This window comes from Demequina gelatinilytica (assembly GCF_000971115.1).
Taxonomy (GTDB): Bacteria; Actinomycetota; Actinomycetes; order Actinomycetales; family Demequinaceae; genus Demequina; species Demequina gelatinilytica.
Window position 1 is genome coordinate 1 of the sequence record NZ_BBLV01000007.1, and the last position, 57,671, is coordinate 57,671.

The 57,671-nt window shown below is 71.2% G+C and carries 48 protein-coding genes and 6 tRNA genes (1 of these 54 running past the window's edge); 36 read left to right on the forward strand and 18 right to left on the reverse strand.

Features of this window, described 5'->3' with window-relative positions; all coding sequences use genetic code 11:
• Window positions 1-293: 293 nt before the first annotated feature.
• From treZ to AOM00_RS07030, 3 genes are all read right to left on the reverse strand, one after another.
• Window positions 294-2,090: a malto-oligosyltrehalose trehalohydrolase gene (treZ, locus tag AOM00_RS07020; RefSeq protein ID WP_156159076.1), complete on the reverse strand. Its 1,797-nt coding sequence runs from the start codon at window positions 2,088-2,090 to the stop codon at window positions 294-296.
• Window positions 2,087-4,537, reverse strand: a complete 2,451-nt coding sequence (gene treY, locus AOM00_RS07025; protein WP_369345424.1) for a malto-oligosyltrehalose synthase — start codon at window positions 4,535-4,537, stop codon at window positions 2,087-2,089. Before treY ends, treZ begins: the two co-directional genes overlap by 4 nt.
• 151 nt (window positions 4,538-4,688) lie before the next feature.
• Window positions 4,689-5,183: an organic hydroperoxide resistance protein gene (locus tag AOM00_RS07030; RefSeq protein WP_082096737.1), complete on the reverse strand. Its 495-nt coding sequence runs from the start codon at window positions 5,181-5,183 to the stop codon at window positions 4,689-4,691.
• A gap of 103 nt (window positions 5,184-5,286) precedes the next feature.
• Here AOM00_RS07030 and AOM00_RS07035 point away from each other — a divergent pair, with 103 nt between their 5' ends.
• Together AOM00_RS07035 and AOM00_RS07040 are read left to right on the forward strand one after the other, a co-directional pair.
• On the forward strand, window positions 5,287-5,874 hold the full coding sequence (locus AOM00_RS07035; protein ID WP_062517120.1) for a TetR/AcrR family transcriptional regulator: 588 nt from the start codon (window positions 5,287-5,289) through the stop codon (window positions 5,872-5,874).
• A complete protein-coding gene (locus AOM00_RS07040; RefSeq protein ID WP_062517121.1) occupies window positions 5,871-6,470 on the forward strand; it encodes a DUF1684 domain-containing protein in 600 nt (199 codons plus the stop codon). Before AOM00_RS07035 ends, AOM00_RS07040 begins: the two co-directional genes overlap by 4 nt.
• Window positions 6,471-6,486: 16 nt before the next feature.
• Here the strand turns inward: AOM00_RS07040 and AOM00_RS07045 are convergent, their stop codons facing one another.
• From AOM00_RS07045 to AOM00_RS07070, 6 genes are all read right to left on the reverse strand, one after another.
• On the reverse strand, window positions 6,487-6,987 hold the full coding sequence (locus AOM00_RS07045; RefSeq protein WP_062517122.1) for a hypothetical protein: 501 nt from the start codon (window positions 6,985-6,987) through the stop codon (window positions 6,487-6,489).
• A 120-nt stretch (window positions 6,988-7,107) separates the two neighbouring features.
• Window positions 7,108-7,182: transfer RNA gene (locus AOM00_RS07050), tRNA-Val, on the reverse strand.
• 53 nt (window positions 7,183-7,235) lie between these two features.
• A tRNA-Gly gene (locus AOM00_RS07055) sits at window positions 7,236-7,311 on the reverse strand.
• A 50-nt stretch (window positions 7,312-7,361) separates the two neighbouring features.
• Window positions 7,362-7,436 (reverse strand) — tRNA-Val (locus AOM00_RS07060).
• A 1-nt stretch (window position 7,437) separates the two neighbouring features.
• Window positions 7,438-7,508: transfer RNA gene (locus tag AOM00_RS07065), tRNA-Cys, on the reverse strand.
• 32 nt (window positions 7,509-7,540) lie between these two features.
• Window positions 7,541-7,613 (reverse strand) — tRNA-Gly (locus AOM00_RS07070).
• Between the two features lie 164 nt (window positions 7,614-7,777).
• Between AOM00_RS07070 and AOM00_RS07075 the strand changes: the two genes are divergently transcribed.
• From AOM00_RS07075 to AOM00_RS07085, 3 genes are all read left to right on the forward strand, one after another.
• Complete coding sequence (locus AOM00_RS07075) at window positions 7,778-8,881, forward strand: chorismate-binding protein (protein WP_062517123.1); 1,104 nt, start codon at window positions 7,778-7,780, stop codon at window positions 8,879-8,881.
• Entirely contained in the window at window positions 8,878-9,747 is an 870-nt protein-coding gene (locus tag AOM00_RS07080; protein WP_062517124.1) for an aminotransferase class IV, read from the forward strand. Before AOM00_RS07075 ends, AOM00_RS07080 begins: the two co-directional genes overlap by 4 nt.
• 46 nt (window positions 9,748-9,793) lie before the next feature.
• Window positions 9,794-9,868 (forward strand) — tRNA-Val (locus tag AOM00_RS07085).
• Between the two features lie 57 nt (window positions 9,869-9,925).
• Here the strand turns inward: AOM00_RS07085 and AOM00_RS07090 are convergent.
• Entirely contained in the window at window positions 9,926-10,873 is a 948-nt protein-coding gene (locus AOM00_RS07090) for a DUF4349 domain-containing protein (RefSeq protein WP_062517125.1), read from the reverse strand.
• A 192-nt stretch (window positions 10,874-11,065) separates the two neighbouring features.
• Between AOM00_RS07090 and AOM00_RS07095 the strand changes: the two genes are divergently transcribed.
• The 14 genes from AOM00_RS07095 (at window position 11,066) to pdxT (ending at window position 26,419) form a co-directional block, all read left to right on the forward strand.
• Window positions 11,066-12,223, forward strand: coding sequence for a low temperature requirement protein A (locus tag AOM00_RS07095; RefSeq protein ID WP_062517126.1), 1,158 nt, complete (start codon window positions 11,066-11,068; stop codon window positions 12,221-12,223).
• Between the two features lie 47 nt (window positions 12,224-12,270).
• Window positions 12,271-12,816 (forward strand): 2'-5' RNA ligase family protein, encoded by a 546-nt coding sequence (locus AOM00_RS07100; RefSeq protein WP_062517127.1) that lies wholly within the window; start codon window positions 12,271-12,273, stop codon window positions 12,814-12,816.
• A gap of 60 nt (window positions 12,817-12,876) precedes the next feature.
• A complete protein-coding gene (locus tag AOM00_RS07105; protein ID WP_062517128.1) occupies window positions 12,877-14,451 on the forward strand; it encodes a deoxyguanosinetriphosphate triphosphohydrolase family protein in 1,575 nt (524 codons plus the stop codon).
• Window positions 14,452-14,489: 38 nt separating this feature from the next.
• Window positions 14,490-17,237, forward strand: coding sequence for a helix-turn-helix transcriptional regulator (locus AOM00_RS07110; RefSeq protein WP_169746823.1), 2,748 nt, complete (start codon window positions 14,490-14,492; stop codon window positions 17,235-17,237).
• A gap of 98 nt (window positions 17,238-17,335) precedes the next feature.
• A complete protein-coding gene (locus AOM00_RS07115; protein ID WP_062517130.1) occupies window positions 17,336-18,160 on the forward strand; it encodes an alpha/beta fold hydrolase in 825 nt (274 codons plus the stop codon).
• Between the two features lie 27 nt (window positions 18,161-18,187).
• Window positions 18,188-19,006: an alpha/beta hydrolase gene (locus AOM00_RS07120; protein WP_062517131.1), complete on the forward strand. Its 819-nt coding sequence runs from the start codon at window positions 18,188-18,190 to the stop codon at window positions 19,004-19,006.
• Between the two features lie 126 nt (window positions 19,007-19,132).
• Window positions 19,133-21,124, forward strand: coding sequence for a threonine--tRNA ligase (gene thrS / locus AOM00_RS07125; RefSeq protein WP_062517132.1), 1,992 nt, complete (start codon window positions 19,133-19,135; stop codon window positions 21,122-21,124).
• 2 nt (window positions 21,125-21,126) lie between these two features.
• Complete coding sequence (locus AOM00_RS07130; protein WP_369345425.1) at window positions 21,127-21,669, forward strand: HIT family protein; 543 nt, start codon at window positions 21,127-21,129, stop codon at window positions 21,667-21,669.
• Window positions 21,670-22,329: a phosphatidylinositol phosphate synthase gene (gene pgsA, locus AOM00_RS07135; protein ID WP_062517133.1), complete on the forward strand. Its 660-nt coding sequence runs from the start codon at window positions 21,670-21,672 to the stop codon at window positions 22,327-22,329.
• Window positions 22,326-23,216, forward strand: coding sequence for a phosphatidylinositol mannoside acyltransferase (locus AOM00_RS07140; RefSeq protein ID WP_062517134.1), 891 nt, complete (start codon window positions 22,326-22,328; stop codon window positions 23,214-23,216). Before pgsA ends, AOM00_RS07140 begins: the two co-directional genes overlap by 4 nt.
• Before the next feature lie 3 nt (window positions 23,217-23,219).
• On the forward strand, window positions 23,220-24,374 hold the full coding sequence (locus tag AOM00_RS07145; RefSeq protein WP_062517135.1) for a glycosyltransferase family 4 protein: 1,155 nt from the start codon (window positions 23,220-23,222) through the stop codon (window positions 24,372-24,374).
• Entirely contained in the window at window positions 24,371-25,279 is a 909-nt protein-coding gene (pdxS, locus tag AOM00_RS07150; RefSeq protein ID WP_062517136.1) for a pyridoxal 5'-phosphate synthase lyase subunit PdxS, read from the forward strand. The genes AOM00_RS07145 and pdxS overlap by 4 nt, the downstream gene beginning before the upstream one ends.
• Before the next feature lie 22 nt (window positions 25,280-25,301).
• On the forward strand, window positions 25,302-25,823 hold the full coding sequence (locus AOM00_RS07155; protein ID WP_062517137.1) for an NUDIX hydrolase: 522 nt from the start codon (window positions 25,302-25,304) through the stop codon (window positions 25,821-25,823).
• Window positions 25,820-26,419: a pyridoxal 5'-phosphate synthase glutaminase subunit PdxT gene (pdxT, locus tag AOM00_RS07160; RefSeq protein WP_062517138.1), complete on the forward strand. Its 600-nt coding sequence runs from the start codon at window positions 25,820-25,822 to the stop codon at window positions 26,417-26,419. Before AOM00_RS07155 ends, pdxT begins: the two co-directional genes overlap by 4 nt.
• A gap of 105 nt (window positions 26,420-26,524) precedes the next feature.
• Here pdxT and AOM00_RS07165 read toward each other — a convergent pair whose 3' ends face one another.
• Window positions 26,525-26,860 (reverse strand): hypothetical protein, encoded by a 336-nt coding sequence (locus tag AOM00_RS07165; RefSeq protein WP_062517139.1) that lies wholly within the window; start codon window positions 26,858-26,860, stop codon window positions 26,525-26,527.
• 98 nt (window positions 26,861-26,958) lie between these two features.
• On the opposite strand from AOM00_RS07165, the gene AOM00_RS07170 reads away from it, so the two are divergent.
• The 7 genes from AOM00_RS07170 to AOM00_RS07200 all read left to right on the forward strand — a co-directional run bounded on the left by AOM00_RS07170 (window position 26,959) and on the right by AOM00_RS07200 (window position 35,473).
• Entirely contained in the window at window positions 26,959-27,714 is a 756-nt protein-coding gene (locus AOM00_RS07170) for a YebC/PmpR family DNA-binding transcriptional regulator (protein WP_062306123.1), read from the forward strand.
• Window positions 27,715-27,736: 22 nt separating this feature from the next.
• Complete coding sequence (gene ruvC, locus AOM00_RS07175) at window positions 27,737-28,291, forward strand: crossover junction endodeoxyribonuclease RuvC (RefSeq protein ID WP_062517140.1); 555 nt, start codon at window positions 27,737-27,739, stop codon at window positions 28,289-28,291.
• 78 nt (window positions 28,292-28,369) lie between these two features.
• The gene (gene ruvA / locus AOM00_RS07180; RefSeq protein ID WP_062517141.1) at window positions 28,370-28,960 is read left to right on the forward strand and encodes a Holliday junction branch migration protein RuvA; all 591 of its coding nucleotides are present in this window, start codon (window positions 28,370-28,372) and stop codon (window positions 28,958-28,960) included.
• Complete coding sequence (ruvB, locus tag AOM00_RS07185) at window positions 28,953-29,996, forward strand: Holliday junction branch migration DNA helicase RuvB (RefSeq protein ID WP_062517142.1); 1,044 nt, start codon at window positions 28,953-28,955, stop codon at window positions 29,994-29,996. Before ruvA ends, ruvB begins: the two co-directional genes overlap by 8 nt.
• Window positions 29,997-30,124: 128 nt before the next feature.
• Entirely contained in the window at window positions 30,125-31,990 is a 1,866-nt protein-coding gene (secD, locus tag AOM00_RS07190) for a protein translocase subunit SecD (RefSeq protein ID WP_062517143.1), read from the forward strand.
• Window positions 31,987-33,087: a protein translocase subunit SecF gene (gene secF / locus AOM00_RS07195; RefSeq protein WP_062517144.1), complete on the forward strand. Its 1,101-nt coding sequence runs from the start codon at window positions 31,987-31,989 to the stop codon at window positions 33,085-33,087. The genes secD and secF overlap by 4 nt, the downstream gene beginning before the upstream one ends.
• A gap of 130 nt (window positions 33,088-33,217) precedes the next feature.
• Window positions 33,218-35,473, forward strand: a complete 2,256-nt coding sequence (locus tag AOM00_RS07200) for a RelA/SpoT family protein (protein ID WP_062517145.1) — start codon at window positions 33,218-33,220, stop codon at window positions 35,471-35,473.
• On the opposite strand, the gene AOM00_RS07205 is transcribed toward AOM00_RS07200, so the two are convergent.
• From AOM00_RS07205 to AOM00_RS07215, 3 genes are all read right to left on the reverse strand, one after another.
• The gene (locus AOM00_RS07205) at window positions 35,451-35,987 is read right to left on the reverse strand and encodes a hypothetical protein (protein WP_062517146.1); all 537 of its coding nucleotides are present in this window, start codon (window positions 35,985-35,987) and stop codon (window positions 35,451-35,453) included. The genes AOM00_RS07200 and AOM00_RS07205 overlap by 23 nt on opposite strands.
• A 235-nt stretch (window positions 35,988-36,222) precedes the next feature.
• Window positions 36,223-37,713, reverse strand: coding sequence for a DUF349 domain-containing protein (locus AOM00_RS07210; protein ID WP_062517147.1), 1,491 nt, complete (start codon window positions 37,711-37,713; stop codon window positions 36,223-36,225).
• Window positions 37,710-38,549: a peptidylprolyl isomerase gene (locus AOM00_RS07215; protein ID WP_062517148.1), complete on the reverse strand. Its 840-nt coding sequence runs from the start codon at window positions 38,547-38,549 to the stop codon at window positions 37,710-37,712. Before AOM00_RS07215 ends, AOM00_RS07210 begins: the two co-directional genes overlap by 4 nt.
• A gap of 68 nt (window positions 38,550-38,617) precedes the next feature.
• Here AOM00_RS07215 and hisS point away from each other — a divergent pair, with 68 nt between their 5' ends.
• Window positions 38,618-39,988 (forward strand): histidine--tRNA ligase, encoded by a 1,371-nt coding sequence (hisS, locus tag AOM00_RS07220; RefSeq protein ID WP_062517271.1) that lies wholly within the window; start codon window positions 38,618-38,620, stop codon window positions 39,986-39,988.
• 57 nt (window positions 39,989-40,045) lie between these two features.
• Window positions 40,046-41,815 carry an aspartate--tRNA ligase gene (gene aspS / locus AOM00_RS07225; RefSeq protein WP_062517149.1) on the forward strand — a complete coding sequence of 590 codons (1,770 nt, stop codon included), beginning with the start codon at window positions 40,046-40,048 and terminating at the stop codon, window positions 41,813-41,815.
• Between the two features lie 73 nt (window positions 41,816-41,888).
• Here the strand turns inward: aspS and AOM00_RS07230 are convergent, their stop codons facing one another.
• Window positions 41,889-42,863, reverse strand: a complete 975-nt coding sequence (locus tag AOM00_RS07230) for an EamA family transporter (RefSeq protein WP_369345426.1) — start codon at window positions 42,861-42,863, stop codon at window positions 41,889-41,891.
• A 26-nt stretch (window positions 42,864-42,889) separates the two neighbouring features.
• Between AOM00_RS07230 and AOM00_RS07235 the strand changes: the two genes are divergently transcribed.
• Entirely contained in the window at window positions 42,890-43,783 is an 894-nt protein-coding gene (locus AOM00_RS07235) for a LysR family transcriptional regulator (RefSeq protein ID WP_062517151.1), read from the forward strand.
• A gap of 12 nt (window positions 43,784-43,795) precedes the next feature.
• Here AOM00_RS07235 and AOM00_RS07240 read toward each other — a convergent pair whose 3' ends face one another.
• From AOM00_RS07240 to AOM00_RS07250, 3 genes are all read right to left on the reverse strand, one after another.
• Window positions 43,796-45,112, reverse strand: coding sequence for an MFS transporter (locus AOM00_RS07240; protein WP_062517152.1), 1,317 nt, complete (start codon window positions 45,110-45,112; stop codon window positions 43,796-43,798).
• Window positions 45,109-45,711, reverse strand: a complete 603-nt coding sequence (locus tag AOM00_RS07245) for an ArsR/SmtB family transcription factor (RefSeq protein ID WP_062517153.1) — start codon at window positions 45,709-45,711, stop codon at window positions 45,109-45,111. The genes AOM00_RS07240 and AOM00_RS07245 overlap by 4 nt, the downstream gene beginning before the upstream one ends.
• A 74-nt stretch (window positions 45,712-45,785) precedes the next feature.
• Window positions 45,786-48,032, reverse strand: a complete 2,247-nt coding sequence (locus tag AOM00_RS07250) for an MMPL family transporter (RefSeq protein WP_062517154.1) — start codon at window positions 48,030-48,032, stop codon at window positions 45,786-45,788.
• A gap of 183 nt (window positions 48,033-48,215) precedes the next feature.
• Here AOM00_RS07250 and AOM00_RS07255 point away from each other — a divergent pair, with 183 nt between their 5' ends.
• From AOM00_RS07255 to mltG, 7 genes are all read left to right on the forward strand, one after another.
• Window positions 48,216-49,265, forward strand: coding sequence for an SH3 domain-containing protein (locus AOM00_RS07255; RefSeq protein ID WP_062517155.1), 1,050 nt, complete (start codon window positions 48,216-48,218; stop codon window positions 49,263-49,265).
• A gap of 26 nt (window positions 49,266-49,291) precedes the next feature.
• Complete coding sequence (locus AOM00_RS07260; protein ID WP_062517156.1) at window positions 49,292-50,614, forward strand: replication-associated recombination protein A; 1,323 nt, start codon at window positions 49,292-49,294, stop codon at window positions 50,612-50,614.
• A 54-nt stretch (window positions 50,615-50,668) separates the two neighbouring features.
• Entirely contained in the window at window positions 50,669-52,873 is a 2,205-nt protein-coding gene (locus tag AOM00_RS07265) for an Ig-like domain repeat protein (protein WP_062517157.1), read from the forward strand.
• A 181-nt stretch (window positions 52,874-53,054) separates the two neighbouring features.
• Window positions 53,055-53,681: a 30S ribosomal protein S4 gene (gene rpsD, locus AOM00_RS07270; RefSeq protein ID WP_062517158.1), complete on the forward strand. Its 627-nt coding sequence runs from the start codon at window positions 53,055-53,057 to the stop codon at window positions 53,679-53,681.
• A 153-nt stretch (window positions 53,682-53,834) separates the two neighbouring features.
• On the forward strand, window positions 53,835-56,507 hold the full coding sequence (alaS, locus tag AOM00_RS07275) for an alanine--tRNA ligase (protein ID WP_062517159.1): 2,673 nt from the start codon (window positions 53,835-53,837) through the stop codon (window positions 56,505-56,507).
• The gene (gene ruvX / locus AOM00_RS07280; protein ID WP_062517160.1) at window positions 56,500-56,967 is read left to right on the forward strand and encodes a Holliday junction resolvase RuvX; all 468 of its coding nucleotides are present in this window, start codon (window positions 56,500-56,502) and stop codon (window positions 56,965-56,967) included. Before alaS ends, ruvX begins: the two co-directional genes overlap by 8 nt.
• A protein-coding gene (gene mltG, locus AOM00_RS07285) for an endolytic transglycosylase MltG (protein WP_062517161.1) crosses the window boundary here: on the forward strand, window positions 56,960-57,671 show its 5' portion. The gene runs 425 nt beyond the window's last position; 712 of the gene's 1,137 nt are visible here — the first part of the coding sequence; the start codon lies at window positions 56,960-56,962; the stop codon falls past the right edge of the window. Before ruvX ends, mltG begins: the two co-directional genes overlap by 8 nt.

Below are 57,671 nucleotides of genomic sequence, written 5' to 3' on the forward strand. Positions count from 1 at the left end.
TCATCGCATCCACGACGACGGCTGGACCGTCACCGCCACCACCACCGAGGTGTGGTTCACCCCACCCGCCAGCATCGACCCCACCCGCATCCCCAGACGAGGAGGCAAAACCGCACTCCATGTGGACCTCCCCGCACGCACACCCACCACCGCGAACCCACCCGGCTAGCTGCCACGCCCCACGGCCCCACCCCACGGCGGGCGCCGCCGCGGCACGCCCAGATTGAGCGAGAAAGCCGCCAGGCGCCGAGGCGACGGGCCGAGCTGGACACGGGGTCGCCGAGGCGCCGCGCTCAGCGGCTCGCCGTCTGCCCATCGACGAACGGACCGTCGGCGACGGCGACCAGTGCGACCGCGTCCGGCGCCAGCATCAGCGTCCCGAGCCCGGTCTCCGCACCCTCGACCGCCACGTTCCCGAACACGCCGACCACGCGGCCCTCGAGCGGCACCTCCATCGAGGAGGCCGACAGGTTGGCGTGCACCCGCACCGGGCCATGCATCGTCAGCTGTCGGGGCGCGAGCTCCGAGGCACCCGCCGGATGCGCCTCCCACGCCCCATCTCGCAGGGTGACGTGCCGAGCCGTGATGACCTCGGCCATCCAGGCCTCGATCCGTGCGTTCGCAGCCGAGCCGGCCGCGAGCCCCGACCCGAGCTTCGACCGCAGGAAGGTCTGTCGGTCCTGGGGGTCGGGTACGGAGACCGAGCCCCCGTACAGCTCCTCCCAACCGTGGCCCGCGAACTCGTGCATGCGGCCCTCGGAGACCGCGGAGCCGAGCGGCTCGTCGTGGTCGGTGAAGAACATGAACGGCCTGGTCTCCCCGTACTCCTCGCCCATGAAGAGCATCGGCGTGAAGGGCGACAGCAGCACCAGGGCGAGCGAGGCCGCCTGCGCGCCGGGGGAGAGGCGGGATGCGGGTCGATCGCCGAGCGCCCTGTTGCCCACCTGATCGTGGTTGGAGGCGAACACCACGAAGCGGTGCCGGTCGACGGAGTCAGGCACGGGCGCGCCCCAGTCCTTGCCGCGGAAGCTCGAGAACCCGCCGTCGTGCACGAACACCGAGCGGTACGCCTTGTCCAGCGCCGAGATCGAGCCGAAGTCGCCGTAGTACCCGTGCGTCTCCCCGGTGAGGTACGCGTGAAGGGCGTGGTGCACATCGTCCGCCCACTGCGCCGTCATCCCGAGGCCGCCTTCGGCGGTCGGCGTGACCATGGCCGCATCGTTGAGATCGGACTCCGCGACCAGCGACAGCGGCCGGCCCAGCCGGTCCGAGAGCGCCTCGACCGTATCCGCGAGCTCCGCCAGGATGTGCCGCTCCGAGTCGTCGACCAGGGCGTGCACCGCGTCGAGCCGCAGCGCGTCGAGGTGGAAGTCCTCGAACCATCGCGTCGCGTTGTCCACGATGAACGCCCGCATCCCGGTCGCGCCGTCCTGGTCCAGGTTCACGGCCCAGCCCCACGGCGTCTCATGCGCATCGGTGAAGTACGGGCCGAACTGCGCGAGGTAGTTCCCGTCGGGGCCCAGGTGGTTGTAGACCATGTCGAGGCATACGCCCAGGCCGATGCCGTGCGCGCGGTCCACGAACCGCTGAAGCGCCGCCGGACCGCCGTAGGCGTCGTGCACCGAGTACAGCGCCACGCCGTCGTAGCCCCACCCCCGTGAGCCGGGGAAGGCGGCGAGCGGCATGAGCTCGATCATCTCGACACCGCGGGAGGCCAGGTCGCGCAGCTGGCGGTCGTCGATGGCGTCGAGCGTCCCGCGCGGGGTGAACGTGCCCACGTGAAGCTCGTACGTGACCGCACCCAGAGCCGTGCGGCCCGCCCAGGAGGCGTCGGTCCACGTGAAGCCGCGCGCGTCGAACACCCGTGACGCGCCATGGACGCCGTACGGCTGCCATGCGCTGCGCGGATCGGGGAAGGGCCCCGCGCCGTCGACCGCGAAGGCGTAGTCGGTCCCGTCCGCGAGCGCCGGACCTTCCCACCACCCATCCGCATCCGGGTGCATGACGTCGACGACGGCCTCATCCGCGGGTCCGACCAGCACCTCGACCCGCGACGCCGCGGGTGCCCAGACCCGCACCGGCGCGCTCACGCCCGCTCCAGGAGGGCCACAGGGTGCGAGCGCAGCAGCTGCGCGAGAGGCACCGAGCCGCCCTCGATGGTGTGCCGACCGATCACGTCGCGCCAGCGACCCTCGGGCAGCTGCACGGTGTGCTCGCCCCAGCCGCCGAGCCTCTCGAGCTCCAGGCCGGCACGGGTCACGACCGTGACCGCGACAGGCTCCTCGCCGTCGGTGCGGGCGAACACCACAGCGTGCCCGGACGATGCGGCGAGCGGCACATAGCCCGCATCGTCGCCGACGAAGGCGTCGGGCTGCGAGCGGCGCAGCCTCAGGGCGGCAGCGGTCACGAGCATCTTCTCCTCGGCGAGCCCCCGCGGACGCGCCTTGCCCAGCGCCCGCGCCAGCATGTCCGCCCGTACCTCGAAGTCGACGGCGCGGCGGTTGTCGGGGTCCACCAGGGTCGGCGAGAGGGACTCGGTGCCCTGGTAGACGTCCGGGACCCCCGGCATGGTGAGCTGGAGCAGCTTCTGGCCCAGGATCGCGGCCCGGGTGCCGGTGGCGGTGGTGCGATGCCAGCCGGCGATCGCCTCGCGTACCGCGGGGTCGGCATGGGTGGTCTGCGCGAACCAGAGCACCTGGGACTCGTATGTCTCGTTCACCGAGGTCCAGGTGGTGTGCGACTTCGCCTCGCGCATCGCCTTGAGCAGATACCCTTCGAGCCGGTCCCACTCCATGAAGCCGTCCTCGTCGGACGTGCCGACCAGCGTCTGCCACCACAGGTTCTCGGTGCGACCGTCGAGCTCGGCCGGGCGCATGTCCTCGGTCGCCTCGCGCAGGTGCTGCACCAGCTCGTCCCATTGGTCGGCCGCCTCGGAGAGCACGCCCAAGCGCGCGCGCACATCCTCGGATCGCTTGGTGTCGTGCGTCGACAGGCACGTCATCGCGTGCGGGAACAGCTGCTGCTGCTCGATCGCCCACGCGTGGAACGCGGCCGGCGGGAGCGCGAACCGGCCCGCGGGCGAGCCGACCTCGCACAGGGGCAGCAGGTGGGTCCAGCGGTAGTACGCCGTGTCCTCGACGCCCTTCGCCATGACCGCCCCGCACGCCTGCTGGAAGCGGGTGACCAGCTCGCGGCGCTTCGCGTCGGCGGTGCGTCCGGCGGAGCCCACCTCGGCTCCCTTGAGAAGGTCGACGACCACCTCCAACGTCTCGTGGCGCTCGGGATCGAGCAGGCGGCGCGCACGGTCGGCCGCGTGGTCGATCGCCTCGAGCGAGCCGGGTCGGGGCGCGGTGTCGGGGACCACGTAGGCGCGGTAGCGGTCGAACGTCACCAGCATGGTCCGCAGGCAGTCGTAGAGGGCGCGCCACGTGTGGTCCCGCAGCCGCACGTCGGTGGTGCAGACCGTGTGCGCGATGGTCGCGAGGCGATGGACCTCGCTCGACAGCGACTCCTTGACGATCTCCCGCTTGGCGGCATCGACGAGGTCGGGGAGCTCGCCCATCGCGTCGCCGGTCACGCGGTGCAGCGTGCCCGCCAGGGGAGCGGCGCCCGAGGGGTCGCGCAGCAGCGCGCCCACGCGCCACGAGGCGTCGTAGCCGGTGGTGCCGGCGCACTTCCAGCTGGTGGAGAGGCGCTCCTCGTCCTCGAGGATCTTCTCCACCACGATCCACGCCCCGTCCGTCGCCTCCGACAGCCGAGCGATGTACCCCTCCGGGTCCGCGAGGCCGTCGGGGTGGTCGATCCGCAGACCCTGGAGCGTCCCGTCCTTCACCAGGGAGACGATGCGCGCGTGCGTCGCGTCGAAGACGTCCTCATCCTCGACCCGTACCGCCACCAGCGAGCCGACGTCGAAGAAGCGCCGGTAGTTGAGCTCCTCGTTCGCGACGCGCCAGTACGCGAGACGGTAGTGCTGCTCCTCGACCAGCGACGCGAGCGGCAGGTGCTCGGTGCCCTCCCGGATGGGGAACACGTGGTCCCAGTACCGCAGCACGGGGACCTCGCCTCGAGCCTCGAGGCCCGGCACCACCATGTGCTCGACGGTGAGCTCGCCCGCGGACAGGATGGTGCCGATGCGCTGGCCCAGCACCGGCATCAGCACCGGCTCGCCGGACTCCCAGTCGACGTCGAACCAGTGCGAGAAGAGCGAGTCGTGGCCGTGCTCGAGCACGTCCCACAGCGCCTTGTTGTGGAACGCGGGGGTGGGGACCGCCATGTGGTTGGGGACCACGTCCGCGATCAGGCCGATGCCGCGCTCGCCCGCCTGCCACGACAGGTCGCGCAGGCCCTCCTCGCCGCCGAGCACCTCGTCGATGCGCGAGTGGTCGACCACGTCGTAGAAATGCGTCGAGCCCGGAGCGGCCGTGAGCACAGGGGAGAGGTAGAGGTGCGTGACGCCCAGATCCGCGAAGTAGCCGAGCCGGGCCGCCGCGTCGGCGAACGTGAAGTCCGCGCTCAGCTGCAGCCGATACGTCGACACCGGGACCGGCGCACCTGCGCGCTGTCCCGGCCTCTTCCTGCTCCTCGTCCGTTCGTGCGTGTCGTCTGCCATAGAGAGATTCAGCCTCCTCGGGTGATGTCCATCATGTCAGACACGACCCGAGGAGGCTGGTATTCCCTTGGCGCGGCCTTTACTTCGCGGTGACCGTGATCTCCACGGGGATGTTGCCGCGCGTCGCGTTCGAGTAGGGGCACATCTCCTCGGCCTTCTCGGCCACGCGCTCGGCGGTCTCCTGGTCGAGGCCGGCTGCCGTCACGTGCAGGCGGACGCCCAGCCCGAAGCGGTTGAGCGCGATGGGGCCGATGCCCACGCGTGCCGTGACCTCGGAGGACTCGAGCTTCACCTTCATGAGCTTCGCCGCGCCCTGGAACGCCGAGTTGAAGCAGGCCGCGAAGCCCGAGGCGAACAGCTGCTCCGGGTTGGTCTTCTTGGGCTTCGTGATCGGGTTCGGCGTCACCAGGTCGAGGTCGAGCAGGCCGTCGCTCGTCGCGACGTGGCCGTTGCGGCCGTCGCCCGTCGCGGTCGCCTCGGCGGTGTAGAAGGCCTTGGGCCGCTTGGGTGCCTTGTCGTGGTGCGCGCCCTCTCCGGGCGTGATGTCGACCTCGGTGGTGGTGGGCTCGGTCATGGCTGCTCCTCGATCGCTCGGTGTAGAGTTACTAGTACGTCTACATCAGGCTACACCGAGATGCGGGATGATCGAGTCCAGGACGTAGAGAAGAGGCGGCAACGTGAGCAGCACGGCGACCAAGGCCCCGGCCAAGCGAGGGCCCGCGGTCCGCGAGGCGATCGTCGACGCCGCCGCGGCGCTCTTCGCGGAGCACGGCATCCGCGCCGTCAGCGCCGACCGCATCCTTGTCGAGGCAGGCTTCTCCAAGGTCACGTTCTACCGGCACTTCCCGACCAAGGACGACGTGGTGGTGGCGTACCTCGAACGCGAGCTCGCCTACGTGCGCGTCCTGCTCGCGGCCGGGGCCGATGCCGACCTCTCGGTGGACCGGATCGCCGCGGCGCTCACCGATCAGATGTGCCGGCCCCACTTCCGCGGGTGCCCGTTCATCAACGCCGCAGCCGAGTACCCCGACCCCGCGCACCCCGTCCGCGCGCTCGTCGCCGAGTTCCGGGCGCTCATGACCGACGCGATCGAGGCATGGCTGCGCAAGGCGGGCCTCGAGCCGGCTCCCGCGATCTCCGCGGCGGCCCAGGTCATGATGCTGCGCGACGGTGCGCTGGTCGCCGGCTACCTCGACCAGGATCCGGACCGCGTCGCTGCGGGCCTCGCGGACGCGATCCGCGCGATCGTGGATCGGCGCGCATGACGGACGCCTGGGAGATCCGCGACTGGCGCATCCGGATCGCCGACCTCTACGCCCGCGTGCGTTCCGAGACGGACCCGCGGGCGGCGCACCGCACCTGGGTCGACGGCCGTGCCGCGCTGCTGCGCGAGCATCCCGCGAGCCCCGTGCCCGCGCCCGCCCGCGCATCGTTCCTCCCGGAGGTCGCACCGTACGACCCCGCGCTCAGGTTCGTGGTGCGCGTCCGCGCAGCCGAGCCCGAACGGCGCGAGGTCCCGACCGCCACCGACGGCGTGGTGCCGTTCGCACGCATCGGGCGGGTGGAGCTCCCGGGGCTCGGTGGGCTCGATGCGTGGTGGCTCGACTCGTACGGCGGGGGAGTCTTCATCCCCCTGCGCGACGCGTCGCCGCATACCTATGGCGGAGGCCGGTACCTTCTCGACACGGTCAAGGGCGCGGATCTGGGCGGCACGCCCGAGGCGCTCGTGATCGACCTCAACTTCGCCTACCAGCCGTCCTGCGCGTACTCCTCGGACTGGGTCTGCCCGCTGCCCGGGCCGGGCAACACCCTCGACGTCGCGGTGGACGTGGGGGAGCGGTACGTCCCCCTCGCCCCGTAGGGCGCGTCGGCCGGGCTCAGCCCGCGTCCTCCTCCACGTTCATCCTCAGCAGCTCGATCACGGTCCGCGGGTGGTAGGTCGAGAACCGGTCCGCCACCAGCGCCATGGTCGCGCCTGAGGCCGTGTCGGTGAGCGTCAGGAGGATGTCGGTGAGCCTTCCCTTGATCGCGACCTCGAGCTGGGACCTGTCGAAGGTGCCCATGAGATAGGCCTGCTCGGGATGCGGCGCGAAGAAGCCATGGGGTAGGCCCAGGAGGTGCAACCGCGTCGGCGTCACGGCCAGGCAGACGTGCGGTGGGAGATGCGCCCGGTCGGCGGCAAGGTCGGCGCCCAGGTCCGCGCCCGCCTCGACCGTCTCGGGACGGCCCGCGTCGTCCAACGGGACCCGATGGTCGGCGCGGTCGTTCCAGATCGGGTCGTCGAGCGCGGCCTCCGGCATGAACTCCGCGACCTCCGTGATCGCGTCGTCGCCCGTCACGGTCCTCGCAGCGGTCATGAGGCGTTCCTCGCGGGACATGGCGGCCTCCTCCCGGGCGGCACGGCATCGTCGCCCGTCCTCCACCGTACGCGCGCCACGGACGGCGTACCGGCCAGGGAAGCACGAAGGCCCCCGGGAGATCCCGGGGGCCTTGCGATGTGGTGGGCGATACTGGGATCGAACCAGTGACCTCTTCCGTGTCAGGGAAGCGCGCTACCGCTGCGCCAATCGCCCGTCTTCTCCAGACGGAGCAATCGCCGGGCTCCCAGGGGGAGACCGGCGATCCTTGGAGCGGACGACGGGACTCGAACCCGCGACCCTCACCTTGGCAAGGTGATGCTCTACCAACTGAGCCACGTCCGCGTTGCCGGGGCAGAAGCCTCGGACTTCATGAGGATCCCGAAGGAACCTCGTGGTGGGCGATACTGGGATCGAACCAGTGACCTCTTCCGTGTCAGGGAAGCGCGCTACCGCTGCGCCAATCGCCCGAGGTGGAGATGGGATTCGAACCCACGTATACGGCTTTGCAGGCCGCTGCCTCGCCTCTCGGCCACTCCACCGTAGTGCCGTAACCTAGGGCTACGACGCTCCGAGCGGACGACGGGACTCGAACCCGCGACCCTCACCTTGGCAAGGTGATGCTCTACCAACTGAGCCACGTCCGCATGTCTGGGCTGTTGCCCTGACGAGAGATAGACCTTAGCGGATGTCGGCCCTCGAAACCAAATCGGCTTCCCGCCCCGCGTGTCGCCGTGCCGGCGCCGAACGGGGGCTGAACGGGAGCCGTGCGGGACAGGCGGCGTCGCCTCCCGCCAGTAGCGTTGTCGCCATGACAGGGGAGGACGATGCGCGCCGCGCGGGAAGCGCCGCGTTCCGTGGTGTGCGGGCGTGGGAGCCCGTCGAGCACGTCGCGCTCGACCGCGCCGGCGAGCGCATCGCCGCCGGCGGGTTCTGGGTGGTCGTGGCGACCTTCGAGGGCCGCCTCGACGCCTGGCGCATGGCCCGCGTCGAGCGTGACGATGCCGTCCCCGAGTCCTCGCCCGTCGGGGACCATGCGTGGCACGGACCCGATGCCTCGTCCTGGAGCACCTCGCTCGACGAGGCCGCGTACCGCGCGGGCGTCGAGCGCATCCGAGGCGACATCCGCGACGGCGAGGTCTACCAGGTCAACCTGTGCCGCATGCTCGAGGCTCCGCTGCCTGCGCCGGAGCCCGGACCCGATGCCGTCGCTCTCGCGCATCGTCTGTCGACGGGGAACCCGGCGCGCCACGCCTCCCGCATCGTGATCCCTCGCGCGGACGCATGGCCCGGCGCGTGGGTGGTGTCCGCCTCGCCGGAGCTCTACCTCCGCATCGACGGCACGCGCGTGCTGTCGAGCCCGATCAAGGGCACGGCGGCGCCGGGCGAGGCGATGCTGCCCAAGGACGAGGCGGAGAACGTGATGATCACGGACCTCATCCGCAACGACCTCTCGCACGTGGCGTTGCCCGGCTCCGTCACCGTGCCCGAGTTCCTGGGCCTCCATGAGCTTCCCGGCCTGGTCCACCTGCAGTCCACGGTCGCCGCCACCCTCGCACCCGACTACGACTGGACCCCCGCCCTGTGGCCCGCGCTCCTCGACGGCACCTTCCCGCCGGGATCCGTGAGCGGTGCTCCCAAGTCGTCGGCTCTCCGGATCATCGAGCGCGAGGAGCCGGGAGCCCGCGGCGCGTACTGCGGAGGCATCGGGTGGATCGACGCGGACCGCCGCGAGGCGGAGCTCGCCGTGGGCATCCGGACCTTCGAATGGGTTCCGGACCAGGGAGGACGTCTCCGCTTCGGAACCGGCGCAGGCATTACATGGGGGTCTGACCCTTATGGGGAGTGGGCGGAGACGGAGCTCAAGGCGCGTCGCTTGATAGCGCTTGCGTCGACCCCCAGAATGTCGACATGACAACAGTGGTGTGGGCTGGGGGGCTCCTGCGCGGCAAGGATGATCCGATCATCACCGCAGGTGACCACGGGTGGACCGTCGGCGACGGCGTGTTCGAGACCCTCGAGGTGGTGGATGGTCGCGCCTTCGGGTTGCGGAGGCACCTGCGCCGCCTCGCGTACTCCGCGGCCCGCATGGGCATGCAGGAGATCGATCAGGAGGCGGTGCGGGAGGCGGTCGGCGAGGTGCTCGGTGCCGCGCCGGGGCTGCGTCGCCTGCGGATCACCGTGTCGAGCGGTCCCGGCCCGGGCCCTCTCGCCCGGGGGGACGGCCCTCACACGATCGTGGTGACGGCGAACGATGCTCCGGCGCCGGGCTCGTGCCACGCCGTGCGGGTGCCGTGGCGCAGGAACGAGCGCTCCGCTCTTGCGGGCGTCAAGAGCACGTCCTACGCGGAGAACGTGGTGATGATGGAGTTCGCGCGCTCTCGTGGTGGCGACGAGGCCATCCTCGCCAACACGCACGGTCACCTGTGCGAGGGTGCGACGACGAACATCCTCATCGAGCGGGGCGGTGAGGTCCTGACCCCGCCGCTCGCGTCGGGGTGCCTCCCGGGCATCGTCCGTGGGCTCGCCCTCGAATGGGGGGCCGATGCGGGGCTGCCCATTCGCGCGGCCGCGCCCGGGGAGCTCGAGATGAGCGTGCTCGACGAGGTGGTCGAGGGGCGGTCCTTCGCCGCCGTCACGTCCTCGACACGCCGGATCCAGCCGCTGGCCTCGCTCGACCGGACCCCGGTCGAGCACGGTCCCTTGCTGCTGCAGCTGACGGAGATTTTCGAGGCACGCGCCGCCGCGGACTCCGACCCTGCACCGAAGCACTCCAAATAGCCGCTATAGTTGTCGTCGCGCCGCAGTGCGGGGCACAACTGAAGACGGGCGATTGGCGCAGGGGTAGCGCGCTTCCTTCACACGGAAGAGGTCACTGGTTCGATCCCAGTATCGCCCACCATGACGAAGGGCCGTCCGGATCTCCGGACGGCCCTTCGGCGTCTCCCCCTGGCTGTGTTCAGTCGCCGGTCGACGAGGTGGTCGCCGGCTCCTCGGGAGCGGCGGACGATGCGGCGGTCGCGCGGGCGCCGCGCGCTCGCCGAGCCCGGACCACCGCGAGCGCCACGGCTCCGAGGACCGCCGCCGCGACGAGCCACGGCAGCAGCACGCCCGTCACCACGAGCACGCCCCCGAGGAAGCTCACCAGCCCGCTCCAGCCCGACTCGAGACCGCTCCAGAAGCTGCGCGGCGAGTCGTCGACCTCGACCACGGGCTCGGTGGTGAGCGACAGGTCGATGGTCGACATCGATACCTGGTCGTCGAGCCCTCGCTGCCGGGCCTCGAGGCTCTCGAGCTCCGCCTGCCTGCTGTCGAGCTCGTCCTCGAGCGTGATGATGTCCTTGATGTCCTCGGCGTCCGCGAGCAGACCCTCGATGCGCGTGGTCGAGGCACGCAACGTGGAGATCTGGGCCTCGAGGTCCGTGACCTGCGTGGTGACGTCGGCGGTGTCGGTCGAGAACTCGTCGACGGTGCCGAGCGTGCGCAGCTGGACGACCACCGGGTCGAAGCTGCCGGCCGGGACCCGGAGCGTGAGCTGGGCCGCGCCGTTGCCGTACGGACCGTCCGCGGTCTCGCTGCGGGAGTCGATCCGGCCACCGGCGTCCGCGACGATCGCGACGGCGGCGTCGGCCGCCGCGAGCGGGTCCTCGACCGTCATGTACATCCAGCTGGTGACGATGAGCGCGCGGTCGTCGGACCGGATCTCGCCCGCGCCGTCGGTGCCCATGTCCTCCTCGGCGACCGCAGCATCGGAGTCGGTGCCGGCGTAGCCGTACTCCTCGCCGCCGCTGGTCGACTCGTCGGCGCCGGAGGTGCAGCCGGCGAGCGCCCAGGCGAGCGCGAGGATCGAGGCCGCGACAGCGCCTCGGCGGGTGGTGCGGGACCTCGCTGCGGCGTGGGTGCTCATGGCGCTCATGCTAGGAAGACGTGCGGCTCCGCGGAAGCGTTGGTGACCAACCCGTGACCAGGCTGTGACCAGGCGTGATGTTCCACCGCTGGGATCCGCCGCCGCCCGGTCTCCGCGTAATCTGCCCGCCGCCCTGGAGCCGGCGTCCTCCGTGCCCCAGAATCGGGGGCAGGCGGACGCGAGGGGTGGGACATGGGCGAGCACGTGGCGGCGACTCCGCGCCGCGAGGTGTCTCCGGTCGAGCTGCTGTTCGATCTCGCGTACGTGCTGGCGATGATCCAGCTCACGCATCATCTGGTCGGGCACCTGGGCTGGCGGACGGGTGCCGAGACGGCGGTGATGCTCGTCGCGGTCTACTCGGTATGGACCTTCACCTCGTTCCACCTCACGCTGCGCGATGTCGAGCGGCGGTCGACTCGTACGGTCACCATCCTGGTGATGGGCCTGGCGCTCGTGATGAACGGCGCGATCGGAGTCGCGTTCGAGGAGGGCGCGTGGCTGTTCGTGGTCCCGCTGGTGCTCGCAGGCGCCGTGCCGAGCGCGCTCTCCGCTGTGCGCGAGCAGCAGTCGTTCTTCCGGAGCCATAGCCGCAACATGCTCGTCTGGGTCGCGGCCTCGGCGCCGTTCTGGCTCGTGGGTGCGGCGATGGATCCCGAGGCGCGGCTGTGGTGGTGGATCGCGGCGGCCACGATCGACGCGGTGGGGGTGTTCAGCGCCCATCCGGTGCCGCGCCACGTCCTGGAGCCGACGGCGGTCGACTACGACGCCCCTCACATGTTCGAGCGCATGCGCCTGTTCCTGCTCATCCTGCTGGGGGAGACGATCCTCGGGATCGGCGGCGCCATCGCGGATGCGGGGCCCGAGCCTGTGGTGGTCGCGGGCGTGCTCGGTGCCTTCGTCGCGGTGGTGTGCCTCTGGTACTCCTACTTCGGCGGTGCCGAGGAGCTGGTGGTCGCGGAGGCGCGGGGCACGCGCGACCCGATCGGGATCGTGCATCGCGGCATCGTGGTCCTGCTGTTCGTCATGGCGGGTCTGATCCTGCTCGCGGCGGGAGCGGACCTGGTGGTGGCCCACGCCGAGGACGAGCACGCAGGTGTCGGCGGCGCGCTCCTGCTCATCGGCCCCGCGGTGTTCCTCGCCGCCCAGGCCTCGTACGTCATCGGCGCGGGCATGACCAGGTGGCGCGTCCGGATCGCCGGCGCGCTGCTGCTGGTCCTCGGCTCGATCGCGGCGCCGTCGTTGCCCCCGCTCGCCGCGGTGGCGCTGTTGGACGTCATCCTGGTGCCCATCGTCGTAGGGGCGAACTGGCGGGACGCGGGCGAGCCCTCACGCGCGGGCCGCGACCGCTAGCAGCGGCTTACGGGCGCGGCGTCGACGCAGCCGCAGTACCGTGAGGCGTGAGGCTCTTCATCGGGATCATGACCCCCGACCCGGTCGACGACGCGCTGGACGACGCGCTCGGAGCGACCCTGCGCGGCCGCGCACGCGACGCAGGCCTCGACCGCTGGACACCGCGCGAGGAGCGCCACCTCACGTTGAGGTTCATCGGCGAGACCGATGGCGAGGCCGCGGTGACGCGCGCCGCGGCCCGCGCCGCAGCGTCGTTCGCCGCGATGCGGATGCTTCTGGGCGCCCAGGCCGCGCCGCTGACCGCTCGCGTGGTCGCCGTCCCGGTGGCCGGCGCCGAGCACGTGGCCGCCGCCGTCGATGCCGCGCTCGAGGACGAGGGCTTCGCCGTGCGCGACCGGCCGTTCACGGGCCATGTGACCGTGGCGCGCGCGAGCCACCACCTGCGCGTGGCCGCCGTCGAGCAGGCCCTGCACCACCCGCCGCTGGCCGTGCCGTGGCAGGCGGAGGGCATCGAGGTGATCGCGAGCACGTCCGCGGGTCCCCACCGCTACGTGGTGCGCTCGACGCATCGCCTGCTGGGTGCGGCTGCGTGACGTTTGGCGATCCCGCGCGCGGGTCGCTACCGTCCCCGTAAGGATCGACGGGAGGCCCGCATGGAGGACGTACACGAGGGCACCGCACCCGGCGGGGTCCCCACGGCGACCGACCAGCGCGTCGCGCGCGCCGTCCCCGAGGAGCTCGACGAGTTCCAGCGCGGCGAGTACCGCCCCGAGTACCGCGTGGACCTCGAGCGCATCCGCTTCTCGCCGTACTTCTCGCGCCTGTCCGCCGTGACCCAGGTGATCTCCCAATCGGGCGCGGGGCTCGCGGTGCACAACCGCCTCACCCACTCGGTCAAGGTCACCGCGGTCGCCCGGTCGATCGCCGTGTCGCTCAACGGCGACTGGGGTGAGCGCGGCGCGCTGGTGCGCGACCTCGGGGGCTGCGACCCCGTGGTGGTGCAGGCCGCGGCGGCGGCGCACGACCTGGGCCACCCGCCGTTCGGGCACCTGGGGGAGCAGACGCTGGACAGGCTCGCGCGTGAGCGCTTCGGGCTCGAGGAGGGCTTCGAGGGCAACGCGCAGACCTTCCGCATCCTCACGCGTCTGGACGAGTACGACCGCGCCGGCTCCGGGCTCAACCTCACGCGCGCCGTGCGTGCCGCCGTGCTCAAGTACCCGTGGACGCGCGAGCAGGGCGAGGGGTGGAGCGGGGGAGCGGACACCCCGCGCGGCCTCTCGCCGCGCCGACCCGGTGAGGGCGCACGCAAGTTCTCCGCGTACACGCTCGACCTCGACGACATGCTCGACGCGCGCCACGCCTACCCCGAGATCGCGCGCCGTCAGCAGACCGTCGAGTGCTCGGTCATGGATATCGCGGACGACATCGCGTACTCGCTCCACGACCTCGACGACTTCTACCGTGCGGACCTTCTCAACCAGGCGGCCGTGTCCGCCGAGTTCCGCACGTGGATCAGGGACCGCGCGGCGCTCGCGGCCACACCGCTCGACCAGCTGCATCGCGCGCGTCGCACCCCCGGCCACGGACTCGAGCTGCTGCGCCGCCGCCTGGTGGACCGCGACCCGTGGATCGCGCAGGACGATGCGTTCGGCGAGTCCGTGGCGCGCGTCGCCGATGAGGTGGTGGACGGCCTGCTGTCCGTCCCGTACGACGGCTCGCTCGCCGCGGACCGCGCGCTCGCGGTCTTCATGGCAGGCTGGATCGCGCGCCTCCAGCACTCGATCGTGGTGACGCGCGACCCGGACATCCGCTCGGGACACGTGAGCCTCGACGCCGCGGCCTTCCACGATGTCGCCGTGCTGAAGTTCCTCCAGGAGAGGTTCGTGCTCCACCGTCCCGACCTCGCGGTCTACCAGCGGGGCCAGGCCAGCGTGATCGAGAGGCTGGTGACCAGCTTCGCGGCCTGGCTCGACGACGACGACGACGTCCGGCGCGCCCCGCGGCGCCTGCTCGACCTCGTCGAGCTCGCGGCCGAGGACTACCTGGCGGTGCGCGACCGGACGCCGGAGCTGCTGCCGACCACCGATGCGCAGGCGCTGCACCGCTATGCGACCGGCCGCGGCATCGTCGACTACGTCGCGTCGCTCACCGATGCGCAGGCGATGGCCGTCGCCAACCTGGTCTCGGGCGCGTCGGAGCGGTTGTGGGACGGGGGACAGGGGCTCTAGACAAATCGTTCTTCCCCTTCCAAAACCGGCGGGTTACCTTGGGTGACATCGACATTCAGCCGGAGGTGCTGGGGCGTGCGGACGAGCTCGAGAGCCTCCACACGCTGATCGCGAGCGCACGTAACGGGCACGGCTCGGCCGTGCTCGTGCACGGTGAGCCAGGGATCGGCAAGACGACGCTCCTCGAAGCTGCGACCGCTGCGGCGTCCACCGTGCGGGTCAGCGCGACGCCAGGGTTCGCGATCGAGGCCGAGCTCGCGTACTCGGGCCTCCACCGGCTCGTGCTTCCGTTCGGCCACCACATCCTCGAGCTCCCGACGGTGCAGCGTGAGGCGATCGAGGTGGCCATGGGACTGGCCGCGGGCCCACCTCCCGAGCGCCCGCTGGTGGGTCTTGCGCTGCTCTCGCTGCTCGCGAGGGCCGGGGACGATGCACCGCTGGTGTGCGTGCTCGACGATGCGCACCTGCTCGACCGCGAGTCGCTCGAGGCGCTCGGCTTCGCGGCGCGGCGTCTCACCGCTGAGCGGGTCGCCCTGGTGTTCGGCGCGCGCGACGGCACGGAGACGCAGCGCGCACTTGCGGGCATCCCGCGGCTCCCGTTGCGCGGACTCTCGCGTGAGGACGCTCACCGGCTGCTGAGCCGCCAGGTCTCGGAGGCGTTGGACCACGCTGCGATCGCGGATGCCGTGGAGCGGACCGGCGGGAACCCGTTGGCGCTCATGGACCTGGGCACGTCCTGGCACCAGAACGATGTCGCAGCCGCAAGCCCGGGGCGGGCCCCCTTCGCCCTGGGACCGCGCCTCGAGGCGCACTACGGGGGCCTGCTCGCGCGCCTGCCGAGCGAGGCGCGGCGCTGGCTGCTGCTCGCGGCGGCAGAGTCGACGGGCGATCTGGCCGTGATCCGCGCGTCCGCACTCGCCCAGGGGATCTCAGACCGAGCGCCGTCGCCGGCGGAGGAGGCGCGCCTGGTGGAGATTCGCGACCACGTGCGTTTCCGCCATCCGCTCGTGCGCTCGGCGGTCTACTCGGGCGCCACTGCCGCGGAGCGGCGCGCCGCCCACGCAGCGCTGCGCGACGAGGCGGACGCGCGTGGCCTCGCCGAGCTCGCCGCATGGCACGCGGCCGCGGCGGCGGACGGACCGGACGCGACGGTCGCCGCGTTGCTCGAACGGGTCGCGGACGCCACCGGTGCGCGAGGAGGGCTGGCGTCACGCGCACGCCTGCTCGCACGAGCCGCGTCTCTGACACCGGAGGAGCAGGGGCGTGCCTGCAGGCTCGTGGCCGCCGCCGAGGCCGCCATCGGAGCCGGCTCGGGCACGCTGACCCGCCACCTCCTCGCCCAGGTCGACGAGTCGCTGCTCGACACCGCGAGTCGCGGCCGCATGAGGACCGTGGACGCGCTGTGCTCCGTGTTCCTGTCCGACGCGCAACGTCTGCCGTCCGTGGTGGCGACGCTCGTGCAGGCCGCAGACGACTTCCACGGGATCGACCCGCACCGGGAGCAGGCGACGCTGATCCATGCTCTGACCTTCGCGCTCAGCACCGAGGACCGGGCCGAGGGCTGGCCCCTCGAGCGGCTCGGAGCGCGTCTGCGGGCCGGCGTCGATGTCGCACCCGGGCGCCATGCGCTCGCGCTCCGCGCTGCGAGCGCGTTCGCGCTCGACGACTACGCCTCGGCGGTGCCGGTGATGCGTGAGGCTCGCCGTATCTTCGACGACGAGCCTGATGCGGTGCTGCTGAACCTCGCGAGCTTCGTCGCGATCGTGACCGTCGGGCTCTGCGACTTCGAGGACGCGGCCGCAGTGCTGGCGCGCCTTGCGGACGTGGCGAGGGCCCGCGGCGCGCTGCGCGAGCTCGACACCATCCTGTGGGTGCTGAGCTCGCTGGAGGTCGGGCGCAACAACCCCCGTGCCGCGCGGGGCCATCTCGATCGATGCACGGAGCTCCGCCGCGCTCTCGGGCACGAGGAGGAGCAGGCGGTGAACGCCTCGCTGCTCATCTGGGAGGGCCTGCCGCCGGGGGCGGGCGATGCGCTCATCTCGGGCATGAACGCGTCGGGGTACGGCGGGGTCGCGCGCATGGCTCAGGGCGCCCAGGCGATCGTGGAGATCGGCGCCGGCGAGTACGCGGCGGCATACGCGCGGCTCGCCAGGCTGGTCGCCGAGCCGTACCTGCAGTCGAGCATCCATCACATCCCCGAGCTGGTCGAGGCCGCGACGCGCTGCGGGCGAGTCGACGAGGCGGAGCGGGCCGCCGCACGTCTCGAGGAGCTTGCGGTCACCACCGGGAGCCCCTGGGCGCGCGGCATGGCGGCACGGGCCGCGGCCCTGCTCGCGCGCGACGACGAGGCGGAGCGCCACCACCTGGCGTCGATCGCGCTGCTGGACATCCCGGGCCACACAGGTGATCACGCGCGGGGGCGCCTGCTGTACGGCGAGTGGCTGCGCCGCATGCGGCGCCGCGCCGAGGCTCGCGTGCAGCTCGAGCGCGCAGCCGCCGTGCTCGAGGACCTGGGCGCCGGCATCTTCGCGGAACGTGCGCGGCGGGAGATGACGGCTGCCGGTGGCGACGACACGGTTCAGGGCGTGCGGAATCCGGATGAGCCGGTGCTCTCGTTCCAGGAGCTCCAGGTGAGCAGGATGGCGGCTCGAGGCGCCACCAATGTCGAGATCGGCGCGGCGCTCTTCATCAGCCGCAACACCGTCGACTACCACCTGCGCAAGGTGTTTCGGAAGCTCGGCGTCACGTCGCGTCGCCAGCTGGCGGAGCGCCTGCCCCAGCCGTAGGCGCGCTCGGCGGCGCTGACGGACTACGCGCCGTGCGTGGTGCGCGGCGAGACGGCGGCGACGCACGCTGGCCCTGCGATCACACCAGGGAGGCCGAGATGCCAGTCGTGACCACCGACGACGGGACGCAGATCTACTACAAGGACTGGGGAGGCGACGGGTCCCCCGTGCTGCTCAGTCATGGATGGCCCCTCAACGCCGATGCGTGGGAGGCGACAGCGCTGTTCCTCGCGATGAACGGGCATCGAGCCATCGCGCACGACCGTCGCGGCCACGGCCGCTCGACCCAGAGCTGGGACGGCAACGAGATGGACACCTACGCCGACGATCTCGCATGCCTGATCGACCATCTCGACCTGGACGACCTCACGATGGTCGGGCACTCGACGGGCGGGGGAGAGGTGGTGCGGTATCTCGCGCGCCACGGCACATCACGGGTGTCCAGGGCCGTCCTGGTCTCCGCGGTGCCGCCGCTCATGGTGCGCACCGAGGACAACCCGGGCGGCTTGCCCATGGCGGTCTTCGATGGGATCCGGGCGGGCGAGGCAGCCAACCGCTCCCAGCTCTACCGCGAGCTCGCCGACGGCCCTTTCTTTGGTCACAACCGCGCGGGCGACATCCCTCAGGGCACGCGCGACGCCTTCTGGCTCCAGGGGCTTGCCTCGGGCACACGCAACGCATACGAGTGCATCGCGGCGTTCTCCGCCACCGACTTCACGGACGACCTCGCCGGGATCGACGTTCCCGTGCTCGTGATCCACGGCGACGACGACCAGATCGTGCCGATCGACATCAGCGGTCGCCTCACGGCCGCGCTGGTGCCCGACGCGACCCTGCTCGTGTACGAGGGACGCAGCCACGGGCTCCCCGACACCGACCGCGAGCGCCTCCACGCCGACCTGCTCGCCTTCATCGATGCCTGAACCACCACCGCAAGAAAGGACACCGCCATGCCCGCAGCCCCCGACACCATCGTCCTGATCCACGGCCTCTGGGTCACCCCCCGCAGCTGGGAGGGTTGGAAGGCCCGCTACGAGGCGCAGGGCTATCGCGTGCTCACCCCCACATATCCGGGTTTCGGCGAGGTCGAGGCCATGCGCGCGGACGACTCCGCGATCGCTGCCGCCTCGGTCCCCGATACGGTCGCCCATCTCGCCTCGGTCATCGAGACCGTCGACACCCCGCCCATCCTCATGGGGCACTCGTTCGGGGGCATGCTCACGCAGCTGCTGCTCGCGAAGGGGCTCGGCGCCGCCGGCGTCGCCATCGACTCGGCGCCGCCCGAGGGGGTGCGCGTCACGCCTCCATCGCAGGCCCGCTCCCTGTTCCCGGCGCTGCGCAACCCCGCGAACTTCCACCGCGCGGTGGGATTCACCAAGGCCGAGTGGCACTACGCCTTCACCAACACCTTGAGCCGGGAGGAGTCGGACGCGGTGTGGGAGCGCTACGCGATCGCCGCGCCGGGCAACTGGGTATGGGCGTACGGTCTGCTCGCGAACTGGAGGCCCGGGCGCCAGGAGACCTGGGTCGACTACAGCGTCGATCGCGCGCCTCTGCTGTTCATCGCGGGGGAGAAGGACCACATCATGCCGCCGGCGGTGAACCGCGCGAACGCGAAGCGTTGGGGGAGGTCGCCTGCGGTGACGGACCTCATCGAGCTGCCGGGGCGCGACCACTGGACCTGCGGGGCGCCCGGCTGGGAGGACGTCGCCGACCGCGCGCTGGCTTGGGCGCTCGAGAGTGCCGGGCGGTCCAGCCTCGCCGCCTGATCACGGACCCGCGAGGGGCCGGGCGCACCGAGGGGGTGCGCCCGGCTCCTTCGCACGCGCGGCGACTCGGGGCGCCGCGGCTCGGTAGCATCGTCTCCGTACCATCCACACCCGAGGAGTGACCCTGTGCCCAGCGTGAATGCGACCATCGACGGCGTCGAGCGAGAGCTCGAGGCGGGCACGACGGGCGCCGACCTGTTCGCCGACCGCAAGGACGTGGTCGTGATGCGCGTGGACGGCGCGCTGTGGGACCTCGCGCGCGAGGTGCCGGCGGGCGCGACCGTCGAGGCCGTGCCGGTCACCGATCCCGACGGGCTCATGGTGCTGCGCCACTCGACCGCGCATGTGCTCGCGCAGGCCGTCCAGCAGGTGAACCCCGACGCGAAGCTCGGTGTGGGCCCGCCCATCGAGAACGGCTTCTACTACGACTTCGACGTCGAGACCCCCTTCACCCCCGAGGATCTCAAGGCCCTCGAGAAGGCGATGCAGCGCATCGTCAAGGAGGGGCAGTCCTTCGTGCGCCGCGAGGTGACGCGCGAGGAGGCGCTCGCCGAGCTCTCCCACGAGCCCTACAAGTGCGAGCTGCTCACGCACGACACCGAGGGCGCCGAGGGCGCCTCGGTGGAGATCGGCGAGGGCGACATCACCATCTACGACAACGTCCGCCGGAACGGCGAGCGCGCGTGGGGCGACCTGTGCCGCGGCCCGCATGTCCCGTCGACCCGCGTCCTGCAGAACGGCTGGTCGCTCATGCGCTCCGCCGCCGCGTACTGGAAGGGCTCCGAGAAGAACCCCCAGCTCCAGCGCGTGTACGGCACGGCGTGGCCCACCAAGGACGAGCTCAACGCGTACAAGGAGCGCCTGGCCGAGGCCGAGCGCCGCGACCACCGCAAGCTCGGCGCGGAGATGGACCTGTTCTCCTTCCCCGACGAGATCGGCTCGGGCCTCGCGGTCTTCCACCCCAAGGGCGGCATCGTCCGCATGGAGATGGAGGAGTACTCGCGCCGCCGCCACATCGAGGAGGGCTACGAGTTCGTCTACACGCCCCACGCGACCAAGGGCAAGCTGTTCGAGGTCTCCGGTCACCTCGACTGGTACAAGGACGGCATGTACCCCGCGATGCACCTCGACGAGGAGCGCGACGCCGAGGGCAACGTCACCAAGCAGGGCCAGGACTACTACCTCAAGCCCATGAACTGCCCGATGCACAACCTGGTCTTCGACTCGCGCGGACGCTCCTACCGCGAGCTCCCGCTGCGCCTGTTCGAGTTCGGCACGGTGTACCGGTACGAGAAGTCCGGCGTGGTCCACGGCATGACCCGTGCGCGCGGCTTCACGCAGGACGACGCGCACATCTACTGCACCCGCGAGCAGATGAAGGACGAGCTCACCAAGACGCTCGAGTTCGTGCTCGGCCTGCTCAAGGACTACGGCCTCGAGGACTTCTACCTGGAGCTCTCGACCAAGAACCCGGAGAAGTCCGTGGGTTCCGACGAGGTGTGGGAGGAGGCGACCGAGACGCTGCGCGAGGTCGCCGTCGCCTCCGGTCTCGATCTGGTCCCGGACCCGGGCGGCGCCGCGTTCTACGGCCCCAAGATCTCGGTCCAGACGCGCGACGCGATCGGTCGCACCTGGCAGATGTCGACCATCCAGCTCGACTTCAACCTGCCCGAGCGCTTCGAGCTCGAGTACACGGCCCCCGACGGCTCGCGCCAGCGCCCCGTGATGATCCACCGCGCGCTGTTCGGCTCGATCGAGCGCTTCTTCGCGATCCTCACCGAGCACTACGCGGGTCAGTTCCCCGTGTGGCTCGCGCCGGTCCAGGTCCGGGCGATCCCGGTCGCGGAGCCCTTCAACGACTACCTCGCCGAGGTGTGCGCGAAGCTCAAGGCGGAGGGCATCCGCGTCGAGCTCGACGACTCCGACGAGCGCTTCCCCAAGAAGATCCGCACCGCCTCCAAGGAGAAGGTGCCGTTCGTGCTCATCGCCGGCGGCGACGATGCGGAGGCGAACGCGGTGTCCTTCCGCTACCGCGACGGCAGCCAGGACAACCAGGTGCCGGTCGACGAGGCGGTGCGCCGCATCGTCGAGGCCGTGCGCACCAAGGCGCAGGTCTGACGATGCCCGACCAGGTGGACGCGGAGACGATGGGGGGTGTCCCCGACGGGCTCGAGCGCCTGTGGACCCCGCATCGTCTCGCGTACATCGAGGGCGACAAGCCCAAGGGCGCCGATGCCGGATGCCCGCTGTGCAAGAAGCCGGAGGCGGACGACCGCGAGCATCTGGTGGTGCACCGGGGCGAGCACTGCTACGTGGTGCTCAACCTCTACCCGTACAACCCCGGTCACCTCATGGTCTGCCCGTACCGCCACATCGCCTGGTACACGGAGTGCACCGACGCGGAGCGTGACGAGATGTCCGCGCTCACGCAGCAGGCGATGCGGGTGCTCGCGAAGGTGAGCGGGCCCCGCGGCTACAACATCGGCATCAACCAGGGCGAGGCCGGCGGTGCCGGCATCTCGGCGCACCTGCACCAGCACGTGGTGCCGCGATGGGAGGGGGACACCAACTTCCTGCCCATCATCGCGCAGACCAAGGCGGTGCCCCAGCTCCTGGACGACACATGGCGACGCGTCAGCGACGCCTGGAGAGAGGACCACTAGATGCTCGGCAGGCTCCGGCCCTACATGGCCGCCCTGTGGCAGGCGCCCGCGCGCTTCCTGCTGTCGAAGGGGATCCACCCGAACGTCATGACCGTGCTCGGCACGGTCGGCGTGGTGCTCGGCGCGGTGCTGTTCTTCCCGCATGAGGGGATCTGGTTCTTCTGGGGAACGCTGTTCATCACGTTCTTCGTGGTGACGGACATGCTCGACGGCACCATGGCACGCCTGGGCGGCAAGAGCTCGCGCCTGGGCGCGTTCCTCGACTCCACCCTGGACCGCGTGGCCGATGCCGCGATCTTCGGCACCCTGGCGTGGGTGTTCATCGACATCGACCGCACCACCGCGCTGGGGGCGCTGCTGTGCCTCGCGATCGGGTCGCTGGTGCCGTACGCGCGCGCCAAGGCCGAGGGCATGGGCGTCGCCGCCAACTTCGGCCTCGCGGAGCGCTCCGACCGCCTGGTGATCTCCCTGGTCGCGACGGGCTTCTACGGGCTCGGGCTGTTCCCGCTGTGGGTGCTCACGGGTGCGCTGTGGGTGCTGACCGTGCTCGCCGCCATCACCGTGGGCCAGCGCATCTGGGCCGTGGTGCGCCAGGCGCGCCTCCACCCCGAGTGGAACGCCCGCCTCGACGGCCAGCCCCAGCCGTACCCGCACGAATGAACGCCTTCCTCCTCGCGTTCCGCGCCTCGCGGTACGCGCCGATCTCGCTCACGCGCGGCCTCCTGTGGTCCGGCACGATGCTCCAGTGGGCAAGGCGCTCCAAGCCGGCCCGTCGGCTCGAGGACAACCTTCATCGCGTCACCGGCCTCGAAGGGGACGAGCTGCGCCGGCTGTCCCGCCGTGGCATGGCCTCCACCGCGCGGTACTACTCCGAGACCTTCGAGCTGGGACGCATGTCGCCCGCGACCATCGACGCGCGCGTGCGCGTCGAGGACGCCGACGACGCGCTGGCGCGGATCCGCGCCGAAGGCCGCGCGGTGCTCGTGCTGTCGCACTCCGGCAACTGGGACCTCATCGGGGCGTACGCGTGCCGGCACATCGCCAAGGTGACCTCGGTGGCCGAGGTCCTCAAGCCGCGCGAGGTGTTCGACGAGTTCGTCTCGCTGCGCGAGAAGGTGGGCATGCGCATCCTGGGCCACGAGGGCGGCTCCACCTTCCGCGAACTGATCCGCGTCGGCCGGAAGGAGGGCGGGATCCTGTGCCTGCTGGCCGACCGCGACCTCTCCGGCTCGGGCGTCGAGGTGGAGATGTGGGGGCAGGGCGTGAAGGTCGCCCCCGGTCCCGCCGCCCTCGCGGTCGCGATCGGCGCGCCCCTCATCCCGGTCCACATCCGCTACGAGCGGCTGCGCGGCCGCGCGCGGTGGCGCGCCCGCTCCCGGTGGGGATGCGTGCTGCGCTTCGGCCCGCAGATCGAGCCGGGCGACGCGCCGTCGGACGACCGCGTCGGGTCCCTCAGCCGGGCCTGGGTACAGTTCATGTCCGAGGCCATCCGCGAGCATCCCGAGGACTGGCACATGCTCCAGCGGTTCGGATGGACGGAGACCTAAGAGGTGAGGATCGGCATCGTCTGCCCGTACTCGCTCGACCGTCCCGGCGGGGTCCAGCTGCATGTGCTCGACCTCGCGAAGGCGCTCATGGCGCGCGGGCATGACGTGAGCGTCCTCGCGCCTGCTGCTGAGGACACCCCGGTGCCTGCGTACGTCTCGAGCGCCGGGCGGTCGGTGCCCATCCGTTACAACGGCTCGACCGCGCGCCTCACGTTCGGCCTCATGGCGGCCAGCCGTGTGCGCGAGTGGCTCAAGCTGGGACACTTCGACGTGGTGCACCTCCATGAGCCGGGCGCGCCGTCCCTCAGCGTCATCGCCATGTGGGCGCGCGTGGGGCCCACGGTGGCGACCTTCCACTCGTCGCAGTCGGAGTCGCTGGCCATGCGGCTCGGCAAGCCGTGGATCAAGCCCGGCTACGAGGAGCTCGACGCGCGCATCGCCGTGTCGCCCTCCGCGGCCGCGACCATCCGCGACCACCTGCGGGTGCAGGCGACGCACATCATCCCCAACGGGGTCGACACCTCCCGCTACGTCGAGGCCCGGCCCGACCCTCGTTGGGTCGGCCGCGACGATGCTCCGACGATCGGGATCCTGGGACGCCTCGACGAGCCCCGCAAGGGCCTCGAGACGCTCCTGGCCGCGATCCCGGCGGTCCGCGCGCGTCATCCGCACGCACGGTTCCTGGTCGCCGGCCGATTCCCCGACCACATCGCCGCGAAGGCGGCGCGCGCCGGGGCCGAGGTGGTGGGCGAGCTCGACGAGGAGCAGAAGGCGAGCTTCATGGCGTCGGTGGACATCTACTGCGCGCCCAACCTCGGAGGCGAGAGCTTCGGCATCGTGCTGGTCGAGGCGATGGCCGCGGGCGCGGCCGTGGTGGCCTCCGACCTGCAGGCCTTCATGGACGTCTCCACGATGGCGGACGGCGGCAACGCCGCCGCGCACCACAAGGTGGGCGACGCCGCGGCGCTCGCTGCGGAGATCACCACGCTGCTCGACGACCCCGCCGCCCGAGCCGAGCTTGCCGACCGCGGACGCGAGTGCGCCGCGGCATTCGACTGGTCCAACGTCGCGCCCCGCGTCGAGGAGACGTATCGCGACGCCATTAGGATGGACGCCGAGTTCCATCCCCATCCGACGAAGGACGTCACATCGCCATGAGCACCATCGAAGAGACCACGAAGCCCCAGGTAGGCACCGACCTCGTGAAGCGCGGCATGGCCGAGATGCTCAAGGGCGGCGTCATCATGGACGTGGTCACCCCTGAGCAGGCGAAGATCGCGGAGGACGCCGGCGCCGTGGCCGTCATGGCGCTCGAGCGCGTGCCCGCCGACATCCGCGCCCAGGGTGGCGTGTCGCGCATGAGCGACCCGGACATGATCCAGGGCATCATCGAGGCCGTGTCCATCCCGGTCATGGCGAAGGCGCGCATCGGCCACTTCGTCGAGGCGCAGGTCCTCGAGAGCCTGGGTGTCGACTACATCGACGAGTCCGAGGTCCTCACGCCCGCCGACTACACGCACCACATCGACAAGTGGAACTACACCGTTCCCTTCGTCTGCGGTGCGACCAACCTGGGTGAGGCGCTGCGCCGCATCTCGGAGGGCGCCGCGATGATCCGCTCGAAGGGTGAGGCCGGCACGGGCGACGTCTCCAACGCCACCACCCACATGCGCAGGATCCGCGCCGAGATCAAGGCGCTCACCGCGCTGCCCGAGGACGAGCTCTACGTGGCCGCGAAGGAGCTCCAGGCTCCGCTGCCCCTGGTCCAGGAGATCGCCAAGACCGGCAAGCTCCCCGTGGTGCTGTTCACCGCGGGCGGTATCGCCACCCCGGCCGACGCCGCGATGATGATGCAGCTGGGCGCCGAGGGCGTGTTCGTCGGCTCGGGCATCTTCAAGTCGGGCAACCCCGCGCAGCGCGCCGCGGCGATCGTCAAGGCGACCACGTTCTACGACGACCCGTCGGTCATCGCGGACGTGTCGCGCGGCCTGGGCGAGGCGATGGTCGGCATCAACGTCGACGAGATCCCCGAGCCGCACCGCCTCGCCGAGCGCGGCTGGTAAGCCAGGGCTGAGCAACGCACGCATGGGCGCCGCGTCGGGGGATCGGATCCACCGTCGCGGCGCCCGCGTGCTGCTCGTCGACCACACGGGCGACGAGCCTCGCCTCCTCATGGTGAGGGGGCACGATCCCCACGCGACCGAGCGCTACTTCTGGTTCACGCCAGGCGGCGGGCTCGAGGCGGGGGAGACGATGCGGGACGCGGCTGTCCGCGAGCTGGCCGAGGAGACGGGGCATGTCCTCGAGACCCATGAGCTGGTCGGGCCGGTGTGGCGCCGCACGGCGGTCTTCGACTTCGCGTCGAGGCCGTACACGCAGTTCGAGGAGATCTTCGTAGGCCAGCTGTCGCATGCCGAGACGCGTGCGCGGACGGCCGCGGAATGGACGGCGGTCGAGGTCGAGACCATCGACGAGGTCGCCTGGCTCACCGAGCGCGAGCTGCGGGAAGCACCCATCGAGGTGTTCCCCGCGCCGCTCAGGGAGAGCTGGGCGTGGTTCCTCGCATGGGACGGCGTCACCAGGGATCTGGGAGAGGTGGACGAATGAGCACCGTCGGTGTGCTGGCCCTGCAGGGGGACGTGCGTGAGCACCTTGCCGCGGCGACGCGCGTGGGCGCGACCGCGGTGGGGGTGCGGCGCCTCGCCGAGCTCGAGGCGGTCGATGCGCTCATCATCCCCGGCGGCGAGTCGACCACCATCGACAAGCTGCTCCGCGCCTTCGACCTGTTCCAGCCGCTGAAGGACCGCATCCATGCCGGCATGCCCGTGATGGGTTCGTGCGCCGGGATGATCATGCTCGCGACGGACCTGGTAGGCGGCATCCACGACCAGCAGAGCCTCGCGGCGATCCCCATGACGGTGCGCCGCAACGCCTTCGGCCGGCAGGTCGACTCGGCGGAGACCGAGCTGGTGTGGGAGCCCGACGGCTCCGCCATGCACGCGACGTTCATCCGTGCGCCATGGGTCGAGTCCTGCGCGCCCGCCGTCGAGGTCCTCGCGACGGCCGAGGGGCCCGACGGATCGCGCCACCCGGTGGCCGTGCGTCATGGCAACGCGATCGCGACCAGCTTCCACCCGGAGATCGCCGCCCCGGGCGCCGCCCACGACGACCGCGTGCACCGCCTGCTGCTCGATCTGGTCTGAACCGGCGCCTCCATTCCGCCGCGCAAGCGCTTACCCCGCGCCAGAGTGCCCGGTTCTGCGTGAAAGCGTGCACTCTGACGCGGGATCGAGGCTCGACGTCCCGTCTCAGCCCTCGATGCCGGGCGGCTCCTCGCCGGTGACGCCGTCGATCACCTGATGACCACCCAGGTCGGAGCCGAGCTCGACCTCGAGCACGTCCTGACAGGCGGGGCCGGGGTCGAGCGACGTCGAGGTCACCGTGATGGTCACCGCGGTCTCCGTCTCGACCACCTCGGCCACGGGGCCGCCGTTGCAGGTGTCGATGTGCAGGATCTGCACGTCGCCGGCGTTGGACCACCCCACGATCGGCACGGGCCCGCGCACCTCGGTCGGCTCGGCCGTCCCGCATGCGGCTGCGACGAGCACGGACCCGAGCAGGAGGATCACGCGAGGCAGCGTCATGGCTGGACGCTACCGCGCCCGGCCTGCCGCCGCATCGTCCCTCACCGCTGGCACTACACTGGACGGGATTCCAGACCGACATTCGACGAGGAGCACACGTGTCCGGGCATTCCAAGTGGGCGACGACCAAGCACAAGAAGGCCGCGATCGACGCCAAGCGCGGCAAGCTGTTCGCCAAGCTCATCAAGAACATCGAGGTCGCGGCGCGTGTGGGCGGCGGCGACCCCGCCGGGAACCCGACGCTGTTCGACGCGATCCAGAAGGCCAAGAAGTCGTCCGTCCCCAACGACAACATCGACCGCGCCGTCAAGCGCGGCTCCGGTGAGGACGCGGACGGCGTCAACTACGAGACGATCATGTACGAGGGCTACGGCCCGAACGGCGTCGCGATCCTCATCGAGTGCCTCACGGACAACCGCAACCGTGCGGCGACCGAGGTGCGCGTCGCGCTCACCCGCAACAACGGCACGCTCGCGGACCCGGGCTCGGTGTCCTACCTGTTCTCGCGCAAGGGCCAGGTGATCGTGTCCAGCGAGGGCGACGTCACCGAGGACGCGCTCATGGAGGCGACCCTCGAGGCGGGCGCGGAGGAGATCAACGACCTCGGCGACGTGTTCGAGATCATCTCCGAGGCGACCGACTTCGTCGCCGTGCGCAGCGCGCTGCAGGAGGCGGGCATCGACTACGAGAGCGCCGAGGCGACGTTCATGCCCTCGATGAAGGTCGAGCTCGACGTCGACGGAGCACGCAAGATGCTGCGCCTCATCGACGCCCTCGAGGACTCGGACGACGTCCAGAACGTCTACGCGAACTTCGACGCGTCGGACGAGGTGCTCGAGGCCGCGCAGGCCTGACGGCCCCGACGGCGGACGGACGATGCGCATCCTGGGGGTCGACCCCGGCCTCACCAGGTGCGGCATCGGCGTGGTCGAGTCCGGCGCGGCGCGCCGGGTGACCATGCTCGACGTCCGCGTCGCGACGTCCCCATCGACCCACGAGACCCCGAGGCGTCTCGCTCAGATCGCGACGGTCCTCGAGGCCATGCTCGACGAGCATCGGCCCGAAGCCGTCGCGATGGAGCGCATCTTCGCGCGCTCCGACGTCTCCACCATCATGGGCACCGCCCAGGTCTCGGGCGTCATCATGCTCGCGGCCGAGCGCCGCGGGCTGCCGCTCACGCTGTACACGCCGTCCGAGGTCAAGGCCGCGGTCACAGGCAACGGTCGTGCCGACAAGGCGCAGGTGACGTTCATGGTGACGCGCCTGCTGGGGCTCGACGAGGCCCCGCGTCCGGCCGACGCGGCGGACGCCCTCGCGATCGCGATCGCGCACGCGTGGAAGGGCGGCGCGGCGCCGACGGGCTCGGCGGCCACCACCCTGGCGCAGCGGCGCTGGGCGGAGGCGGAGAAGGCGGCGCGGCGGCGCGGTTGAGACACGCCCGTCCTCCCGTGGGGGAGACGTCGCACCCATCGGCTAGCCTGTTCGCACAGGTGTTCGAAAGGGGCTCGCGTGATCGCACTGCTCAGGGGGACCGTCGCGCATGCCGGCGCGACCGCTCTGGTCCTCGATGTCGCCGGTGTGGGCTATCGCGTGCTCGCGACGCCCGCGGCGCTCGCCGAGCTGCGCACGGGCCAGGAGGCCACGCTGCACACCCACATGGTGGTGCGCGAGGACTCGATGACGCTGTTCGGCTTCCTCACGGCGGGGGAGCGGGACACCTTCGAGCAGCTGCAGAGCGTCCAGGGTGTGGGCGCGAAGCTCGCCCTCGCGATGCTCGCCGTGCACTCGCCGGAGGCGCTCGCCGGCGCGGTCGCCGCGGGCGACCAGAAGGCGCTCACCAGGGTTCCCGGCATCGGCCCCAAGGTCGCGTCGAGGCTGCTGCTCGAGCTGGGAGGCAAGCTGGTGCTCCCGGACGATGCCCCTGGCGCGCCTGCCGCGGACGCTCGCGGCGAGGTGGTCGAGGCGCTCGTGGGCCTCGGCTATCCGCTCAAGACGGCGCAGGCGGCGGTCGATGCCGTCGCCCCCGACGCGGTCGAGGCCACGGCGACCGGCACCACGCTGCGGGCGGCGCTCAAGCACCTCGGAGGCACGCGTGGATGACGAGGCCCGCGTGGTGAGCCCCGACGCGGACGCGATCGAGCGCTCCAACGAGGCCGCGCTGCGGCCCTCCAACCTCGACGAGTTCGTCGGCCAGCGCGTGGTGCGCGAGCAGCTGTCGCTGGTGCTGAGCGCGGCCACGGGCCGCGGCACGCCTCCCGACCACGTGCTGCTGTCGGGCCCGCCCGGACTGGGCAAGACGACCCTCGCGATGATCATCGCGCAGGAGCTCGGGAGCACGCTGAGGCTCACCTCGGGCCCGGCGATCCAGCACGCGGGCGACCTCGCAGCCATCCTGTCCTCGCTCGACGAGGGCGACGTGCTCTTCCTCGACGAGATCCACCGGCTCGCCAGGCCCGCCGAGGAGATGCTCTACCTCGCGATGGAGGACTTCCGCGTGGACGTGGTGGTCGGCAAGGGCGCGGGCGCGACGTCCATCCCGCTGAGCCTGCCGCCCTTCACCGTGGTCGGGGCGACCACGCGCGCCGGCCTGCTCCCGGCGCCGCTGCGCGACCGCTTCGGGTTCACCGGGCACCTCGACTTCTACGAGACGCACGAGCTCAAGGCCATCGTGGTCCGTTCCGCCGGGCGCCTCGGCGTGTCGATCTCGCACGACGCGGCGCACGAGATCGCCTCGCGTTCGCGCGGCACCCCGCGCATCGCGAACCGCCTGCTGCGGCGGGTGCGCGACTGGGCCCAGGTGCACGGCTCGGGCCGCGCCGACATGGTCGCGGCGCGCGAGGCGCTCGCCGTCTACGAGGTGGACGAGCTCGGCCTCGACAGGCTCGACCGCGCGGTGCTCCGGGCGCTGTGCACGCGCTTCGCGGGCGGCCCGGTAGGCCTGTCCACGCTCGCGGTGACGGTGGGCGAGGAGACCGAGACGGTCGAGACCGTGGCCGAGCCCTTCCTGGTGCGCGAGGGCCTCATGTCCCGCACCCCGCGCGGGCGCATCGCCACCGCGGACGCGTGGCGGCACCTGGGCCTCACCCCGCCGGCCGATGCGATCGGCGGCGAGGCCGGCGGGCGCCTCTTCGACTGAATCGGGCGGCGCGCGTGGCCCTGTGCAAGCGTCGTTCGGGACGACACCGCGTGCCGTGTTCGACTGAGGGCCCCGGACCCGCCTAGAATCGCCCGGGGCTCAAGCGAGCCGAGACCGTGAGGAATCCTGTGGCACGTGTGAAGAACGAGGCGCGTCGTGCGCTGACCTGGCTGGGCGCGATCGTCGTCGGCCTCTATGGACTGTTGGCCGTCGGAGTGGTGACGGGCGGTGCGTCCTGGACGCCCGACCTCGCGCTCGACCTCGCAGGCGGACGCGAGATCGTGCTCGCGCCCGTGCTGAACGAGGGCAGCGACGAGACGATCACCCAGACCGACCTCGACCAGGCCGTCGAGATCATCCGCCGACGCATCGACGCGTCCGGTGTCGCCGAGGCGGAGATCAGCACGCAGGGCCAGAACATCGTGGTCGCGCTCCCGGGCAACCCGTCGGAGGAGACGGTCGACCTGGTGCGCCAGAGCGCGCAGCTCCAGTTCCGCCCGGTGCTCGAGATCGGGTACAGCGACCTCACCGCCGACACGTCGGCCACGCCGGAGCCCAGCGCGACCGCGTCGGACGAGGCGACGGACGAGGCGACCGCCGAGGCCACGGCCGAGCCGTCCGCCGAGGCGAGCGCGGTGGCCGGCACGAGCGACGAGGCCACCCCGGAGCCCTCCGCATCGGCGTCCGCCTCGGGCGAGGCGACCGCCGAGCCGTCGACCGAGGCCTCCGCCGCCCCCGCCGAGGGCACCGACGCCTCGTCGCTCGAGTGGATCACCGACGACGTCCGGGCCAAGTACGACGCGCTCGACTGCAACGACCCCGCGAACCTCGCAGGTGTGACGCCCGGCGACCCGGCGACGGCCGATGCGGTCTGCGACCAGGACGGCTACGTCAAGTACCTCCTCGGTCCGGTCGAGATGGACGGCACCGATATCGCGACGGCGACCTCGGGGCCCGAGTACAACTCGCAGGGCAACCTCACGGGCCGCTACGAGGTCCGCATGGAGTTCACGAGCGACGGAGGCGACACCTTCGCCGGCATCACCGGCCGCATCAAGGACCTCGAGTCGCCGCGCGACCAGTTCGCGATGGTGCTCGACGGCGTCGTGATCTCTGCGCCCTCGGTCTCCACGACCATCACGGGCGGCCAGGCGTCGATCACCGGTGACGGCATCACGCAGGAGTCCGCCGCGCAGCTGGCCAACCAGCTGAAGTTCGGCGCGCTGCCTATGACGCTCGAGGTGCAGTCGGAGCAGCAGATCTCCGCGACGCTCGGCGCCGACCAGCTCCAGAAGGGCCTCATCGCGGGCCTCATCGGTCTGGTGCTCGTGGTGATCTACTCGCTGATCCAGTACCGCGCGCTCGGCCTGGTGACCGTCGGATCGCTGGTGATCGCCGGTGCGGTCACCTACGGCCTCATCGCGGTCCTGTCGTGGACCATCGGCTACCGCCTCTCGCTCGCCGGTGTGGCGGGCCTCATCGTGGCGATCGGTGTGACCGCGGACTCGTTCATCGTCTACTTCGAGCGCGTGCGTGACGAGCTGCGCGAGGGGCGCAGCCTCCAGTCGGCGATCGATCACGGCTGGCGCCGGGCCCGCCGCACCATCCTCGCGTCCGATGCGATCAACATCCTCGCGGCCGTGGTGCTCTACGTGCTCGCGGTGGGCGGCGTCCGTGGCTTCGCCTTCACGCTGGGCCTCACCACGCTCGTGGACATCCTCGTGGTGTTCCTCTTCACCCACCCGGTGCTCATGCTGCTCGGCAAGAGGCGGTTCTTCGCGACGGGCCACCCGTGGTCCGGGCTCGACCCGCGTCAGCTGGGCCGCGACACGATGTACAAGGGTCGGGGTCGCGTGGTCCGCCCCGACCAGCCGACGCTCGCCGAGCGCAAGGCCGCTGCGGCGATCGCCGCAGCCAAGGGCGATGCCCCGGAGGTCGATGCGGACGATGCCGAGCCGGCCGACGCCAGCCCCGCGGGGGAGGAGAACCGATGAAGCTCAACCTGGCGCAGTGGGGCAACAAGCTCCACTCGGGTGAGAAGACCTACCCGATCGTCCAGCAGCGGGGGCGCTGGTTCCTGGTCTCCGGCGTGCTCGTCGCGCTGTCGCTGCTGCTCCTGTTCACCAAGGGCATCAACGCGGGCATCGACTTCACGGGCGGCACCGAGTTCCGCGTGACCGACACCGCGATCACGGAGCCCGAGGAGGCCCGCGCGGTCATCGAGGAGCTCGCCCCTGGTGAGACGGCCCGCGTCACCATCCTGGGCGAGAACGACATCCGCATCCAGATCGGTGTGCTCGACGAGGACACGGCGACCGAGACCGCCCGCGAGATCACCACGCAGCTCGCGGAGGCGTACGACGTCCCCGAGTCGCAGGTGAGCTTCACGCAGATCGGTCCCACGTGGGGCGCCTCGGTGGGCAAGGCCGCGGTGCAGTCGCTCGTGGTGTTCCTGGTGCTCGTGTCGATCGTCATGGCGCTGTACTTCCGCGCATGGCGCATGTCCGCCGCGGCGCTCGTCGCGTTGGCGCACGACCTCATCATCACGGTGGGCGTCTACGCCGCGACCGGCATCGAGGTGACGCCGGCGTCCGTGATCGGATTCCTCACCATCCTGGGCTACTCGCTCTACGACACGGTCGTGGTGTTCGACAAGGTCCGCGAGAACACCGCGAACCTCACGTCGCAGCACCGCTACACGTACGACGAGCTCGCGAACCTCGGTCTCAACCAGACCCTCGTGCGCTCGATCAACACGTCCGTGGTGGCCCTGCTGCCCGTGAGCGCGATCCTCTTCATCGGCTCGTTCCTGCTCGGCGCGGGCACCCTGCTCGACATCTCGCTCGCGCTGTTCGTGGGCATGGCGGTCGGCACGTACTCGTCGATCTTCGTCGCGACGCCGGTCGAGGTCGCGCTGCGCGACCGCGAGGAGCGCATCGCCTCGCACACCGCCAAGGTGCTCGAGATGCGCGCGTCCGGCGAGACCGATGTCGCGATCTCCGAGGACGGAGAGGTCCGGGTGGGCGCCGTGAACAAGGGCAGCCACCAGGGCACGGCGGCGCAGCCCAAGCGCAAGAACCGCAAGCACTGACGGGACCCGTCCCGAGGGGGACGATGCGCGAAGGCCTTTCGCGCATCGTCCCCCTCGTGCTTTACCAGGGAGAGCACTCAGGACGTCCGGGCGCGGATAGACTGTCGGTCTACCAGCCACGGAGGTGCGTGTGACGGAGACCCGTCCCTCGACCGGGACGCTCGGGCTCGGGTTCCTCCGCCGGGGGAGCCGGGAGTCGAGCGCGATCGACGGCGTGCTCGACACGTATCGGCGCATGTACCCGCGCGGACGGACCGGCCTGATCGAGCGCGCCTACAAGGTGGCCGAGGAGGCGCACCGCGAGCAGAAGCGCAAGAGCGGCGAGCCGTACATCACCCACCCCATCGCGGTCGCGCAGATCATCGCGGATCTGGGCATGCCGGACTCGGTGATCGCCGCGGCGCTGCTCCACGACGTCGTCGAGGACACGGACTACCCGCTCGAGCGCATGGAGGCCGAGTTCGGCGGCGAGGTCGCGATGATCGTCGACGGCGTCACCAAGCTCGACAAGGTCAAGTACGGCGACGCGGCCCAGGCCGAGACGGTCCGCAAGATGGTCGTGGCGATGGCCAAGGACATCCGCGTGCTGCTGCTCAAGCTGTGCGACCGGCTTCACAACGCGCGCACGTGGAAGTACGTGGCGCCCGAGTCCGCGCGCAAGAAGGCGCAGGAGACGCTCGAGATCTACGCGCCGCTCGCGCACCGCATGGGGCTCAACGCGATCAAGTGGGAGCTCGAGGACCTCAGCTTCCAGACGCTGTACCCGAAGATCTACCAGGAGATCGTCGACGTCGTCACCGACCGGGCGCCCGAGCGCGAGAAGTACCTCGCGCAGGTGCGGGCGGAGATCGAGAAGGACCTGCGCGGCATGCGCATCAAGGCGGAGATCACGGGCCGTCCCAAGCACTACTACTCCGTGTACCAGAAGATGATCGTGCGGGGCCGCGACCTCAACGACATCTACGACCTCGTGGGGATCCGCATCCTGGTCGAGACCGTGCGCGACTGCTACGCGGTCCTGGGTGCGATGCACGCCCGGTACCAGCCCGTCCCGGGCCGGTTCAAGGACTACATCGCGATGCCCAAGTTCAACCTCTACCAGTCGCTGCACACCACGGTGATCGGTCCCACGGGCAAGCCCGTCGAGCTGCAGATCCGCACCTACGACATGCACCGCCGGGCCGAGTACGGCCTCGCGGCGCATTGGCGCTACAAGGAGAACGCGAAGACCGGCGAGCAGTCGCGTGGCAGCCAGGGCGACATGGGCTGGCTGCGTCAGATCGCCGACTGGCAGCAGGAGACGGCCGACCCGACCGAGTTCCTCGACAGCCTGCGCGGCGAGATCTCGCGGGCCGAGGTCTACGTGTTCACGCCGCGCGGCAAGCTCCTGTCGCTGCCCCAGGGCGCGACCCCCGTGGACTTCGCCTACGCGGTCCACACCGAGGTGGGCCACAAGACCATCGGTGCGAAGGTCAACGGCCGGCTGGTCCCGCTCGACTCGACGCTTGAGAACGGCGACACCGTCGAGGTCCTCACCACGTCGGACGAGAACGCCCATCCCAAGCGCGACTGGCTCGAGTTCGTGCAGTCGACCCGCGCCAAGAACAAGATCCGTCAGTGGTTCACGCGCGAGCGCCGCGAGGAGTCGATCGAGACCGGACGCGACATGCTGGCGCGCGCGATCCGTCGCCAGCAGCTGCCCATGCAGCGCCTCATGTCCCGTCCCACGCTCCTCGCGCTCGCCAAGGAGATGCACTACGAGGACGTCGACTCGCTGTACGCCGCGATCGGCGAGCACAAGGAGCAGGCCGCCGATGTGGTCACCCGCATGGTCGAGGCCGTGGGCGGTCAGGAAGGCGCCGACGAGGACCTGACCGAGATCACGCGTCCGGGCCTGCCCGCGCAGCGGACCCCGTCGCGCCGCGGCGATCCCGGCGTCGCGGTCCACGGGCTCACGGATGTGGTGGTCAAGCTCGCGCGGTGCTGCACCCCGGTGCCGGGCGACCCGATCCAGGGCTTCGTCACCCGGGGCTCGGGGGTCTCGGTGCATCGCGCCGACTGCGAGAACCTCGCGCAGCTGAGGACGCAGAACGAGCGCCTCATCGACGTCGAGTGGACGGGCCACAACGCGGGGACCTTCCTGGTGCAGATCGAGGTCGAGGCTCTCGACCGCAACCGGCTGCTCTCGGACGTCACGCAGGTGCTCTCCGACCACCACGTCAACATCCTGTCCGCGAACGTGTCGACCAACCGCGAGCGGGTGGCCATGTCGAGCTTCCAGTTCGAGATGGCCGATCCCTCGCATCTTGGCGCGATCCTCAGCGCGGTGCGGCGCATCGACGGCGTCTACGACGCGCGGAGGGTCACGGGGGCCAAGCGGCCCTGAGGGCGTCGACCAGGGACACGAGCCTCGCGTAGCCGGATCCTGTGCGGGCCTCCCGCGCGAGCTCGGCGGCCAGTGCGGGCGCGCTGAGCCGCCCCGTCGCGAGGCTCGCGCCGACCACGCGCAGCGCCGGATCGGCCGGCTCCCAGCGCAGGGCGTCGAGGCACGAACGCGCCGGCTCGGCGACGCTCAGCCGACCGATGCGCGCGGCGAGAGCGGCGGTGCGGCCCGAGTGGAGCTCGACCAGGCACCCGGCGGGCCGGTAGAGGCCGCGGGCGCCCACCGCATGCCACGTGGCAGGCGGCGAGGGCACCCATCCGTGGACCCACAGCGCTGCGAGCCCCGTCAGCACCGTGTGAGCGGGCACGCGGGCGACGGCCGCGAGGGCGCGCACTCCCCGCGAGTCGGGGATGTCCGGGGCACGCGCCGTGCCCCGCTCGACGGCCACGAGTGCGCCGTCCCGCACCAGCCGCGCGTGGGAGAGCGGCCCGACATCGTCGGGATGCACCAGGATCACCGGTCCAGGGTGCCGTGGGACGGGCCCGAAGCGCGACCGGGCTGTGGACGACCGCCCCGCCCCGCCACACCCCCCGGCTGACAGTTCCAACGGATCTCGCGGCGACACGCCGCCTCGCGACGGGTTACGGGCCGCGACACGCCGACAGACCGGGACCAGCTCCGTTGCGAGTGTCATGGGGCAAGCACGAGCGCCCCGCCACCTCACGGTGACGGGGCGCTCGTGACGGTTGCGGCTAGAGCGACTGGATCTGCTTGAGCCACGCCTTGCGGGCCTCGAGCGACTCCTCGAGCTTCGCGGTGCCCTTGCCCTTGGCCTTGGCCTCCGCGATCTCCGCCTCGAGCGCCTCGATGGCGGACTGCAGCTGCGCGGCCGCGCCCGTGGCACGCGCCTCGAGCTCCGGGTTGCGCGAGTTCCACTCGGCGTCCTCGGCGTCGCGCACGGCCTTCTCGACCACTCCCATGCGCTTGGTCAGGCGCGCGACGTCGGCGCGCGGCACACGGCCGGCCGCCTCGAAGCGGTCCTGGATGGGGCGCAGCGCCTGCTTGGTCGCCGCCAGGTCCTTGATCGGGAGCAGCGCCTCGGCCTCGACCACGGCGGCCTCCTTGGCCTCGACGTTGCCCGACAGGGCCTCGTCCTCCGCATCGGCGGCACCCCGGCGGGCCTCGAAGAAGGCGTCCTGGGCGGCCTGGAACCTCTTCCACAGGGCATCGTCCACCGAGCGGCGGCCGCGGCCAGCGGTGCGCCACTCGTTCATGAGGTCGCGGAAGCCGCGAGCCCCGCGGTCCCAGTCGGTCGTCTGCGAGAGCTCCTCGGCGCGGGCAACCAGGGTCTCCTTGCGGCCGGCGACGTCCGCGTTGGAACGGTCCAGCTCGGCGAAGTGGTGCTTGCGCGCCTTCTCGAAGGCCGACCGCGCATGCGTGAAGCGAGCCCACAGCGCCCGCTCGACGTCCTTGGGGATGCGTGCGCCCGAGCGCTGCGCCTCCTTCCACTGGTCGAGAAGGCCGCGCAGCGTCGCGGTGTCGTTCTTCCAGTGCACCTGGTCCTCGGGCTTGGCGGCCAGGGCCTCGGCGGTGACGACGATCTCCTCGCGCGCGGCGACCGCGGCCTCGCGCGCGACGCGACGCTCCTCCTGGATGCGGGTCCGCACCTCCTCGGCCTCGGCCTTCACGGCGACGTAGCGCTCTCCGAGCGTGTCCAGGTCGCCCACCACGCTCGGGGGCGTGAGGATCGCCTCGATCGCGGCGATCGACTCGTCGATGTCCTTGGGTGCGAGCTCCGCGGAGGCGAGCCTCGCGTGGAAGCGCTCGACCGAGGCCTCGAGCTCGAAGAACGCGTGCGCGTAGGCATGCAGCGCGTCGTCGTCGGCGGCGGGGCCCACCTCGACGCGCTCCTCGGCGACGATCACGTAAGCCTTGCCGTCCTCGACGAGGCCGTGCGCGAGCGCCTCCTCGAAGCGCTCCTCGGGCACCTCGGACGCGACGGGGACGGGCACCACCGTGTGCGTCGCCTGCTTGGCGACCGCGACGGGGGAGGGGGTCTTGAAGGCGCCGGGCTTGGGAGCGCGAGGCTTGGGGGCCTTCGCGGGCTTGGCGGCAGGCGCCTCGGCCTCGGGGGCCGGGGCGGTCTCCTCGGCTGTCACGTCGACAGCGGGCTCGGGGGTGGGCTGGGACTCGGCCGCGGGGGCCTCGGTGTGCGGCGCCGAAGCGTCGGACGACTCGGTCATGAGACGGATACCTCGTTCACGATGACGGACTTGGCCGGGGTGCCATCGGTGTCCCCGGTGATGGTGCCTGCATTGGCAACAGAGACCACCCTATCGGTCCCGGCAGTGAGATGGCCGAGCACGGTGTAGCCGCCGGCCGAGTCGGACGGGATGGTGGAGTCCTCGTAGACGATGAAGAACTGGCTCCCCATCGACTCGCCGTTGTCGCGCACCCGGGCCATGGCGATGGTGCCGGCCGGGTAGACGTCGTCCGCCGGCGCGTTCTCGATGGGGCCGTACCGATAGGCGGGGCCGCCCGTGCCGAGGCCGGTCGGGTCGCCGCACTGCAGCACGTAGATGCCGGCGGTGGTGAGGCGGTGGCAGCCGGTCCCGTCGAAGTAGCCGTCCTCGGCGAGCTTGATGAAGCTCGCGACCGCCTGCGGAGCGGCGGCCCCGTCGAGCTCCATCACCAGCTCGCCCTGGTTGGTGTCCATGGTGACGCTCCACGTGCGGCCCTCGGCGTAGGTCGGGTCCGGCGGCTCCGGGGAGGCGGCCCAGCCCGTCTCGACCTCGACCTCGAAGTCGTCGGAAGCGTCGCTCGAGCCGTCCGACGAGCCGGTCGAGGCGGTCGCGGTCGCCGACGGCGTCGTGACGGGAGCCGCTCCGCTGTCGCCATCGTCGTCCTGGAGGGCGAGCAGCAGCACCGTGAGCCCTCCACCGAGCACGAGCGCGGCCAGCGTGATCACCGCGGTGAGGCGGATGACGTGCTGCTGACGGCGTCGCTTCGCTGCGACGCGCTCCTCGTAGGCGTGCTGGCGCTTGGCCGCCTGAGCCTTGGCCTGCTTCTTGGTGGTCATGCGTGGTTCTCCCGATCGGCGTGGTGCCAGGTCAGTCTAGGGCGGGCCGATGCGGAAGAATGGCGGGCATGGCACGCGTGCAACCCCTCTCCGGATTCCCCGAATGGTCCCCGCAGGAGCGCCTTGTCGAGGCGCATGTGGTCGCGACGCTGCGCGAGGTCTTCGCCCTGCACGGCTTCGGGGAGATCGAGACCCGCGCCGTCGAGCCCGTCGAGCGCCTCGCCGGCGACTCGGACGCCTCCAAGGAGATCTACGCGATCGGGCGCCTCAACGCGGAGGAGGGCGGCGACCGCCGTGCCAAGGAGGCGAAGCTGGGGCTCCACTTCGATCTCACAGTGCCGTTCGCGCGCTACGTCGAGGAGAACCAGGGCCGCCTGCAGTTCCCGTTCCGCCGCTGCCAGATCCAGAAGGTCTGGCGCGGGGAGCGTCCGCAGGAGGGCCGCTTCCGGGAGTTCTACCAGGCCGACATCGACGTGGTCGGGCGGGACACCCTGCCGGAGCACCTCGAGGCCGAGGTCGCGATCGTCATGGCGCGCGCTCTCGCCGCGCTTCCGTTGCCGCCTGCCCGTATGCACCTCAACAACCGAGGCCTGGTCGAGGGCTTCTACCGTGGCGTGGGGATCGGTGACATCGCGGGCGCGCTGCGCAGCGTCGACAAGCTCGACAAGATCGGCCCCGAGGGCGTGCGCGAGGAGCTCCACGGGAAGGGCGTGAGCGCCGAGGCGGTCGACGCGATCCTCGAGCTCGCCGCGATCCAGACCCCCGACGGTTCCTTCGTGGACCTCGTCGAGGCGCTGTGGGACCACAGCCCGATCGTGGAGGACGCGGACGAGGCGCGGGAGCAGTTCGACCGCGGCGCCCGCTCGCTCGCGGTGCTGGTCGACGCGGTCAACGCCGCCGTGCCGGAGACCGCCATCGCGGACCTCCGCATCGCGCGCGGTCTCGACTACTACACGGGCGCGGTCTACGAGACGGTGCTCGAGGGCCACGAGGACCTCGGGTCGATCTGCTCGGGAGGGCGCTACGACTCGCTCGTTGCGGGTGGCGGCTTCCCCGGGGTCGGCATGTCGATCGGCGTCAGCCGCCTGGTGAGCCGCATGCTCGGCGCCGGGATCGCGACGGCCTCGCGCGCCGTGCCGCAGGCCGTGCTGGTCGCCGTGACGGACGAGGAGCACCGCGGTGCGTCGTCTGCGATCGCCGACCGTCTCCGCGCGCGCGGGATCGCGACCGAGGTGTCGCCCAACGCCGCGAAGTTCGGCAAGCAGATCCAGTACGCCGACCGCCGTGGCATCCCGTTCGTGTGGTTCCCGGGAGCGGGTGACGGCTCCTCGCCCGACGGCGAGGTCAAGGACATCCGCTCGGGCGATCAGGCCCCGGCCGATGCCGACACCTGGGCACCCCCGACCGAGGACCTGAAGCCGCGCATCGTCCGCGGCTAGACTGGTACCCGCTCTTCACCCATACGCGCGCACCCTGCGCGAACGAAAGGCACAACCTTGCTCCGCACGCACCTTGCTGGAAACCTGCGCGCCGCCGATGCGGGCGCGACCGTCACCCTCGCCGGGTGGGTGGGCCGTCGCCGCGATCACGGCGGCGTCGCCTTCATCGACCTTCGCGATGCGTCCGGTCTCGCGCAGATCGTGCTGCGGGAGGACATCGCCCACGCGCTGCGCACCGAGTACGTGATCCAGGTCACCGGCGAGGTCCGGCTGCGGCCCGAGGGCTCGGCGAACCCGAACATGGCGTCCGGTGAGATCGAGGTCGACGTCAAGGACGTGACGATCCTCAACGAGTCCGCCCCGACCCCGTTCCCGATCGACGAGCACGTCACGGTCGGCGAGGAGGCGCGTCTCAAGCACCGCTACCTCGACCTGCGTCGCCCGCAGCCGCGCGCGAACATCGTCCTGCGTTCCGAGGTCAACAAGGCCGCGCGCCGCGTGCTCGAGCGTCACGACTTCCTCGAGATCGAGACGCCTACCCTGACCCGCTCGACCCCGGAGGGTGCCCGCGACTTCCTGGTGCCCGCGCGCCTGTCGCCCGGCTCCTGGTACGCCCTCCCGCAGTCGCCCCAGCTGTTCAAGCAGCTGCTCATGGTGTCGGGCATGGAGCGCTATTACCAGATCGCGCGCTGCTACCGCGACGAGGACTTCCGCGCGGACCGCCAGCCCGAGTTCACGCAGCTCGACATCGAGATGAGCTTCGTCGACCAGGACGACGTCATCGCGCTGGGCGAGGAGCTGGTCAAGGAGCTGTGGTCGCTCATCGGCTATGAGGTCTCGCTCCCCATCCCGCGCCTCACGTATGCCGAGGCGATGGCGCGCTTCGGCTCGGACAAGCCCGACCTGCGCTTCGGCCTCGAGCTCACGGAGCTCGCCGAGTACTTCAAGGACACCCCGTTCCGCGTGTTCCAGGCGGAGTACGTGGGTGCGGTCGTCATGCCCGGCGGCGCCTCGCAGCCCCGCAAGGTGCTCGACGCGTGGCAGGAGTGGGCGAAGCAGCGCGGCGCCAAGGGCCTCGCGTACGTGCTGGTGCAGGAGGACGGCACGCTGGGCGGCCCCGTCGCGAAGAACCTGTCGGAGGCCGAGCTGTCGGGCCTCGCGGCTGCCGTCGGTGCGAACCCCGGCGACTGCATCTTCTTCGCCGCCGGCAAGACCGGTCCGTCGCGCGCGCTCCTGGGGGCGGCTCGCAACGAGATCGCCAAGCGGGTCGGCCTGATCGACGAGGACCGCTTCGAGTTCTGCTGGGTGGTCGACGCCCCGCTGTTCAAGCCCGTCGACGTGGACGATGACGACGTCGCCCTGGGGACCTCGGCCTGGACCGCGGTGCACCACGCGTTCACGAGCCCCAAGCCGGAGTTCATGGACACGTTCGACACGGACCCGGGCCCCGCGACGGCGTACGCCTACGACATCGTCTGCAACGGCAACGAGATCGGTGGCGGCTCGATCCGTATCCACCGCCAGGATGTCCAGCAGCGCGTGTTCAACGTCATGGGCATCGGCGCCGAGGAGGCCCAGGAGAAGTTCGGCTTCCTGCTCGACGCCTTCCAGTTCGGCGCCCCGCCGCACGGCGGCATCGCGCTCGGCTGGGACCGCGTGACGGCGCTGCTCGCCAAGGCGGACTCCATCCGCGACGTCATCGCGTTCCCCAAGTCCGGCGGCGGCTACGACCCGCTGACGCAGGCGCCGGCGCCGATCACGCCCGAGCAGCGCGCCGAGGCGGGCGTGGACTTCGTCCCCGAGGAAGAGGAGCCTGCCCAGGCCTGAGCCGGACCGCACGCCTGACGAGGGCGGGATCCCCACCCGGGGTCCCGCCCTCGTCGTGTCCGGCGGGGCTGGTTCAGGCAGGCGGGACGCGCGCGGGCACCGCCGCGTCGGCCGCGACGATGGGGGTCGCCACGGCGCCGGATGCCGGCCGCGAGGCCCACAGCACTCCCGAGACGACCAGCACGCCGCCGACGAGCTCGCCCCAGCCGGGGGCCTCGCCGAGCGCGAGCCATGCGGTGACGATGCCCACCACGGGCACCAGCATCGAGAACGGCGCGACGGTGGAGGCCGGGTACCGGGCCATGAGCCAGACCCAGATGCCGGAGCCTGCGAGCGTCCCCAGCAGGATCGTGTAGGCGAGGCCCACCCACGCGGGGATGGCCGACGCGCCGAGCGACGAGGCGAATGCCTCGCCGATCCGGGCCGGCCCCTCGATCACGAACGACAGCGCGAGCATCGGCAGGGGCGGCACCACCGACATCCAGAGAACCAGGTGCAGGGGCCGTTCGGCCCGCGCCTGGCGGCTCGCGAGATTGCCCAGCGCCCAGCCGAGCGCCCCCAGCAGCACCAGCAGGAACGGTCCCACGGGCGCGGACGCCCCGTAGCTGATGCCCACCGTCGCGAGCCCGGCGACCGCGATCGCGACCCCCGCGATACGACGCGCGCCCAACCGTTCGCGCAGGAGGAGCGCGCCGAGCACCACGGTGAAGGGCGCCGAGGCCTGGAGCACCAGCGAGGCGAGCCCGGTGGGGAAGCCTGCGTGCATGCCCAGGTAGAGGAACAGGAACTGGAACGTCCCGAAGCCGAGGCCGTAGCCCACCAGCCATCGCAGGCGCACGCGGGGTCGCGGCACGAGCAGCACGGTGGGGATCGCGATGAGCGCGAAGCGCAGCGCGACCAGGAGCAGCGGCGGGAAGACCTCGAGCGAGGCGTGGATCGCGAGGAAGTTCACGCCCCACAGGACGGCGACCAGGACGGCGAGGGAGAGGTGGCGCAGCGGCATGCGGCCAGTGTGGGCGCTGAAGCCGTGAAGGACCAGCGAATACATGTGAACAGACTGTTTAGGATGCCTTCATGGAGATCCGTCATCTCGAGCTGCTGCGCGACCTGCGGGAGCGAGGCACGCTGGGCGCCGTCGCCGCCGCGACCTATCGGACGCCGTCCGCGCTGTCCCAGCAGCTCAGGACGGCGGAGCGTGAGCTGGGCGTGGCGCTCGTGGAACCCGCCTCCCGGGGGCTGCGGCTCACGTGGGCCGGTGAGATCCTCGCCGACGGAGCCGACGATGTGCTCGCCGCGCTCGCGCGCGTCGAGGCGTCGCTCGAGGCCGGGCGCGGCGAGCCGAGCGGCACGGTGCGCATCGGGACCCTCCCGAGCGCCGGGGCGGCGCTCATGCCGCGCGTGATGGCGCAGCTCCATGCCAGCCGCCTGCGCATCGTGCTCGAGGACTTCGACCTGGCCGAGGCCGACTATGCGCATCGCACGCTGGATCACGATCTGGTGATCGCCCACAGCCTCGCGGCGGATGTCCCGTCGGGGGCGCAGGGGCTGTTCTCGCAGGTGGTGGCGCGCGAGCCGATCGATGTCGCGGTCCCGGCCGGCCATCCGCTGGCTGCCCGGGAGGCCGTCGGCCCTGCGGATGTCGCGGGCGAGCGCTGGATCGTGGTGCCCCGCGGCTTCCCGTTCGCGACCGTGCACGGGGCGATCGAGGCGGCCACGGGCCGGACCCTCGACCGCGTCGTCGAGATCCGCGACAACCGCCTGGTGGAGTCTCTGGTGTCGCAGGGGCTCGGGATCGGGCTGCTGCCGCGCTTCTCGACGCCGCCGTCGGAGGATTTCCGGCTGGTGCCGCTGACCGGGGTGCACGCCGTGCGTGCGATCGTGGCGATCGGTCGCCCCGACAGGGTGGAGAGACGCGCGGTCCGCGCCGTGCTCGGGCTGCTCGCTGCGGTCGGGGAGGGGCTCGCCTGATCCGCGGGCGCTTCAGCGCGGGGCGGCGTGGTTCGGCTCCTGTACGGCCTCGGCCGCCGCACCCGGTCGGAGACGGCCGAGCGCCGCGCCGCCGGCCGCGAGGGCGGCGCCCGTGAGCCCGAAGCCGACCGCGAGCGAGGTCGCGCCCGTGATGGCGCCGAGCGCGGCCGTGCACACGAGCGCGGCCGACTGGAGAGCCATGGACTGCACCGAGAGCATCGTGGCGCGCTCCCGCGCGCCGACCTCGGCGTGGAGCATGCTCTCCGTGAGGGGTCCGGTGACCCCGAGCAGCAGGTAGAAGGCGACGAACGCCCCGGCTGCGACGCCCGCGAGGGGCGCGGCGACGGCGGCTAGCGCGCATGCGCCACCGATTGCCGCGAACGCCGCGGCGCGCGCGTCGCTCCGAGCGAGGCGCGCGGCCAGGGGGGCGAGAGCACCGCCTGCGGCCGAACCGAGGAAGCCCGCCGTGACAAGAACCGAGTAGGCGCCTGCGGCGTCCGTCTCCCCGCCGAGAAGCGCGGACGCATGCGCGGGAGCCAGCAGCTCGATCCCCGCGAGCGCGACGCCCAGCGCGCCGGTGAAGACCAGCAGCCTGCGTACCGCGCGGGACGCCCCCGCGATCCGGACGCCGCGCGCGACGGTGGCCGGCACGTCTCGCGCTGCGTCGCGGCTGCGGGCGAGGACGCGGGTCGCCCTCCCGGGTGCGCGAGCCGTCGTGCCGGCGTGGGTCGGCGCGTCTTGCACCCATGCGAGGGTGGCGGCGATCTGCACCGCCGAGAGCCCGGCCTTGAGCAGGAACGGCACCGACAGCGCGATGAGCGGGCCACCGGAAGGCGGCAAGGGTGCGATGGTGACGACGGCCCCCGCCGCGATCGCGCCGAGCGCGAGCGACGCCGACTCCGCGACAGCGCTGCGCGAGAGCCCGGGCTTGAGGTCCGCGGCAGGGTCGATGGCGTGCACGCTGTCCACGTACCAGGCCTGGAGGGGCCCCGAGTCGAGCGCTCGGGCAAGGCCGTGGAGCATGAACCCGGCGGCGAACCATGCGGGGGAGGTCGCGAACGCGATGATGATCGACGCCGCGGCCGCGACCACCGACGACCCGATGATGACGCCCCGCCGACCGAGGACGTCGGCGAGGCCCCCGGTCGGGAGCTCGAGCAGGAACGTCGTGGCGCTGTAAAGCGCCGTGAGGAGCCCGATGGTGCCGAGCGACAGGCCGCGCGCGCTCAGGAGCAGCACGAGCAGGGGTGCGGTGATGCCGGTCGGGAGCCATCGCAGCGCTGTGAGCGCGACGAAGCGGCGGCGAAGGTGCCTGAGCTCCGAGGTCACCGGCCCGGAGCCTCTCCGGGATACGCGTAGCCGAAGAAGCGCACGGCGCGTGCGTCGGCGGGACGCGCGTCGGGGTGGTCGTCGCGTTCCGCGTAGGGTGCGAACAGGCCCACCATGGCGTCCTTGAGCGCGACGAGCTCCGAGGGTGACATCCACGCGACCACGTCGGTCGACATGTCGGCCTCGCGCCACTCGCGCGGCTCGTATGCGCGGCGCGCGCGGTAGGCGCGCCACGCCTCGAAGCGGAAGTCCTCGATGACCTGGGACAGGGCCGCAGCGGCGAGCTCGTGCGCCGGCCCGGCCTCGCCGCTGCTGTCCCATGAGATCGCCTCGTCCCGGGCCTTCCATGGACGCTCGCGCCCCACCCCGCCCTCGGCTGGTGCGACGTGCCCGAACTTCGCGAGCTGGCGCAGGTGGTACGAGCAGTTCGCCGGGGTCTGACCCAGGCGCTCGGCGCACTGCGACGCGGTGAGGGGTCCCTCGCAGAGCAGGTCGAGCAGGGCGAAGCGCAGGGGATGGGCGAGCGCACGCAGCTCGCGAGGGTCGGTGATCTCGCGGACGGGCCAGGGGGCCGGCTGATCGCTCTCGGGGGTCGCCATACGGTTGAAAGTACTCTTTCGAAAGAACTGTTGCAACGCGGGATGCGGTGCGGCGGGCGATGCTTCCGCCTTGCTCAGTGGCGGAGCCCGAGCCGAGCGTGGAGTCGACGCAGGGGAGCGGGCGCCCACCAGTTCCAGTCGCCGAGGAGCGTCATCGTCGCGGGCACCAGCAGCATCCGCACCACCGTGGCGTCGAGGATCACCGCGACCGCGAGCCCGATCCCGACCTCCTTGATCATGAGGAGGTCTCCCAACGCGAAGCCCAGGAAGACGAGCACCACCACCGTCGCAGCGGAGGTGATGATCCTTCCCGAGCGCTGGAGGCCCTTCCGCACCGCGGCGTCGTTGTCCTCGCCGGCGTCGACGTACTCCTTCACCCGCGCGAGCAGGAAGACCTCGTAGTCCATCGCGAGCCCGAAGCCGAAGGCGGCGATGATCACCGCCACATAGGTCTCGATGCCTCCCGTGGAGGTGAAGCCGAGCGTCACCTCGAGGTGACCCTCGCCGAAGATCCACGTCACCACGCCGAGCGTGGCCAGGAGGGACAGCGTGTTGATCACCAGGGTCTTGAGGGGGACGAGCAGCGAGCCGGTCATCAGGAACAGCAGCACGAGCGTCGCGACCACCACCAAGGCACCGGCGAGCAGCGCGCCCTCGACGATCGCCGCGAGGAAGTCGATCTGCGTCGCGGCCACGCCGCCGACCTCGAGCTCGACAGGCTCGTCGAGCGCGCGGATGTCCTCCACCGCCTGCACGGCCTCCGGGCCCGACGGATCGGCGGCGTGGAGCCGCACCCCCACGAAGGTCTCGCCGTCCACGGTCTCGGCCGGGTCGACCCGCCGCACGCCCTCGACCTCCGCCACGTGATCGAGGAACCCTGCCAGCTCCGAGGCATCCGCGAGCGTGTGGAGGGTGATAGCCGGCTCTCCGAGGTCCGGGAAGCCCTCGCGGAAGGCCTCGACGAAGTCGCGCCGCTCGTTCCCCTGCGGCAGCGCCTCGATGTCGGAGTTGCGGAGCGTGATGCCCAGCACCGGGCTCGCGAGGACGAGCAGCAGCGCCGTCGCGCCGAGCACCACGAGCCACGGCCGTCGCTGACCCCACGCGGCGAGCCGCGAGAACGCGCCCTCGTCGCGGTCCACATCCGCCGTGGCGGCCAGCACGCGCCGGATCCCTGGCACGCGCGACAGCAGGCTCGGTCCCGTGATGCGCGGGGCGAGCAGGTACAGCACCGCGGGCACGATGGTGAGGGCGGCGATCATGGCGGTGAGCACCACGCCGACCGCGGCGCCGCCCATGCCCTTCATGATCACGGGTGCGAACAGGAGCAGGCCCCCTACCGCGATGGTGACGATGAGCGCGGAGAAGGTCACGGTCCGCCCGGCGGTCGCCATCGTCGCCTCGAGGGCCTCCGCCCGCGCCGAGCGTGCGTCGCCTCCCCGTCGGTGCAGCTCCTCGCGGAAGCGCGAGACGATGAGCAGCCCGTAGTCGATCGAGAGGCCGATGCCGAGCACGGTGACGACGTTCACCGCGCTCTGGTCCAGGTCGAGCAGGTAGGAGAACCCGTAGAGCACCGCAAGCCCGCCCGCGATGGACGCGATCGCGCCCGTGAGCGGGGTGGCAGCGGCGAGGAAGCCGCCGAACACGAACACCATCACGATGAGCGCGGCGGGAAGCGAGATCATCTCGCCGGTGCGGAGATCGTGCTCGAGCTGACCCGTGAAGTCGTCGAAGACCAGCGGGTTCGACGAGGTGTCGGCGATCGCGTCGGGCTGCGTGGCACGCATGTCCGCGACGGCGTCGTCGACGATGCGCGACACCTCCTGGTGGAGCGGCAGCGGGTCGGCGTCACCGGGCGCGGCGAACCCCACATCGATGAGGAAGCCCGTCCCGTCGACGTCCACCAGCTCCTTCGCGAGGTCGCGTGCCCCGCTCTCCGCGACGGCTTCCGGGTCGAAGGCGGGGCCCGGCACCGCTCCGAAGGGGGAGGTGACCACCGTGACGCCGTCGATCTCCGCGATGCGCCCGGCCGCCGCCTGCGTCGCCTCCTGGACGGCCGCATCGTCCAGCTCGACCTGCCGGACGTACGCGGTCGCGCCTGGGCCCTGGGACTCGTCGGCGGTGCGGAGCCGTGCCTGGTAGACCGCCCACGAGTCCGATCCCTCGACCAGCGGGGGACCGGTGGTGACCCGCTGGAACAGGCCCTCGCCGTTCACGCCCACCGTCGCGAGCGCGTACAGCGCGAGCGTGCCGATCACCGCGAGCGCCACGACCAGCCGCGGCGCCCGTGCGATCAGCCTCCCGACCCGCGCGAATCCCCCCACGCGCCCATGCTACGAGCGGCGCGTTACCAGGCGCATGCGGCGAATCGGCAGCCGTTTGCTAGCCTGCTCGCGTCCCACCGAGGGTGTGGCGCGATACGAGGCCCGGTCCACGTCGCGCCATCCGGGGCCATCCCGACCGAATCGAAAGCCGCTGAGGGCCTATCCGCCGATCGGAGAAGTTCCATGCCCATCACCCAGTCCCCGAAGCTCGCCGTGCGCATCGTCGCCTTGAGCATCGCCGCGGCCTCGACGCTGCTGCTGGCCGCGCCCGCAGGCGCCGTCGCGGCGCCGGCGACCGCGCCGGAGACCGCCGCGGTGCCCACCGCCCAGGTCCACACCGTCGACGCATCAGCCGTGTCCAAGGGCGCGTCCCTGTGGGTCACCGCGAAGTTCCTGCAGCTGCGCACCGGCCCGGCCAACGGCTACAAGATCACCGCGGGCGGCTACCGCGATGCGCGCGTGGTCGCGACCGGCAAGCGCTCCAACGGTTGGATCGAGGTGAAGATCGCCGGTGTCCGCGCATGGGCCCCCGCGAAGTTCTTCACGTTCAGCAAGCCCGGCTGGGACCCGATCCGCGTGGGCACCACCGCGAAGTCGCTCGAGCTGCGTGCCCGTCCCACGAGCGGATCCGACGTGGTGGCCACCGCCTCGCGCGGCTCGAAGGCGATCTTCACGCGAGTCCAGAAGAACGGCTGGTGGGAGGTCAAGATCGACGGCGTCTACGCCTGGACGCCTCAGAAGTTCCTCAACGTCGGCGGCTACTACAACCGCTCGCGGCTCCTGTCGGTGATGCACGGCGAGGTCGGCTACCGCGAGCCGGCGTGGCGCGTCAACAAGTACAACTCGTGGATCGGCGGCAGCAACGCCTGGTGCTCGGTGTTCGTCTCGTGGGCCTTCGATCGTGCGGGCTACCCCGCGGGCGTGCCCTACCGTGACCACTTCGACAACTACGTCGCGGACCTCCGTCGCGCGGGCGTGCTCGACACGTCCGTGACCGCGAGCGACCTCAAGCGTGGCGACGTGGTCCTCATCGACTGGTACCCCTACAACGGCCCGACCCACACCGGCACCGTCGATCACGTCGACGGCAGCACCGTGTGGCTGGTCGAGGGCAACACGAATCGGGCGACCGGTGTCAACGGCCGCGGCGTCTGGTACCGCCAGCGCAACATCGTCGACGTCTACGCGGTCTACGACCCCACGGAGTACGCTCGCGCGACGATGCTCTGGTAGTCGGACCCACCGCCTAACCTGAGCGCATGGATCTGTTCGATGCCGCGCGCACCGACGCGTCGGGCGTGCCGGAGACGCTGGGCAACGCGCCGCTCGCGGTACGCATGCGTCCGCGGAACCTCGATGAGGTGGTGGGGCAGCAGCACCTCCTGACGGAGGGCTCGCCGCTCCGCCGCCTCATCGGCGACCATGCCCCGGCGACGAGCGTGGTCCTGTGGGGCCCGCCCGGCACGGGCAAGACCACCCTGGCCTACCTCGTCGCGGGCAACCGCCGCTTCGTCGAGCTGTCCGCGGTCACCGCCGGGGTCAAGGACGTCCGTGCCGTCGTCGACGACTCCAAGAGGCGTATCGCCACCGGGGAGCGCGAGACGGTGCTCTTCGTCGACGAGATCCACCGTTTCACGCGGTCCCAGCAGGACGCGCTCCTGCCGGCGGTCGAGAACCGCTGGGTGACGCTCATCGGCGCCACCACGGAGAACCCCTCGTTCTCCGTGGTGGGGCCGCTGCTGTCGCGATCGCTGCTGCTGGTGCTGCAGCCGCTCGCCTCGAGCGACATCGCGGAGGTCCTCGCACGCGCGGTCGAGGACGCCCGGGGCCTGGGCGGCTCGGTCACGCTCGAGGACGATGCGCGGGACCACATCCTCCGCGTCGCCGGCGCCGATGCGCGCAAGGCGCTCACGCTGCTCGAGTCGATCGCGCAGGCCGCAGGCCCGGAGCGGCTGGTCACGGCGGCGCTCGCCGAGGCGACCATGGACGCGGCGCTGGTCGCCTACGACAAGTCGGGCGACCAGCACTACGACGTCATCAGCGCCTTCATCAAGTCCGTGCGCGGCTCGGACGTCGACGCCGCGCTGCATTATCTGGCGCGCATGGTGGTGGCGGGGGAGGACCCGCGCTTCATCGCGCGGCGGCTCGTGATCCTCGCGGCCGAGGACATCGGCATGGCCGACCCCCAGGGGCTGGTGATCGCCCAGGCGGCCGCCGACGCGGTGAGCTTCATCGGCATGCCGGAGGGCCGCATCGTCCTCGCGGAGGCCACCACGTACCTCGCGAGCGCGCCCAAGTCGAACCGCTCCTACCGTGCGATCGACGCGGCCATCGCGGATGTCCGCGCCGGACGTGCCGGCGTGGTCCCCGAGCACCTGCGCGATGCGCACTACGCGGGAGCCGAGAGGCTCGGGCATGGGACCACCTATCTGTACGCGCATGACGCCCCGCACGGCGTCGCCGCGCAGGAGTACCTGCCCGAGGCGCTGCGGGACGCTCGCTACTACGAGCCGACCGATCACGGGTACGAACGCACCCTCACCGAGCGTTTGCGCACCATCAGGGGGATGCTGGGGCGCTAGTCTCACCGCGGTAGGACTCGTCAGAGTCGTCGTCATGAGCGGGGGACCATCCGGATGCGTCAGTTCTCGATCCATCGTCACGTGCGGGGGCTGGCGGCCGTGGCCGTCGCCTCCGCTCTCACCGTCAGCGGGCTGTCCGCGGCCCAGGCCGCCGAGGACGGCGTCGAGACGGTCGAGGGCTATCTTGTCCGCACGCTCTCCGCGGCGGCGACCCTCGACACCGCGGGCGAGGTCGAGGAGACGTTCATCGTCGACTCCGAGACCGACGAGATGATCCCCGTGACGGTCGACGGGTCCATCGACGTCGACTTCGGCACGGCCGTCGTCGCGGATGTCGACACGGGCACCGGTGAGATCCTCGACATCGCGCCCGTGGACGTGCGGGTCGCCAAGGTGAACGCGACCGGCGTCCACCGCGCCTACGTGCTCACCGTCGGGAACGGGACGTACCCCGCCATGAGCCTCGACGACGCGCGCCAGGACCTGGTGGACTCCGCGGACTACTGGGTCGCGCAGTCGCGCGGCACCATCAGCAGCTTCGACGTGGCGGCCGCCGCGACGGCGACCCACGCCACGCCCTGCATGTCGTACACGAAGCTCTGGACCTACGCGAAGTCGCAGTTCCCCGGCATCGACTTCGACGCCGACACCAACCACCTGGTGGTCTACACGCCTGAGGCCTGCGCGGACGGCTACGGCTACGCCGGCATCGCGACCGTCCCGAGCGGCACGCTCGCGGGCGGCCTCATCCACATCGCGTCGGCCGGCATCACGGTGACCGCGCACGAGATCGGGCACAACCTGGGTCTCGGGCACGCGAGCGTCCGTGTGGCGACCCTCCCCGGCTACGCCGAGGAGCTCGAGTACTACGGCATCTTCAGCATCCAGGGCGGTGCCTTCGACGGCTACACGCCGCCCGCGCTCGACGCCGCCTGGCGCGACTACCTCGGGCTCGACGGCTACGAGTACCAGGCTCTCGAGGCGGAGCTCGACCCGATGCTCCCCGACGAGCTCACGGTCACGTTGAACGAGGCCTCCTCGACCAGCGGGCTGACCGCGGTCAAGCTCACCGACCCCGCGTCCGGCGAGGAGACGTTCGTCGAGTACCGGGGGGCCGGCGGCTACGACGCGACAGCGTTCTACGCCTCCGCATCCCCGTACCTGGAGGCGGTCGACGGTCGCGGCGGAGCCCACTACCTCGACTACACGCCCGGCGTGGTGATCTCGGAGCTGGACCGCGACTACGCCGAGCTCACGTTCCTCACCCAGGAGGGCGCGAGCGACTGGGACATGGCCTCGCTGCTCGCCTCCGAGACCTACACGGACCCTGACGGCGCCTACGCGGTCACCGTGACGTCGCTGTCGGACTCGACGGCGCAGCTCACCATCCGGACGGGCACGCTCTCGGGCATCGCCCAGACGTCGACCAAGGTGTCGGTGCCGGCGGTCTACCAGGGCACCGTGCCGCAGGCCAAGGTGGTCGTCACCTCCGGCACCACGCCGACCGGCAAGGTGACGGTGTACGTCGACGGGGTCAAGCACGCGACCTCGACGCTCAACGACGCCGGCAAGACCTGGGTGAAGCTGCCCGCGGACCTCGCGGTCGGCAGCCACACCGTCCGTGCCGTCTACGCGGGGAGCGAGCAGCACGCGACGTCCTCGGCCAAGACGGGCGCCCGGGTGAACGCGAAGATCACCAGCAGCGCCACCGCCTCCGCGCCGTCGGTGCCGTACGGCACGCAGGCCAAGGTGACCGTGTCCATCCCCGCGGCGAAGGGGTACGGCGGCAAGGTGACCCTGACCCAGGGGACGCGCACGTGGAGCAAGGCCGTCAACCCCGCCACGGGGAAGGTCTCGCTCTGGATGCCCGCCGGATGGAAGCCCGGCACGCGCACGGTGGAGGTCAGGTACTCGGGAACGGCGGAGGTCAAGGCGGCGCGCACGAGCGTGTCGGTGGTGACCATCAAGGCGGCTCCCACCGTCCGTGTCCCGAGCGCCACGAACGTCAAGGTGGGCAGGAGGGCGACCCTGGACGTGGTGGTCTCCGGACCGCTCGACGCCTACGAGCGCGGCACCGTGCAGGCGTACGTCGACGGCAAGGCCGTGACGTCCCAGGTCTCGCTCACGCGGTCGGGCACCCGGTTCGTCGCGACGCTGCGGACCACCGTGCTTCCTGAGGGCCGTCTGTCGATCAGGTACACGTCCAAGAATGCGTACCTGAAGTCGAAGGTACAGCGCACGCGCTACGTGGTGAAGTAGCGGGCACGCCCGGCGCCGCGACACGCGGGGACCGGCCGACACCGACCTCTTCGGTGAAGGGTGACCTCCTGGTATAGTTGATGAGCCCTCGCGGACGGTTGGCTGCTGTCGCCGCGAACTCAGCACATATCGATCATTTCCTCGGACGCATCCGCGCGCCCGGGGAGCTGTGAAGGAAATCATGACCTCTGTTCAGAAGGCACGTCGCCAGGTCCGCCTGTCGCGCAGCCTCGGGATCGCCCTGACCCCGAAGGCCGTCAAGCACTTCGAGAAGCGCCCGTACCCCCCGGGCGAGCACGGCCGCACCGCCCGCCGCAAGGAGAGCGACTACGCCGTGCGTCTGCGCGAGAAGCAGCGTCTTCGCGCGCAGTACGGCCTTCGCGAGAAGCAGATGACCTCGACCTACGCCGAGGCCAAGAAGGAGACCGGTCTGACCGGTGAGGCCTTCGTCGAGCTTCTCGAGATGCGTCTCGACGCCCTGGTGCTCCGTGCCGGCTTCGCCCGCACGATCCTCCAGGCCCGTCAGTCGGTCCTGCACCGCCACATCCTCGTGGACGGCAAGATCGTCGACCGCCCCTCGTTCCGCGTGAAGCCGGGCCAGACCATCCAGGTCAAGCCCAAGGCCGTCACCATGGAGCCCTACATGGCCGCCGCCGCCGGTGCTCACCGCGACGTGCTGCCCCAGGTGCCGGAGTACCTCAACGTCACGCTTGAGAAGCTCACCGCCACGCTGGTCCGCCGCCCCAAGCGCGCCGAGGTCCCCGTGACCTGCGACGTGCAGCTGGTCGTCGAGTACTACGCTCGCTAAGGCGCACCGGTGAGGCCCTCGCGGGCCCACCAGCAGCGGCCGCGGTGCGCCGCCCCTCGGGGTGGTGCACCGCGGCTTTTCTGCACGATGCAGGGTGGACCAGGCGCGGATCGCGCCGCCGGTCCCGGACACGAGAAGGACTGAGAACCAAGCATGCAGACCTCTGAGATCGCCAAGCGGTGGGTCGACTACTTCGAGAAGAACGACCACCACATCGCGCCGAGCGCCTCGCTCGTGTCGCCCGATCCGTCGCTGCTGTTCACCGTCGCCGGGATGGTGCCGTTCATCCCGTACATCATCGGCACCGACACCTCGCCGCACCCGCGCATCGCCTCGGTCCAGAAGTGCATCCGCACCAAGGACATCGAGGAGGTCGGCAAGACCACCCGCCACGGCACCTTCTTCCAGATGCTCGGCAACTTCTCCTTCGGCGACTACTTCAAGGAAGGCGCGATCAACCACGCCTTCGAGTTCCTCACCGGCCCGGAGTCCGAGGGCAACCTCGGGTTCGACCCCGAGCGCTTCTGGGTGACCATCTGGAACGAGGACGAGGAGGCGTTCAGCCACCTCACCAACATCGGCGTGGACAGGTCGCGCATCGTCAAGCTGACGCGCGAGGAGAACTTCTGGGACACGGGTCAGCCGGGTCCCGCAGGCCCGTGCGCCGAGTGGCACTACGACCGCGGCCCCGAGTTCGGCCCCGACGCCGTGGGCGGCACGGTCGACCCGGGCGGCGACCGCTACCTCGAGGTGTGGAACCTCGTGTTCGACCAGTTCCTGCGCGGCGAGGGCGCCGGCAAGGACTACCCGCTCATCCGTGAGCTCGACCAGAAGGCCATCGACACCGGCGCCGGGCTCGAGCGTCTCGCGTACCTCAAGCAGGGCGTGGGCAACATGTACGAGATCGACGAGGTGTTCCCCGTCATCGCGAAGGCGCAGGAGCTCTCGGGTCGCGTCTACGGTGCCGATGACACCGACGACGTGCGCATGCGCGTCATCGCCGACCACGTGCGCTCGTCGCTCATGCTCATCGGCGACGGGGTGACTCCCGGCAACGAGGGCCGCGGCTACGTGCTGCGACGCCTCATCCGCCGCTCGGTCCGCGCGATGCGCCTCATGGGCGTCGAGGACCGCGCGCTTCCCGAGCTGCTGCCGGTGTCGCTCGACGCCATGAAGGCCTCCTACCCTGAGCTCGAGGCGAACCGGGCCCGCATCGAGGCCGTCGCCTACACCGAGGAGGACGCGTTCCGTCGCACCCTCGCCTCGGGCACCACCATCTTCGACGTCGCCGTCTCGAAGGCCAAGGATGCCGGCGCGAAGGCGCTGTCGGGCTCCGACGCCTTCACGCTTCACGACACCTACGGCTTCCCGATCGACATCACGCTCGAGATGGCCGCCGAGCAGGGCATCCAGGTCGACGAGGCGAAGTTCCGCGAGCTCATGAAGGAGCAGAAGGAGCGCGCCCGGGCCGATGCGAAGGCCAAGAAGGGCGGCCACGCCGACGTGGGCGTCTACAACGGCATCAAGGAGGCGCAGGGCCTCACCGAGTTCCGTGCGTACCAGGAGCTCAACACCGCCACCGAGATCACCGCGCTGATCAGGGACGGCGTCTCCGTGCCGGTCGCGTCGGAGGGGGAGACCATCGAGGTCGTGCTCCCGCAGACGCCGTTCTACGCGGAGTCGGGCGGCCAGGAGGCGGACTCCGGCGTGATCCGCTCGGCGCACGGCACCCTCGAGGTCATCGACGTCCAGCGTCCGGTGAAGGGCCTCATCGTCCACACGTGCAACGTGGTCGAGGGCCAGGTCGCCCAGGGCGACCAGGTCTCGGCCGAGGTCGACCCCGAGTGGCGCCGTGGCGCGCGCCAGGCGCACTCCGGCACGCACATCCTCCACGCTGCGCTGCGGGAGGTGCTCGGGCCGGACGCGCTCCAGTCGGGCTCGTACAACAAGCCCGGCTACCTGCGCCTCGACTTCTCGTGGCCCTCGGCGCTGTCGCCCGAGACCCGCTCCGAGATCGAGGAGGTCACCAACCGGGCCATCCGCGCGGACCACGCCGTCACGGCGCAGCACATGACGCTGCCCGAGGCCAAGGAGTTCGGCGCGGTCGCGCTGTTCGGCGAGACCTACGACGAGACGGTCCGCGTGATCGAGATCGGCGGCCCGTGGTCGCGCGAGCTGTGCGGCGGCACCCACGTCGAGCACTCGAGCCAGGTGGGCCTCGTCGCGCTGTCGACGGAGTCCTCCGTGGGTTCCGGCTCGCGCCGCATCGAGGCCTTCGTGGGCATCGAGGCCTTCCAGAAGCTCGCGGCCGAGCGTGCGCTGGTGTCGGAGCTCACCTCGACCCTCAAGGTGCAGCCGGGCGAACTCAAGGGCCGCGTCGAGAAGGTGCTCGAGCGTCTCGCCGAGGCGGAGAAGCAGCTCGCCGGCTACCGCCAGCAGGCCATGCAGCAGGTTGCCGCAGGGCTCGTCGACCACGCCGTCGACGTCGCGGGCATCCGCGTCGTCACCCATGTCTCGCAGAACGCCGCGGACGCGGACGACCTGCGCAGCGTGGTCACCGATGTGCGGGCGCGCCTGGGCGAGTCCACGCCGTCCGTGGTCGCGATCGCGGCGGAGATCAACGGCCGTCCGCAGATCGTGATCGCCACCAACGCTCCGGCGCGCGACGCCGGCCTCAAGGCGGGCGACCTGGTCAAGGCCGCATCGTCCGTCCTGGGCGGTGGCGGCGGAGGCAAGCCGGACCTCGCGCAGGGCGGCGGCCAGGACGCCACGCAGATCCCGGCGGCGCTCGAGGCCGTCACCGCGACCGTGGCGGCGCGTGCTTAAGGGCGCACGCCTCGGGGTCGACGTCGGCACCGTCCGCATCGGCGTGGCGGCGTCCGACCCCGACGGCCTCATGGCGTTCCCCGTCGACACCGTGAAGCGCGGGGACGGGGACGTCGAGGCCGTGGCGCGGCTGGCGGAGGAGCGCGGTGCCGTCATCGTGTTCGTGGGCCTGCCGCGCAAGCTCTCCGGTCAGGAGGGCACCAGCGCCGAGGACGCGCGCGCGTTCGCGGCCCGGCTCGCGGAACTCACCTCCGCGAGCATTCGTTTGATCGACGAGCGGTTCTCGACCGCGACCGCCTCGCAGGCCATGCGCAGCGCGGGGCGGAACGCCAAGAAGCAGCGTCAGGTCATCGACCAGGCCGCGGCCGTGGTGATCCTTGAGAACGCCTTGGATGTTGACAGGAACGGTAACCTCGACACGGTGACGATCGAGGTACCGCGCAAGGGGAATGATGACTGACCTTTTCGAGGCCGAGACCGAGGCGACGACGACGACCTCGCTGGACCTGCGGCGCCTTCAGCGCAGCAAGCGGCGAGCCGCGCGACGGCGCTTCACGCTGATCGCGAGCGCGATCGCGCTGGTGGTGTTCGCGCTCGGGATCTCCACCGCAGCGAGCTTCCTCAAGGGCTTCGAGTCCACGGACGAGGCGATCCAGGACTACGAGGGCGCGGGTCAGGGCAACATCCAGGTGGTGATCGCCGAAGGCGCCACCGGCACCGACATGGCCGCGACGCTCCTGGACAACGGCGTGATCGCCTCGACCGAGGCTTTCATGGAGGCGTGGAACGCGAACCCCGACTCGTCGTCGGTGCAGCCGGGCTACTACTACATGCACAAGGAGATGAAGGCCGAGTACGCGCTCGACGCGCTGCTCGACCCCTCCAACAAGGATGTGCGTCGGATCACCGCGATCGAGGGCAAGTCCCTCGACTACTACAAGCAGGTGATCGCGAACGCGACCGGCGCCTCGCAGGACGAGGTCCAGGCCGCCATGGACAACACCGAGGCGCTGGGTCTGCCCGAGGAGGCGAACGGTAACCTCGAGGGCTGGCTGTTCCCCGACACGTACACCTTCGACCCGGGCGTCACGCCGCAGGAGGTGCTCACCGCGATGGTCGAGCGGACCATCCGCGTGCTCGACAAGCACAACGTCAAGCCCGAGG

What these genes read in the sequence shown, in the direction of transcription:
- AOM00_RS07030 (WP_082096737.1), bottom strand. Translation starts at nt 5,183, where the DNA reads ATGACCGAGCCCACCACCACCGAGGTCGACATCACGCCCGGAGAGGGC.
- AOM00_RS07040 (WP_062517121.1), top strand. Translation starts at nt 5,871, where the DNA reads ATGACGGACGCCTGGGAGATCCGCGACTGGCGCATCCGGATCGCCGAC.
- AOM00_RS07045 (WP_062517122.1), bottom strand. Translation starts at nt 6,987, where the DNA reads ATGTCCCGCGAGGAACGCCTCATGACCGCTGCGAGGACCGTGACGGGC.
- AOM00_RS07075 (WP_062517123.1), top strand. Translation starts at nt 7,778, where the DNA reads ATGACAGGGGAGGACGATGCGCGCCGCGCGGGAAGCGCCGCGTTCCGT.
- AOM00_RS07080 (WP_062517124.1), top strand. Translation starts at nt 8,878, where the DNA reads ATGACAACAGTGGTGTGGGCTGGGGGGCTCCTGCGCGGCAAGGATGAT.
- AOM00_RS07090 (WP_062517125.1), bottom strand. Translation starts at nt 10,873, where the DNA reads ATGAGCACCCACGCCGCAGCGAGGTCCCGCACCACCCGCCGAGGCGCT.
- AOM00_RS07095 (WP_062517126.1), top strand. Translation starts at nt 11,066, where the DNA reads ATGGGCGAGCACGTGGCGGCGACTCCGCGCCGCGAGGTGTCTCCGGTC.
- AOM00_RS07105 (WP_062517128.1), top strand. Translation starts at nt 12,877, where the DNA reads ATGGAGGACGTACACGAGGGCACCGCACCCGGCGGGGTCCCCACGGCG.
- AOM00_RS07115 (WP_062517130.1), top strand. Translation starts at nt 17,336, where the DNA reads ATGCCAGTCGTGACCACCGACGACGGGACGCAGATCTACTACAAGGAC.
- AOM00_RS07120 (WP_062517131.1), top strand. Translation starts at nt 18,188, where the DNA reads ATGCCCGCAGCCCCCGACACCATCGTCCTGATCCACGGCCTCTGGGTC.
- AOM00_RS07130 (WP_369345425.1), top strand. Translation starts at nt 21,127, where the DNA reads ATGCCCGACCAGGTGGACGCGGAGACGATGGGGGGTGTCCCCGACGGG.
- pgsA (WP_062517133.1), top strand. Translation starts at nt 21,670, where the DNA reads ATGCTCGGCAGGCTCCGGCCCTACATGGCCGCCCTGTGGCAGGCGCCC.
- AOM00_RS07140 (WP_062517134.1), top strand. Translation starts at nt 22,326, where the DNA reads ATGAACGCCTTCCTCCTCGCGTTCCGCGCCTCGCGGTACGCGCCGATC.
- pdxS (WP_062517136.1), top strand. Translation starts at nt 24,371, where the DNA reads ATGAGCACCATCGAAGAGACCACGAAGCCCCAGGTAGGCACCGACCTC.
- AOM00_RS07155 (WP_062517137.1), top strand. Translation starts at nt 25,302, where the DNA reads ATGGGCGCCGCGTCGGGGGATCGGATCCACCGTCGCGGCGCCCGCGTG.
- pdxT (WP_062517138.1), top strand. Translation starts at nt 25,820, where the DNA reads ATGAGCACCGTCGGTGTGCTGGCCCTGCAGGGGGACGTGCGTGAGCAC.
- AOM00_RS07165 (WP_062517139.1), bottom strand. Translation starts at nt 26,860, where the DNA reads ATGACGCTGCCTCGCGTGATCCTCCTGCTCGGGTCCGTGCTCGTCGCA.
- ruvC (WP_062517140.1), top strand. Translation starts at nt 27,737, where the DNA reads ATGCGCATCCTGGGGGTCGACCCCGGCCTCACCAGGTGCGGCATCGGC.
- secF (WP_062517144.1), top strand. Translation starts at nt 31,987, where the DNA reads ATGAAGCTCAACCTGGCGCAGTGGGGCAACAAGCTCCACTCGGGTGAG.
- AOM00_RS07210 (WP_062517147.1), bottom strand. Translation starts at nt 37,713, where the DNA reads ATGACCGAGTCGTCCGACGCTTCGGCGCCGCACACCGAGGCCCCCGCG.
- AOM00_RS07215 (WP_062517148.1), bottom strand. Translation starts at nt 38,549, where the DNA reads ATGACCACCAAGAAGCAGGCCAAGGCTCAGGCGGCCAAGCGCCAGCAC.
- hisS (WP_062517271.1), top strand. Translation starts at nt 38,618, where the DNA reads ATGGCACGCGTGCAACCCCTCTCCGGATTCCCCGAATGGTCCCCGCAG.
- AOM00_RS07230 (WP_369345426.1), bottom strand. Translation starts at nt 42,863, where the DNA reads ATGTATTCGCTGGTCCTTCACGGCTTCAGCGCCCACACTGGCCGCATG.
- AOM00_RS07235 (WP_062517151.1), top strand. Translation starts at nt 42,890, where the DNA reads ATGGAGATCCGTCATCTCGAGCTGCTGCGCGACCTGCGGGAGCGAGGC.
- AOM00_RS07245 (WP_062517153.1), bottom strand. Translation starts at nt 45,711, where the DNA reads ATGGCGACCCCCGAGAGCGATCAGCCGGCCCCCTGGCCCGTCCGCGAG.
- AOM00_RS07255 (WP_062517155.1), top strand. Translation starts at nt 48,216, where the DNA reads ATGCCCATCACCCAGTCCCCGAAGCTCGCCGTGCGCATCGTCGCCTTG.
- AOM00_RS07260 (WP_062517156.1), top strand. Translation starts at nt 49,292, where the DNA reads ATGGATCTGTTCGATGCCGCGCGCACCGACGCGTCGGGCGTGCCGGAG.
- AOM00_RS07265 (WP_062517157.1), top strand. Translation starts at nt 50,669, where the DNA reads ATGCGTCAGTTCTCGATCCATCGTCACGTGCGGGGGCTGGCGGCCGTG.
- rpsD (WP_062517158.1), top strand. Translation starts at nt 53,055, where the DNA reads ATGACCTCTGTTCAGAAGGCACGTCGCCAGGTCCGCCTGTCGCGCAGC.
- alaS (WP_062517159.1), top strand. Translation starts at nt 53,835, where the DNA reads ATGCAGACCTCTGAGATCGCCAAGCGGTGGGTCGACTACTTCGAGAAG.